We start from the raw sequence: 46,816 nt of genomic DNA on the forward strand, positions 1-46,816 counted from the left end.
CCAATTTGTTTTTTGATACCTGGCGGGGAAGATGTCTGAAATTTTTTACTGAATAATTAAAAGTTACAAATTCGGAATAACCTTGGGTTGTCAATAATTGAAAAGCATTTTCTATTTGATTGCTCTCAACTAAAATGTTTATGTCCCCAATCATCCGTTCACCAACATCTTGATAATAATTACCAACTAATAGCGCGCTACCTTTTAAAAATACATGATTAATTTGATGGGCTTTTAATATGGTCGAAATATCACTTATTTCTTCAAGTAAAGTTATATTCCTGTTTCTGTTTATTGTTGTGAGCTCTTTTAAATAGGTCTGTAAGTCTTCTGGTAATTCATCCAAAAGATTTTTTTGTCTCAATCTGCAATACAATGTTGTTAAAACTAAATGACTACTCGCGATTCTCACAAATGTCTCCCAATCAATTATTGAGGTTTGTAGTTGTAATCTTAAGTCGTCAGCATTGTAATTGAAGCTTAAAATATCAGCAATTAACTGAAAAATAATCTTATATGATTGGGTAGATTTAGACAAAGTTTTAATTTGAGCTAAATTTATATAAACTAAATGGTATTAAAAACCTTAAACCTGAATTAGGTCTAAAACATTTATTCGGTAAAACCATTTTTTATTGAGCCTTGGCCCAAATTATTTTGCCTATTTTCGCAATCAATAAAGTATTGAACACTAATTTACTTCATAGCATGAGTATGAAAAGAATCCTAGTAGTTGTTGGAACCAGACCAAACTATATTAAAATTTCGCAATTTAAAAAAGTCGCCCAAACATTATTTGAAGGTCAATTTGATATTAAAATTGTGCATACAGGTCAACATTTTGATGCCTCCATGGCAGATGTTTTTTTTCAGCAACTTGATATAACTCCAGATTACTTTTTAAATATCTCACAAGCTTCAGCAAATGTTCAGATGGGAGAAATTATGATTCGTCTTGAAAAAGTTATAGATGAGTTTAAGCCTGAAATAGTTTTGGTACCAGGAGACGTGAATTCAACATTGGCGGCAGCTTTAACATCACATAAGTTAGGTGTGACCCTAGGGCATTTAGAAAGCGGACTGCGAAGTTTTGACCGTTCGATGCCCGAAGAAATAAACCGGATTTTGGTTGATGAAATCACTGACCTTTATTTTGTGACCGAACAAAGCGGTATAGACAATCTTGTTAAGGAAGGAAAGCAGAAAGAGCACATTCATTTTGTAGGAAATACCATGATTGACACTTTGGTAGCCTTTAGAGATGACATTACAAAAAGTAGTGTGATGGAAACATACCAATTAAACGAGAATGATTTTATATTAATGACCATCCATAGACCAGCAACGGTAGATAATAAGGAAGGTTTACAAAGTTTAATGAGGTTAATTAAGGAAATGCCAAATTCACAAAAGGTGGTGTTCCCAATGCACCCAAGAACTTTAAATAATTTGGATAGGTTTGGATTAAAGGAAGATTTTTCAGCCTTAAAAAACCTCATTATAACGCAACCCATGGATTATTTTAGTTTTCAAAACTTGATTCTAAATTGTAGTATGGTTTTAACTGACAGTGGCGGCATACAAGAGGAAACAACCTTTATGCAAAAACCATGTTTGACATTAAGGCCCAACACCGAAAGACCAAGTACCATTGACATAGGCTCTAATACATTACTCAATTTTGATGTAGATAAAATTTTAGATGTAATAAATTCTATAATATCCGGCACTTACAAAAAAGGGTATATACCAGATTTATGGGATGGTAGGTCAACAGAACGTATTTTAAAGGTTATTTCTAATTTATAGGCATCGGTTTAGATTCTTAAACGATTCAAGAGCATTCAGTATGAATTTTTTTAAAGGGGACACAAAGAGAATTGTCATTAAAAGAATATTACCTTCTTTCATATATGATGAGTTTAGTAAGAAAGCCAGTATAAAAAGATATTTGAATAGTGGAAAGGGAGAATTCCATACTGCAGATGGTTTTCATTATTATAAATGTATTTTTGTTCATATCCCTAAAGCCGCTGGACTATCAATTTGTCAGTTTATATTTAATAATTATGGTGCTGGACATTATAGCTTGAGTGATTATCAAAATATCTATTCAAAACGTATTTTCAAAGCGTATTTTAAATTTACTATTGTTAGAAATCCCTACAGCAGATTTGAATCGGCATATTACTATCTCAAAAATGGTGGTTTTGATACTAGGGATAGATTATGGGCCGAAGAAAATTTAATGCCTTATTTTGATATAAATGAATTTGTGCAGCTTTGGCTCAATTCCAAAACCATGTATGAAATCGTTCATTTTAAACCACAAACGTATTTTTTAAAGGACCAATCGGGTGAGATTAATTTGGATTTTATAGGGAGACTTGAGAACATTCAGGAAGATTATGATTTTATAAAGAAAAAACTTGGAATAACTTCTGAATTAAAGAAAATCAATACCGCTAAATCTAAAAATGATAAAATTCGATTAGACATCCAAAGTAAGGAAAAAATCTACCAGCTTTATAAGCCCGATTTCGAGCTATTGAATTATGAAAAGTAACTATTGGAGAAAGGGTTAAGATTTAAAATATAACAATAAAAGAGCTCACCCATTTTAAAAAAATAAAAAAACTATCCATAAAATCTAACCTATTTAATTGCTAGCAATGATTTAAAGATTATATATTTGTCAGTGATAAATCATTGACTGCTTTGCTAGAAAAAACAATCGTTTTATTTGCGATAAGCCTTTATGATACAAAAATTTAAAATTCAGCCTATAATTTGAAAATTTTAATAAAAACCATAAAATTTATCTTTTCAATAATTCCTCAAAAAGAACACAAGAAACTGTTTTTTATGGGGTTTCTTCTTATGGTAAATTCGGCTTTGGAATTGTTGGGACTTGGTGCCATTTTTCCAATATTTTCAGTATTGCTTGAGGATGATGTTTTAAGTAAACATGAATGGTTGAACAAAATCTATCAATTTTTTTCGCTTACCAGCGAAAAACAACTGATAATCATTCTTTCAATTGGGATGCTCATCATAGTGGTAGGAAAGAATATTTTGAACATGTGGATTGTTAAAGTAAATGCACAATTCGCTTTAGGTTTATACAAGGACTTCGCAATGAAGTTGCATAAATATTATTACTCCAAGGGGTTGAATTATTTTAAAAACACCAATTCAAATATTATAGTCCGAAATTTAAGGTCGGCCACACGGGAGTTTTCCCAATTACAAGTTTTAGGTTCTTTCAATCTCTTAAATGAACTTATTATCCTTTTGTTCATTATCATATTCATTGTGTTCACTTATCCGCAAATATTGTTTCTTTTATTGCTAACGGTATTACCGCCATTCTATTTCTTTTACAAGTGGGTAAGAAATAAGTCTATTGAAATGGGTATTCAATATCAAAAAATAGTACCCATCGTTGGTAAAAATATGTTTCAAAGTATTTTTGGATATATCGATATTATAGTGATGGGAGCCGAAAAGCAATTTAGAAAAAAAATAAAACGAAATATTGAGGAACTTATTTCCATTAATGTAAAAACGGTTATTTATAATCTTGCCCCAAGTAGGGTTATTGAAAGTTCGCTTATGCTGGCCATTGTTATTATTATTTCTTTTGGAATATATTATATGCCGAGTAAAGTGGAGCTTGTTAAGTTATTAGGTGTTTTCGTTGTCGCAGGATACAAGATTATGCCTTCTATTAACCGTATGATGATAGCTATTAATGGCTTAAATCGATCTATTTGGATTATGGATGCGCTGAAACCTTTGCAGGAATATGATTCCATAGAAAAGAAGTACAAAAAAACGGAAGCCACACCATTGAAATTTGAGAGTCAGCTACAGTTAAAAGATATTAACTTTCGATATTCCAATGATTCGGAATTGATTTTTAAAAACTATAACCTAACCATAAAAAAAGGAGAAGTCATAGGTGTTGTTGGTCCCTCGGGATCTGGTAAAACAACCTTAATGAATATCTTGTTAGGGTTTCTGCAACCAGAGTCAGGAGATTATTTGATTGATAACACAAAGCTTGACGACGAAAACAAAACATCGTTTTATGATAAAGTTGGCTATGTGCAGCAACAAGTATATCTCATAGATGGTAGCGTAGCAGAGAATGTTGCTTTTGGCCATGGGAAGAAAGAAATAAACCATGAAAAACTTGAAAAAGCATTAAAAAGAGCCAACCTTTGGGAAATGGTTGCTAAATTACCCAAAGGTGTTCATGAGCTCATTGGTGAAAATGGCACAAAATTATCAGGGGGTCAAAGACAACGATTAGGAATCGCAAGAGCTTTGTATTCTGAATCTGAAATTTTGTTTTTTGATGAGGCTACATCATCCCTAGATACCGAAACAGAGTTAGAAGTTACCGAAGCCATACATAAATTATCTGATGGGAAATTAACTATTATTATTATTGCCCACAGGTTGAGTACTTTGGATCAATGCGACCGAATCATTAAAATTGATGTTAATGAACAATAACCGGTCCATCAATTTTAATGTTGGACTAAAATCATTTATCAAGTACTCAAATTAATTTTAATAACAAGTGCCCAAAACAAATGCTCAATCTTAAAATAGCTTCACGATTAGGAATAGCAAATAAATATGATAAACAATTAAAATGGTTAACTATTTTAATTAAAAAAGCCAAAATTCGGTTTAGAAATGAACCAAAGGTCTTTGTTATAGGTTTTAATAAAACAGGCACAACAACATTGTTTTATGCTCTTGAAGAATTAGGTTATTTTATGAGCAACCAACATGATTTTGAAAGACTTTATAATCGGTATGCTAAAGGCGAATTGACAGTTGAAGATATATTAAAAAAATGCTCGGAATATGAAGTGTTTCAAGATATTCCGTTTTCCTTACCCGGATTTTATAAGCATGTCGATAAGAAATATCCGAAATGTAAATTTGTACTAACGGTCAGATCAGACAGTAATATTTGGTATAAATCCTTTGAAAATTATTATGGCGGTCAAGAAAAGATTAAGAATGATCCATATTTAGAAAGAGGGTTTTTGTATAATACGTTTAAAACCATGTTTCAATCCGAAGATTTTAATAAAGAGATCTGCATGAATGTGTATAAAAAGCACATTGAAGATGTAAAAAAATATTTTGCCGGTAATAATAAAAGATTGTTGGTTCTTGACGTTTCTGAAAAGGATAGTTATGAGAAATTGTGTTTGTTTCTAGGTAAAATGCCCCAACGGGAAAGTTTTGAATGGAAAAATAAAACCAATGTAAAGATTACTGAATAAAACCTGTTAGAGAGATATTGCCTATCTTGCTTCTTTTTTTTAAACACCTATACAGAATTTTAGAAAGTTAAGTTTAAGCTTTTGGAGAAAAATCAAAATAATATAGCAAGCATTTTACATATAATACCTTATAAAAACTTGTATCCTCCAACAAATGGAGGTCAGTTGAGATGCTTTCACTTAATGAATGAACTTTCCAAGTATTATAAACTGGATGTAATATGTTATCAAGGAGAAGATTCCTTTCCCCAGAGAGGTTACCATAATAAAAATATAACGTTTTATTCCCCGAATTCATTTTTAAAAAAGGAAGGATTACTAAAACAGCTTCCTAATAAGCTTAAGAATGCTATACGATACCGTCTATTAACAAAGACCATATTTCAATCGGCTACTTTGGAGGTTTTGGAGTTTAGTCATATCATTAAAGAATTATCCAGAAGCAACTCGTATGATATGGTTGTTTTTGAGCATCTTTCAGCCATGTCTTTGTTGCCAGTTGTAAAAAAATATTTTAATAAAGCGCGATTGGTATTGGATGCTCATAATGTTGACCACCTGCTTGTTGATCGTAAAAATCAAGCAAACGAAAAAAATTACCATAAAATTAAAGCACAGGAAAGTAACCTACACCGTAAGATTGATGAATTTTGGGCATGTAGTCGTAAAGATGTTGATATTTTACAATCATTAAACCATCAAAAGATTAGTGGTAAAGTGGTTCCTAATGGTGTAGATGTTGAGGATAAGATGTATGTTGAGGATAAAAAAGGTACTTACAATACTATTTTATTTTGTGGGACTTTGGACGCTTACCCTAACAAGGAAGGCATTTTATGGTTTCACAAAAATGTATGGCCAAAAATAGGAAACAATTATCCTGATGTAAAATTACTGGTTGTAGGTAAGGGCAATAGGGCACCTTTTTCAGATTTGGAAGATGATCCAAAAGTTGATTTTGTGGGTGAGGTTGAAGATGTCAATCCTTATTATAAAAAAGCGTTCATTGCTGTTGTACCTTTATTGTCAGGGAGTGGTACAAGACTCAAGATTTTGGAGGCCATGAGTTTAGGTAACCCGGTGGTATCAACATCTAAAGGTATTGAAGGTATAGATTTTGAAGTTGATAATCATGCACTATTAGCAGACAATGCTGATGATTTTTATATGGAGATTTCAAAAATCCTTGATAATCCCCAAAAAGGAGATAATTTAAGGGAGCAAGCTTTAGATTTAGTGAAAACTAAATACGATTGGAAAATAATTGTCAGTAATTTGGTAAATGAATTATCATAGATAAAAATTCAAACTATGGAATCATATAATAAGATATTTTGTATTGGACTGAATAAAACCGGAACATCATCTATTCACAAAGCACTTAAGATTTTGGGCTTTAATAGTGTTCATCATATTGAGTCTGGAGGGAAGAGTATCAAAGATATCATAAAAAACAATTTTGATAATAATAAGGATATCCTAATGGGTATTGAGAATTATCAAGCATTTTCAGATTGGAGCCACCCTTCAACCAATATACTTTTTAAAGAATTTGATAAACAATACCCGAATAGTAAATTTATTTTGAATACAAGGGATGTCGAAGGATGGATTAAAAGCCGGGAAAAGCATTTACAGCGTACGCCAAACTTAAAAAAACTACAAAAACAAAACCCTAATAATAAATGGTTGAAAATGGATAAGGATATTTGGCGTGAAGAATTTCAGGAACACCACAACGGTGTTCGTGAATATTTTGCCCAAAGACCCCAAGATCTTTTAGAGTTTGATGTGACTCAAGGTGATGGATGGGATAAATTATGTCCTTTTTTAGAGAAAGATATTCCGAATGTAGAGTTTCCAACAACCAACCGTGCAGCGGATCAATCCCGTAAAATAAGATATTACGAAAAAGGGAAACGGATTGTAAAGAAACTATTAAATCTATTTTCCTAACTTATTTTATTGCAAACTAAAGTTTAATTTTCACCGAATAGTAACCTAACCTCAAATGAAAAATATTTTAAAGACAATTATATATAAAAGCATATTACTGATCAGTAAAATTTTTGCTGTTTTCCGATCAAAAAACACTAAAAGAGCTCTAATCCTGGCACCATCTTGGGAAGGTAGTATAGGTGATGAAGCAGTAATAGACTCGATTAGCTTTCAACTAGAGAAACAAGGGTTTACCACAACACTCATTCATTTTGGAGAAAAAAAAGAATGGGATTACTTAAAATCCATAGATAACTGGTATAGTATTTCAAAGTATTTTAAAGGTGGAATTTGGTCTGAACATTTGAAATTCATCTCACTTTTTTCTAAATCCTCTCATTTTTACACATTAGGTACTGATATGATGGATGGATGTTATGCGGATTGGTTAACCAATGGAATCATCAAGATTACTGATCATGCCGCTCATGCAGGTCTTAAGACTACAATTGTTGGGTTTAGCATCAATAAATGGCAAAGAGAAGCGGTTATTAAGAATTTAGGAAGCATTCATTCAAAAGTGAGATTTTGCTTGAGGGATGATGTTTCAAGGCGACGATTTAGTGAACTTTTACCGCACAGAACTTCTGAATTAACTGCTGATATGGCCTTTGTACTTGAGCCAACAATAATTGGTGAACAAATTAAAGATGCCAAAGAATGGGTTATAAACAAAAAGGATTCAGCTAAAACAGTTGTTGGTGTTAATATCAATCCACAACTTTTTAATGATGAAGAAAAAACCAATGAGTTTATAGGGGTTTTTACCAATGCGATAAAAGATGTTTACGCAAAATATCCACAATTAGCATTTGTTTTGATTCCTCATGATTTTAGGGAAACCAATAGTGATATTATCTTATTGGAAAAACTAAAAAGTAATATGGATGCTTTTTGCAAAGAGGATGTATTTCTTATATCCAAACAGTTTTTAGCGTCGGATATGAAAGGTCTTGTTTATAATATTGATGTCGTAGTCACTGCCAGAATGCATTTATCAATAGCATGTTTGGGTCAAGGAACACCCATTGGTTGCATCGTTTATCAAGGTAAATTTGAAGGGCTTTTCAATCATTTTGAATTATCTGATACCTATATGATGGAACCAACTAATGCTATGGATTTAAAAACATTGACTACTTTTATAGATATGATTATTTCGGAAAGAGCAACCATTAAAAAGCAAGTTGTTGAGACATTACCTGAAGTCAAACGAAAATCGCTGCTAAACATTTAATTGACGCATGAAAGTAGCTATTATATCTAGGCCTGAAAATAAAAGCCCAAAAGTATTGGCACAATCCTTAAAGCATGCTTTTGAGGAAATTAATGTGGAATGCAAAATATTTTATGGAACTGGTTTTTTACATAGATTAACGCCTCTATTTGAAAAAGGAATACACTATCGTCCAAATTTAAATTTTAAAATAAGGCAACGTTTAAAGTACTTTTTTCATGATAGAAAAATTATCAAGGAATTAAAAAAATATGATGCTGTAATTTTAAGCGAGTGTATTCCCAATGCTTATTGGCACAATTATTATGGTATTCCAAAATTAAAGAAGTTTCTTAATAAGCCACTAGGTCTGTATGAAGTGTTCTTCTTGGATTCATCTCCAAGGTTTTTGAAAGAGGTTTCTTCTGAAAACCCAGATTACAAAACTTTTTTTGATTTCGAATTTGCCATAACAACCACAAGTTATGTAAAAACAACTACCAGTGACACTAAATTTGAGGTTGGTTTAAATTTAAAGTCCAGTGGTATTGAGCCAACCAAAAAGGAGGAACTGATTGCTTTGGTGGATTTTCATTGGGAAGGTTGTGACGAGGAAAGGGAAATTCAAAAGCAGGCACTTAAAGAAGCTGGAATTAAGACTATAGAGCTCCAAGGACGCTATACAGTTGAAGAAATTCGAGACATTTATAAAAAATCCAGTCTGTTGTTTTTACAACATTTTGAATCGTTTGGATTGCCCATTGCAGAATGCCTGGGTTATGGTGCCAAAATTGTAACACCTCATACGGGTTGGCCCATGGCGTTTAGACAAGAAGCGGAACCAGAAGAATATGGAACAGGAGAATTGCCAGAGTGTTTTATTTCCTACAACAATAAAGAAGAACTTATTTCACAATTAAGAGAAATTCAAGCTACTTTTGATAAAGAAGCATCACCAAAAAAATATTTTAATTCATTTATTACATATTATCAACATTATTACGAGGGATCAAAGGATGAACTTATTAGATTTGTAAAAGAATTTGAATGACATCAAATTAATTATGACAGAACAGCCTCTTGTATCGGTTTTAATGCCTTCCTATAATAGTGAAAAGTACATTGGAATTGCTATTCAAAGTGTATTGGATTCTACGTATGATAATTTCGAATTAATTATTACGGATGATAATTCTACCGATGACACCTACAAAATAGCCAAATCATTTCAGGAAAAAGATGCCAGAGTCCATGTTTATCTTAACGATAAAAATTATGGAGACTATCCTAATCGTAACAAGGCAGCATCCTATGCCAGAGGTAAGTACTTAAAGTATGTAGATCATGACGACTATATTTATCCCTATGGTTTGGAACAGTTGGTTTTCTACATGGAACAGTTTCCGGAAGCCGGTTATGGACTTTGTACTGTTCCTCCTTTGAGTAAGTTTCCTTTTCCAACTTTATTGTCTGAAGAGGAAGCATATAAGATGGAGTATTTTAAATCAAAAATTTTTATAAGGGGACCTTTGTCGAGCATAATTAAAAAGGATGCCTTTACCTCAATAGGAGGATTTTCTGGCAAGCCTTTTTTAGGTGATTTTGAGATGTGGCATTTATTATCTCAAAAATTTCCAGTTTTGCTAATGCCCCAAGGAATAATATGGTACAGGGTTCATGAAAATCAAGAAAGTAAAAAAGTTTTTGGTAATCCAATTCGCGAGTTTGAATATTTATTGATCGGAGAGAAAATGATTAAAAGTGATGAATGTCCATTGAATAATTTGGATAAAAAAGATGTTATAAACAGATATAGAAAGAGAAAAGTTCGATATTTTTTTTCAACTATGAAGCATCATTCATTAACTAAGGCATTCGAAATTAAAAAAAGAGGTTCAATAACTTTCGGTGATATATTGTATTTTTTTTTAGGTAGTATTTTTAATTAATTATTTAAGACTTTGACGCTCCCAAGAGTTTCCATTATTATTCCTCTATACAATTCAGTAGCATTTTTAAACGATACACTGGATTCTGTTTTAAAACAAACATATCAAAATATTGAGATTATTATTGTGGATGACCATTCTACCGATGGTTCTTTAGAATTGGCAAAAACATTTGAGTCGGACATTGTAAAAGTTTTTAAGAATACCGGAAAAGGAGCCTGTGCGGCTCGCAATTATGGGTTTAAGATGTCTAATGGTGATTACATCCAATTTTTAGATGCCGATGATTTATTGAGTTCTGATAAAATTGAGAAACAAGTCAAATTACTTGATGAATATGAAGAGGGCTCTATTGCTAGTGGTATTTGGGGTAGATTCCGCAATGACAGAAACGATGTGATATGGAGTAGTCAAAAAGTAAATAAGGATTTTAAACCTGCCCATTTGTGGTTATTGGAATCATGGAAAGGTGGTGGTATGGGGCAAACAGCCATATGGTTGACACCAAGAACGCTAATTGAAAAAGCTGGTGATTGGAATAAGGTATTAAAGATCAATCAGGACGGTGAGTTTTTTTCAAGGGTTTTAATGCATGGAAAACAAGTCATTTGCTGTGAGGAAGCAAAGGTGTATTATCGATCCGGAAACTCAAATAGTGTTTCTCAAAATCAAAAATTTAGTAGAGAGAAAGCTGAATCTCTGTTATTGAGTTATCAATTGTATTTAGAACATGCAAAAGATTTTAATTTTGCTACAGATTTAAAACCTGGGATTGCTCAAAACTTTTTGGAATTCATATATCAGTTTTATGGTGAATTTAGCGATTTGGTTGCAACAGCAGAGGAGGCATTCTACGATTTAGGATATCAAAAAATGTGGCCAGTTGGCGGTCTAAAGTTCAAAAAGTTAGCTTCAATACTTGGCTTTAAGTCAACATTGAAGTTGAGGAAGTTTTTAAGCTAATCAAATGTCAGTAAAGAAAATTAATTTTATATCAAATTTGGATCTTAAGACCACCAGTGGTGGATGGAGTGGAATCAATTGGAATATACATAATCAATTAACTAGAAATCTAGAAATTAATTATGTTGGGCCAATCGATCCATCTGTGAGTTTTATTGATAAATTAATTTCGAAAGCAAAGCGGACTTTAGGTTTTAGATCTCGGTTCTCTTTTTTTTCAGATAACAGACTCAATACCATTAAAGATCAGGTGGAACTTCAAAAAGAAGACAGTGATTATGATTTCTACTTTGGACAAACACCTTGGATAACTTGTGAAAGTAAGGTCCCTTTCGGGGTATACATGGATGCTGATTTTAAGACATACCTGAATATATTTTCAACTCCTGATAAATTCACTCAAAAAGACATTGAACGTATTTCAAAAAAAGAAGAGCAATGGTTGCAAAAAGCCAGACATATTTTTGTGGGGAGTGAATGGGCATGGCAGGAAATGCTAAAATCGTATCATCTTAAAGATGAACAAAAAGTAGTTGTTCATACGGGTGGAAATATAGAATTACCTCAAAAAGACAACTATGACGGTGGCTTAAATTTGGTATTCATAAGTCTCAATTTTGAAAAGAAAGGCGGCTTTATTTGTGTTGATGCTTTTTCTAAAGTAAAAGAAAAGTTCCCTGAAATAACCTTAAGCATCATTGGTGAAAAACCACCGAATCATATTTTAGATATTGAAGGTGTGGTTTATGAAGGGTTTTTAAGAAAAACCAATGAGTCAGAATTGAACAGATTTAAGGATATTTTATCGAAAGCATTTTTGTTGATTCACCCAACTAAAATGGACACCATGGGTGCTGTTTTAATTGAAGCAGGATATTTTGGTTGTCCAAGTATAGCGCCAAAAAGTTTTGGAATTCCAGAATTGGTGTTGGATAATGAGACTGGATATGTTATTGATTTGCCCTTTGACTATAATAGTTTTGCAGAAAAAATGGAATTGTTGATTCAAAATAAAAACATGTATTTAACCATGCGAAAAATGGCATGGAATTATACCAGAACTGAATTGACTTGGGAACGAATTGGAAAGAAAATCTATAATGCAATTACGGAATGAAAATCTTAATTGTTGAGGGAGAGGCATCCAATAAATCAGGAGGTGCGGAATTATCGATGTTTTCATATATCAAGCACCTCAATACTTTAGGTCATGAAGTATTTTTAGTTTATGAAAAGGCAGGTGACTGGTTAAATGACGAAGAAAATCAAAAATTATTTCAGGCCTCGGAAAAAATTCAAATCGACTCATTTACAGCTGTTGGTATAAAGTCTTTTATAAAAAATTTAAAAGCTTATATAAATTTTGCTAAAGCACATAATATAAATTTGATTTTTACGCATACCATTCATGGTTTCTTTTTTTTAAGATTAGCCAATTTGTTTTTAAATCTGAATATGGCGGTTTATTTTAAATGGATATTTACAAAACCAAGCATTGGATTTTTAAACAAATGGGGAATTCGAGGATTTGGAAAAGTGGCATTTTTACCTGCCGTAAAAAATTATTGGCTTAACAATGGAATCAATCCTAAAGCCCATCAAGCAACCTTTAATGATGGATTGAAAATTATTCAGAATCAAACATTTAATGTCAATCCAGTTAATGACATCAAAAACCTGGCTTATTTTGGTCGTATAACCAAAAGTAAAGGTGTTCATTTAATAATTGAAGCATTGGCGAATTTTAAGGATTTGCAACTGGATATTTATGGCAGACTTGATGATGGTAACTATACAAAAGAGTTGGAATCATTGATCATTAAGTTACGCTTAGACAATAGGATTAAGTTACTAGGATTTACTCCTGATCCAACAGGTAAATTGATAAATTATGATTTGGTAGTTGTTCCAAGTATCGGTTATGAGGCACAAGGGCGCGTACTTTTTGAAGCCATGTTTACCAAAACTTTGGTCATCGCCACTGATAATGGTGGCATGCCTGAAATATTGGGCGATTTTAGTGATCAGTTAATTTTTGATGCTAATGCTGTTAGCTTAAGTAATAAGCTGCAAGAAATACAATCTTTAAAACAAGAAGAAATAGTTGAAATAAAGAATTATTTAAACCAACGATTTACTAATTATTATTCTGAAGAAACCACTCATAGAAAATTGGATCAGTTACTGTTTGCTTAACCTTTTCGATTGGTTAGACGTTTGTTAATGAATCATGAATTTATAGAAATAATAAAACATTGAAGCTTTTAATTTTACATTTTAGACCAAAGCATTTGTATCCACCTTTACTGAATATTTTAGATTATTTTCAGGAAAATGATGTGAATTATCTTTTGGTTACTAGCAAGAAGTTACGTAAAACCGATACGAGTCCATTAGGTAAGTTTTTAAGTATTGTTGATTATTTTCTATTTACTATAAAAGCGCTTTATGCACTGTTTTTTAAAGCAGATAAAGTCATGTATTTTGAGTCTATTAGTGTTCTGCCTGTGGTTATCTATAAAAAAATATTCCGATCTTCTAAAAAAATGATGGTGGTACATTACCATGAGTATTTTTCCCAAGAGGACTATCAAAGGCAATCTTTTTTTGAGCGGACTGGAAGAAAATATGAGATTCCCATTTTACAAGAGGCCCAGTGGATTTCCCATACCAATCAAGATCGCTTGGAGTTGTTTAAAAAAGAATTTCCTAATATAGACACTAGTAAATGCCATATTATGCCAAATTATCCATCTAGGAAATGGCAAGTGGCAAGTTCTTTTAGTGATCATGATTATACCGATGCCACCAAACCAATTAGGTTAGTGTACATTGGAGCCTTATCATTCACTGCATTATATTTAGATGAGGTATTCGAGTATTTTGGAGGTGATAAGCGATTTTCATTGGATTTTTACTCGAGATGCGATGATCAAAAAATTATTGATAGGTTTGCTACCTATGACAATTTTAATTTCAAAGGAAGTATCGATTACAATCATATCATTGACTTAAAAGGGAAATACGACGTTGGACTTGTTTTGTATACAGGAAAATCACTCAATTACAAGTTCAATGCGCCCAATAAGATATTTGAATATTTAGCTTTAGATTTGGACGTCTGGTGTTCAGATAAGTTACTGACTGCTCACAATTATGTTATTACCAAAACCTATCCTAAAATGTTACTGGTTGACTATGAAAACTTGGAATCTTTTAATGTTTTAGAAGCTATTTCCCGAAAAGGAAAAAATTATAAAAGCAGTCCGTATATTTGTGAAGAGGTTTATGCTTCACTTTTAAAAAAAATTAATGAGAATACTAATTCCTAATTATAATTTAGAGGATAGTTTTGTTGACAATGTTTCCTACACTTTAAGGGCAATGGGACATGATGTCATTACTATGGGACAAGTTTCTGTGGCCAAATCTTACTCTAAAGTGATTAGAGTACTGGATGAGTTAAAGCAAAAGGCTTTTCCGCAGTTGTCTGACCAAGAAAAATTCATCTTAAATACCATCCAGTCAGCTTCAGTGGATATTTTGTTGTCACTTACGCAATCTCTTGATGAGGAAGTGCTTTATGAGTGTAGAAAAAAAGGAATCATTACCATTTCTTGGTGGGGCGATCCTCCAGCCAACATGAAAAAAAGGGGTTTGTTGTCCGATTTTTGGGATTTTATTTATATCAAGGATGCTTATGCAGCTCGTAAACTAAAGAGTGTTGGTTTGCCAGCAGAAATGTTGGTTGAAGCTATGAATCCAGCTTGGCATAAACCAACACATCAACAAAGTAATAATGATTTGATTATTGCAGGTTCGTTTTATGATTACAGGCAATATATTACCAAAAAGTTATTAGACCACGATGTGCAATTGGGGCTTTATGGTCCACCATTACCACGTTGGGCATATCCTGAAATTAAAAAAGTGCATCGTAATAAATACATTACTAAAGCCGAAAAAGCTGAAGTGTTTGGCAGCGGACTCGGTGTGCTAAACTCAACGGCCATGCATGAGTTTGATTCTGTAAATTGTCGTGCTTTTGAAATAGCTGGTTGTGGCGGATTGCATATATTGGAAAATAGAAAATCTATAGAACCTTACTTTACTCCTGGAAAGGAAGTATTGGTTTACAATGATTTTAATGAATTATTGGAAATTATTGAAAGAGCGAAAAACTACCCTCAAGAAATGAAGGACGTAAGAGAAGCTGCGTGTAAACGAGCTCATGCGGAACATACCTATGAAAATCGATTAACCTACATACTATCAAAACTGTAACTTATGTTTATACCAATATCCCAACCCTCAATTACCCAAAAAGAAATTGATTATGTCAATGATGCTGTAACCTCTACTTGGATATCAAGTTTAGGTAAGTATATTGATCGCTTTGAAGCAGAATTCGCAGATTTTTGCGATACTCGTTATGCCATTTGTGTGAGTAATGGTACTGTTGCCATTCAATTGGCATTAACAGCCAATGGTATTGGTGAAGGCGATGAGGTAATCATGCCTAACTTGTCTTTTATAGCAACAGCCAATGCCGTATTACATTGTGGTGCAACTCCAGTTTTTGCGGATATAGACAGTAGTAACCTTTGTATAGACCCTAAAGGAATTGAAAAATTAATTACTTCCAAAACTAAAGCCATCATGCCAGTACATCTGTATGGACATCCTGCTGAAATGGATGCCATTGTTAAAATAGCAAATAAACATGGGTTATGGGTTATTGAAGATGCTGCAGAAGCACATGGAGCAACAGTCAAAGGTAAAAGAGTGGGTTCATGGGGAAATTGCGCAACATTTAGTTTTTATGGAAATAAAAATCTGACTACTGGAGAAGGAGGTATGATAACCACAGATGATGAGGATTTCTATAATCGTTGCCGTTATTTAAGAGATCATGCCATGAGTAAGGAAAAAAGGTATTGGCATACTGCGCCTGGATTTAATTTTAGAATGACCAATATTCAGGCCGCAATTGGTTGTGCCCAATTGGAACGAATTGAAGCGTTTATGGCAAAAAGACAACGTATTTTTGATTGGTATAGAAAATATTTGGGTGAAATAGATGGTGTTAATCTCAATAACACGAGTGAATGGGCAACAAATGCTTATTGGTTAATATGTCTTGAAAATAAAAAATGGAGTATTGAAGATAGAGATGCATTTATGGTTGAATTAAAGAAGAGAGGAGTGGATTCAAGACCCTTTTTTTATCCTATGTCCCAAATGCCATATATCAATGAAAAAGTCGATACTCCTGTCACGGATAGAATTTATACACAAGGAATTAATCTCCCAACATATTTTGATTTAGAAGAGGATCAGGTGCAATTTATATGTAAAGTTTTAAAACAGTTATTAAATGTTTAGGTTGCTAAAACAGTTATTGGAATCATTTTTACGTAACATTGGCGGCGGATTGGGTAAAAAATTGAGGTATTGGTATTATAAAGCCCAGTTTAAATCATGTGGCAAAAACATCATTATTGAAGAAGGCGTTTTTTTTGAGAATGCTAAGCATATCAGTTTAGGGGACAATGTATGGATTGACAAAAATGTCATTTTAATAGCTGGTGAGTTCAAACCGAATGGAAGAAAGTACCATTGTAAAGGTGATGAGTTGGTTAATCCTGGCGATTTGATTATTTCCAATAATGTCCATGTAGCACCTTTTGTTTTAATTCAAGCACATGGCGGTGTGAAAATAGGTGAAGATGTTACTATTGCATGTGGCTCAAAAATTTATAGCTTGTCTCACCATTACAAAAATCTTAATGATCAAACCGATATAAAGCGTTACGCATTTTCAACTATGGCAAAAAAAGAAGATCAGTTCTTAATTGTTGGAAATGTAATTGTTGGAGATAAAGCAGCTGTAGGTATAAATGCAGTGTTGTTACCAGGATCAAAAATACCTTATGGTACTTGGATAGGTGTTTCAGGTGTAGTCAAGGACAATGAGGTTTTGGAAGAGAATTCAATATTTTTATCAAATAATTAATGGGTAATTTGAAGATATTATACTTAACACCAGGATGCTTTGATAAAGGAGGAATTAGTCGCTATAATCGCTATCAAATTTCCGCTTTAAAAGAAATTATTGGACAAGAAAACATCAAGGCTTTCTCTTTGCTGTCTCCTCAAGAAGGTGATTTTGAAGAAGGGTTTGATATAGCATGGCATGCTTGGGGCAATACCATATCAAGTAAGTTGTTTTTTATTTTCAAAGTTTTGAGAACTGTCAATTTATGGAAGCCGGATGTTATATGGTTGGGACATGTTAATTTAACCGAGATTTTAGTTCGTTTTAATCTTTTTAAAAAAGCCAAGAGTGTTCTAAATGTATATGGATTGGAAGTATGGAGTGGATTGCGACCAAAAGTTGAAATAGGGTTTAAAAAAGTGGATCATGTAATTTCCGATTGCCATTTTACGGCAAAATATATTGAAGAAGTGGGGTTTAGAAAATCGAATTCTACAGAGGTTATTTGGGATTGTGTAGATTTAGATAAGTTTTCGCCAATTTCAGAACATAAACAAGATGATTTTTATAAAAATTACCATTTACCAAACCCTGAAGATAATCCTTGGATTCTTACTCTAGGGCGTTTGTCGTTTACTGCTGCGCATAAAGGATATGAACGCTTAATAGAAGTGTTTTCAAATATTGTCCAAATGGATGATAACTCCGTTTTGGTATTTGCTGGCAAGGGTGATATGGTTGATTATTTAAGAGATTTATCCGAAAAATTCAATGTTTCGCACCGCGTTTTCTTTTCGGGTATGGTTCATGAAAGTGATTTACCAAAGTTTTACAGAGCAGCCAGAGTTTTTTCTTTAGTTTCCGATAGGGGCAAGGGAAGAGGTGAAGGGATTCCGTTGACACCTCTTGAAGCCATGGCCTGTGGTGCTCCAATTATTGTAGGAAACCAAGATGGATCACAGGAAGCTATTGTAGATAGTCAAAATGGTTATTGCATTGACTCATTGGATATAGTAGCACATACAGATGCTATTTTGGAGATTTTGAATTCAAATGAAAAGTATGAAGCTCTATCTCAAAAAGCTATTGAAATAGCCCAAACCTATTTTTCGTATGATGGCTTTAGGGGAAAGCACCAAGCTTTTATAGACACACTTATATAGTTTTATGGTATCAATTGTATTAATAGGTAGTTTTATTTTCCTTTTTTATCAGTTGATATCAAAAATTGGTAAATCTTTTCCGCTGTTTGAGCTAGTAGGAGTTCTTTACCTACTGCAATATGGCATTGCACCCATGATAGAATACCAAATGAATCCTTATAATGTTATGGCCTTGCCAGAAGATAAGTATTTGTGGCTATCAACCATGTCATGTTATGCATTTATTTTAGGATTGCTAACCATAAAAGTAAAATTTGACTTTTCAACTTTTAAGATTTCTCCACTAGAAGCATCGAAATTGGGTCGAGTATTATTGATTATTGGTATTGGTAGTCAATTAGCCATGCTTTTGCTTCCTGCTGGGTTACGGTCAATCATGAATTTTTTCATCTTGTTTAGGGTTATTGGAGTTTATGCTTTGATTTACTCCAATAATAAAACGGATAAATATCTTATTGTCATTATTTACTTTTGGATTGCCCTGAATGCTATTATTGATGCTTTACTTGTTGAGTTTATTGTTTTTAGTGTTTTCTTTTTTATGTTCTATGCACTGAAACATAAAATTTCAAAAAAGGTCAAGTATACTGCTATTATATTGAGTTTTGCTTTTCTAACGGTCTATCAGGGTGTAAAACAAGAATACCGTGAATATGCCTGGGGAACAAGTTTGTCTTCTACAGAGAAGCTTGCTGTGTTAACAAATTTAATTACCATCGAATCGTTTACGGAATTATTTAAGTCAAACCCCAATGAAAATGAGTCTTTAATGGCTACAATTAGTCGATTAAACCAAGGATGGCAAACCAGTATGGTCTATGCTCGTGTACCTAGTAGAGTTGATTTTGAAAAAGGTAACGATTTGGCAAATGATATTTTTTCATCGCTATTGCCTAGGTTTTTATGGCCGCAAAAACGAACAGTAAATGATCCGGAACGGTTTGAGTACTACACAGGCTACAGGCTTAATGGAATCACATCAATGTCAATAGGCGTGTTGGGTGATTATTATGTTAATTTTGGATTTGAAGGTTCTTTGGTCGCATTGTATCTTTTTGGTTTGTTTTTAGGTCTGTTGACACGTTGGTATTATAGAAGATTTTTTTCAAGGAATCCCATTAATCTAATTTGGCTGCCTTTTATTTTCAGTTATTTAATACGTCCTGGAAACGAGTTTTATATGGTTTTCAATCATATCATTAAGGCATTGATAGTTTTTTACTTTATCAGAAAGTTCCTGTATCCATATATTGAAAAGTTATTGTCCAAAGAGTATTCACAAATTGAAGCGTAAAAAAATATTAATAACAATTGATTGGTTTTTGCCAGGTACCTTGTCAGGAGGACCAGTACGCTCCTATGCTAATTTGATTGCTCATCTAAACAAGAATTTTGAATTTTACATTATTACAAGAAATACGGATTATGGATCTGATAAGCCTTATGAGAATGTAGTTGCCAATAATTGGATTCCTTTCAACCATTATACTAAAATATACTATGTTTCAAAAACTAATCTCACTAAAAGCCATCTAAAAAATATTATTGCTCAAATCGATTTTGATATGGTTTATATTAATGGGATATATAGTTGGTATTTTTCAATATTGCCTGTCATCTTATTAAAAAAAACAAAAAAACCCATTATCGTATCCGCAAGAGGGATGCTAAACCCACAAGCCTTTTCAATAAAAGGTCTCAAAAAGAAAGTGTTCTTATATTGTGCAAAAACCTTTGGTCTATATAATCATGTTAATTTTCATGCAACTAATTTAGATGAAGCCAATCACATCAAACGTATTTTAGGGGATCAAATACAGGTGAAAGTTGCACCTAATTTACCTCGAAAAGGTCATTTGGAAAAATTAATTCCAAAGGATAAAAACAAACCCGTTCGTTTTGTAAATGTGGCCAGAATAGCAGTCGAGAAAGGAACGTTAACGATGTTAAAGGCTTTGGGACAAATTAAGGAATCACTGGAGTTAGATTTGTATGGTCCAATTTATGACAAAGACTATTGGAATAAATGCCAAACGATTATTGATCAATTACCGAAGAATATTTCAGTGAATTATCAAGGCATATTAAATAGCGAATCTGTCCCCGAAATAATAAAAGATTATGATTTTTTTGTTTTGCTTTCCGAAGGCGAAAATTTTGGTCATGCCATTTTGGAAGCCTTATCTGTTGGTTTACCTGTTTTAATATCGAATAAAACGCCTTGGCAAGATTTGGAAACCAATCATTTGGGATGGGATGTTAATATCGAAAATCAAGAAGCTATAGTTTTTGCTTTTGAAAAGGCATTACAAATGACTGATGAGGTTTACAGAAGATGGGCAAGAGCAGCTTTTGATTTTGCAAAGAAATTTATTGAAAACCCAGAAGTAATAGAAAAAAATAAAGCCCTATTTTTGGATATTGAAAAACAGTAAACTTTTTTCATTTGAAAACAGATTTATCCCTTTACGATAATAGCTGGTACAAGCCAGGTTCTAAGTTCAAAAGATTGCTATGGTATGCTGTTAGTATGCTGTTTTTTCAAGGATCTTGGTTTGTATGGTCTGGTTTTAAAGTGTTCTTGCTTAAATGCTTTGGTTCAAGGATTGGTCAAGGTGTGGTTATTAAACCTAAAGTAACCATAAAATACCCGTGGAAATTACATGTTGGAAATCAATGTTGGATTGGAGAAGGTGTTTGGATTGATAATTTGGACCAAGTAACCTTGGAGAATCATGTTTGCCTTTCTCAAGGAGCTTTATTGCTGTGTGGAAACCACGATTATAAATCACAAACTTTTGACCTTATTATTAAACCAATTCATATTGAATCTGGAGCTTGGATTGGAGCTAAAAGTGTCGTAGGACCTGGAGTAGCTGTTGGAAATCACGCTGTTTTGGCTTTAGGCTCTATAGCCAGTAATAACCTAGAGCCTTATGGTATATACCGAGGAAATCCCGCTGTTTTCATAAAAAAAAGAACTATCGTTTAATGTCATTAAAAGTTTCCCTCATAACGGCAACCTACAACAGCGCCAGGACTTTAGAGATGTGTATGGATTCAGTTTTGAATCAGAGCTACGAAAACATTGAATATATCGTTGTTGATGGTGTTTCTACGGATGATACAATTGAACTATTGAAACTTAAAGCTGCATCCCATAAAAACATCAGATGGTTTTCAGAAAGTGACAAAGGAATCTATGATGCCTTAAATAAAGGCATTTCAAAAGCAACTGGGGATGTTGTCGGATTTGTGCATTCGGACGATTTTTTAAATGATAAAAATACTATAGATTCAATTGTCGAACGTTTTTTGAATACTGGTGCTGATGGCGTTTATGGTGATTTACATTATGTGTCAAAGGATAATGTTCAGAAAGTAATTAGAAATTGGCAAAGTAGGTCATTCAAGAAGAAGCTTTTAAAGCAAGGCTGGATGCCACCTCATCCAACATTATATCTGAAAAAAGAAATTTATGACACTTATGGCGGTTTCAATTTGAACTTCAAAATAGCTGCTGATTATGATTTTATTCTACGTGTTTTTAAGCAGCCGCAACTTAAATTTTCCTATTTGCCAGAAACCATTGTAAAAATGCGAGTTGGTGGGGCTAGCAATCGAAGTTTGAAAAATATCATGCAAAAAACAAAAGAAGATTATAAAGCTGTAAGAATTAATAAGACTGGAAATTGGACAACAATTATTTTAAAAAATCTCACAAAAGTTAGGCAATTTATTACATAAATCTGATTTGCTATCATTATAATAATGACCTTTAATGTAATAGAGATATCAACTATTTTTCGCATCTTTGAATCCCAATCGCAATTAATCAATAATGGTAAGAGAACTACTTGAAAATTTTAATCCGCAAGATCATGTTGGATGGTTGATTATAATAACTGCTATTATTTCTTTAGTTGTTTCGATTACAAGTTATCCTGCCATTATAAATGTTGCGAAAGCAAAAAATCTCATGGATCATTCAGATGAGAGAAGCAGTCATACTGGAAAAGTACCTAATTTAGGTGGAATAGGTATGTATTTAAGCATTATGATCTCAATAACCTTAACTGGGGCTTTATTAGATACAAAAAGCCTCTTATTGATTTTGGGAAGTATAACCCTCTTGTTTTTTTTAGGTCTAAAGGATGACATACTGATATTATCACCTCGTAAGAAGTTTTTTGGTCAATTTGTTGTAGCACTATTGTTAATAATATTTACAGACTCTAGAATATCTGGTCTTTCTGGTTTTTTTGATGTGACCATTATGCCTTATTGGCTGTCTATTTTATTTACACTTTTTGTCTATATCCTAATTGTCAATGCCTTCAATTTGATTGATGGTGTAGACGGTTTGGCTGGTTCCCTGGCTCTTTTGGCTACTATTTCGTTTGGGATTTTGTTTTACCAATATGACGAAATTAGTATGGTTGTTTTGGCAGCTGCAGTTTGTGGAGCTATAATACCTTTTTTATACCTGAATTTTTCTAAACATAACAAAATGTTTATGGGTGACACGGGTTCCATGATTCTGGGATTTATTATTGCCGTCATGACTGTTCGGTTTATTGATAATTCCGAAGCTTCACCTACAAGCTTATACCGTAATAGTTCGCCTGTTATTGCTTTAGCAATCTTATTTTTTCCATTGCTAGATACTATCCGAATATTTTTTATTCGCTTAATGATTCATAAAAAAAGCCCATTTGAAGCGGATAGAAACCATTTGCATCATAGGTTTTTAAGTAAGGGTTTCTCTCATGTAAAAACAACTGCTTTAATTGTTGCAATAAATGTTATTTTAATAGTGTTTGCATTCTTTTTTAAGCATTGTGATATTCACATTCAATTGATTATTTTATTACTGCTCGGAACCATTTTTTACTCACTGTATTTTATATATGATTGGTTTATGGGTTCAAAGAAGGAAAGACAACAACTTAATTAATTAGCAGTTTTATTTTATTCTTTGCTAATAGTTATAATGCACTTATATTTGTGTAATACCATAAACAACTTATAATGTTAAATAGAATATGTTTTCTGGCAGCTTTTTGTATGATTTTTTCTTGTGCATCAAAAAAGGAGATACTGTACTTACAAGATGTAGATGAAAATGCCAATAAAGACATACTTTACTCTAATGCCAAAATACAGCCAAATGATGTTCTTAGAATTAACATTAGTGCCTTAAATCCAGAATCAGCGATTCCATATAACGTAACACCTCGGAACTCAAATGCAGGGAGTGTTCAGCTTTTACAATTAGATGGTTATTTGGTTTCTGAAGATTTAACTATTAATTTCCCGATATTGGGAGTTTTGTCTGTTGAAAATAAAACAACTCAAGAATTTGCAGCCTATTTAAAGGATTTGTTAGAGAGCAATAATCATCTAAAAAATCCAGCTGTTGATGTGCGTCTGGTAAACGCAAAAGTTACCATTTTGGGTGAAGTAAATTCTCCTGGAACCTATAATTTTACAGAACAAAATATCACATTATTACAGGCTTTAGGTTATGCAGGCGATTTAACAATTAATGGAAAGCGAGAAGATATACTGGTCATGCGAGAAGAAGATGGAGTTCGCCAAATTACACATATTGATTTAACCACTTCAGAGTGGTTAAATGGACCATATAATTTTGTTAAGCCTAATGATGTGATTGTTGTGAATCCAAATAATCCCAAGGTTAAAAGTTCAGGGTTTGTCGGTAATGTCGGAACCTTAATATCTGTTATATCTATTGTGTTTTCCACTATAGTCATAATTACTAACGTAAAATGAGTAATATCAATCAATCTATTAATAAAGGACATAATGATCAGGGAGATTTTATAAAATCTCAAATTTCAAAATATTTAAGATACTGGTATTGGTTTGCGTTAAGTTTAATAATTGCGTTATCTGCTGCTTATTTAAATTTAAGATATACCCCGAAAATATTCTCGACGAGTGCCAAAATTAAAATACTCAATAAAAATAAAGGGTTGGAATTGCCATCTTCAGCATTTGTTTTTAATCGAAACAATATCAATTTGGAGAATGAAATTGAGATCATTAAATCATACAGAATTATTGAAAAGGTTGTTGATACGCTGGATTTAACGATGCGCTATTTTGAAGAGGGGAATGTATTAACGACTGAAGTAAATCAATTACCATTTAATATTCTTAAAACTGTCAGTAATGATAGTATCTATTCAACTAGTTCCTATTGGATTGAGGTTACAGAACAAGGATTTGAAGTGACTTTGCCAAATGCAGAAGTTATAAAATTTCCTGATTTTGATACTACTAAAAAAGCACATAATTTACCTTTTGAATTAAGTTTAGATAATCATTCGAAAGTCGCAGAATTAATCGATAAAATTTATTTAGTAAGATTTTCTCCAATACACTCCGTAACAAAAGGTTTGAAAAACGCTGTTAAGATAAATATGCTGGGTCAAAACAGTGATTTATTACAATTGAGTTTTTCCAGTCAAAGTAGGGCAAGAAATGAACGAATTTTAAATACTTTGATTGAAGTCTTTAATGACGATGGTGTAAATGATAGAAAAGATGTATCAAGACGCACCATTAAATTTATTGATGAACGCTTTGAAATTCTTGCTGAACAATTGGATTCTATTGAAATTGATATTAAAGATTATAAACAGAAGAATGACCTGATAACTTTAGAATCAGACGCGGAGTTGGGAATGACGCAACGTACCTTGTCTGAACAAGAACTATTTGATTTAGAGAATCAAATAATACTATCTGGATTGTTAAAAGAGTCAATGGAAACCTCCAATTCTACTTACGATCTCTTACCAACAAATATTGGCTTAAGTAATAATAGTATAAATGGCTTGGTAGATAATTTTAACACCCTTGTATTTCAGCGAGAGAATTTAATTACCAGTGCAGGAGAAAATAATCCAAGTGTCGTAGCAATAAATGAGAAACTTCAAGATCTTAAATCAAATATTAGTACATCCATTGATTCATATGTGAAGCAATTAGAGGCTACCAAGGCTCAAATGATTCGCAAGAACAAAAAATATACAGCGAAGGTGTATAGTTTACCTGAAAAGGAAAAAAAGATGACTGATATTACGAGACAGAGAGAAATAAAACAAAGCTTATATCTCTTTTTACTTCAAAAAAGAGAAGAAGCAGGTATAAATCTGGCGATAACGGAGCCTTCAATTAAAGTTGTTGAATATGCCATTTCGAATGGTAATCCTATTTCACCAAATTCGCGAAGTACTTATGTAACAGCATTGGTATTAGGTTTGTTAATACCATTTGCTATTATCTATATCTATTTTCTTCTAGATACAAAAATAAAAAGTCGTCAAGACATCATGCACATTAATAATAAAATCCCAATTGTTGGCGAATTGCCAAAAGTTGCTGATGAGCATTTAGTCTTTAACAACCCAGAGGATCGTTCGCCTGGTGCGGAAGCTTTCAGAATTTTAAGCTCTAACGTAAATTATATCTTACCAGTACATGAAGGTGAAACGGGTAAAGTGATTTTTTGTACCTCGTCAATAAAAGGAGAAGGAAAAACTTACACGAGTATAAATTTATCTTTGGCATTATCAAGTATTAACAAAAAGGTGTTGCTAATTGGGGCCGATTTAAGAAATCCGCAAATACATTTTTATATTAATCAGGATAAAGATAAATTAGGTTTATCAAGCTACTTACACGATGATAACTATTCTTGGAAGGATATCATCATCAATGGGTTCCCAAAACATCCAAATCATGATATTATATTATCAGGCAGTATTCCACCGAATCCTGCAAATTTGCTGACTAATGGTCGTTTTAAAAAGCTCATTGAAGAAGCTAAAAAAGAATATGATTACATTATTGCTGATACATCGCCAACAATATTGGTGACAGACACCATGCTTATTTCGCAATTAGCTGATGCTACAATATACCTTGTTAGAGCGAATTTTACTGAAAAAAAGTTGTTGGATTTTTCGAAAGAATTATTGGAATCAGGGAAACTCAAGAATGTCGCCTATGTTCTTAATGGTATTGACATTAAGAAGTCTCATGGATACGGCTATAATTATGGATACGGCTATGGTTACGGTGGATTGAGTTAGTTTTCGTCCTAATTATAATTGAGAATTACATGCTAGGTGTAATGTTCAGGCATCTACTTCGACCAAGTTCAAAACTAATCACGCACTATGAATTCCATTTGGTTTTTTGAAGATGTTAATCTATTTAAGGTGCTTTGTCCTCATAAATTTAAAGCATACAAGAAGAGTCACAGCTTTAATGCCTACAAAAAGAAAGATTATATCTACTTTGAAGAGGATGCCGCCAATAAAATATATCTCATAGAAAAAGGTAAGGTCAAAATAGGCTACTACAGTGAAGATGGCGAGGAGGTGGTTAAAGCTATTTTAACCAAAGGAGAGTTGTTTGGCGAAAAAGCCATTTTAGGTGAATCAAAAAGAGATGAGTTTGCTCAATCTTTAGAAAATATAACTTCCATTTGCCCAATAGGTGTGCAAACCATGCATGATCTAATGCGGGATAATCAAACTTTTAGCTTCAAAATATATAAGTTTATTGGATTGAAGTTTAAAAAACTTGAAAGACGTTTACAATTATTACTTTTTAAGGATACCAAAACCAGACTTATTGAATTTTTGGAAGAATTATGTGAGGATTATGGTTATGACTGTGCCAAAACAGGAGATCATGTCATTAAGCATCCATATACACAAAAGGATATGGCATCACTTATTGGAACATCTAGACCTACCTTAAATATCCTTATGAAGGAATTAAAGGATGAAAACTATCTTGAATTCTCTAGAAAGGAAATTAGAATTTACAAAAAAGCAGTTTAGTGTTAGCTAGCTAACATTTTGAATCATCACTTAAGTATATTTTTGAGTATTAATTTAAAAATATACGCAATGATAAAAAAAGTAATTTTTTCAGTATTAAGCTCTATGATCTTGTTCATGTCATGTAGTAGTGATGATGACAACAACATAGTTTTGCCTACAAATTCAGAACTAACAGTAAACTTAAATGGATTAGAGCCACTCGGGCCAGATTATGTTTATGAAGGCTGGATTATTGTAGAAGGAGAGCCCATTTCAACCGGAATATTCTCAAGTGTCACTTTTCCACAGTCTTTTACTGTTAATAGATCGCAATTAAATAATGCAACGATGTTTGTATTGTCAATTGAACCTGCAATAGATATAGATCCAGCGCCTGCTGCAACTAAAATTTTAGTCGGACCCTTTTCTGGAAGTTCAGCACAAGTTGATAGTAATAGTATCGTTGGAGACTTTAGATCCTCTTCAGGCACTTATATTTTGGCCACTCCTACGGATATGGATGATACCAATGAGGCCAGTGGTGTTTGGTTTTTAGATAACACAAGTGGTAGCCCTATGGTGGGATTGGATTTACCTACGCTGCAAAATGGCTGGAAATATGAAGGATGGGCTGTTATTGATGGTATGCCAGTTAGTACCGGGACGTTTACAGATATTATGGATTTTGATGACAACGCTGCAACGTCTCCATATAAAGGGGATTCGGGCAATGGACCAAGTTTCCCGGGAGAAGATTTTTTACAAAATGCTCCAAATGGTTTAAGCTTTCCAACAGATTTAAGAGGGGCAACAGTCGTCATATCGGTTGAGCCATACCCTGACAATAGCCCTATGCCATTTACTTTAAAGCCTCTAGCTCATGCAGTGCCAAATGATGCTATGGTGCATACTGCTATTAATATGGCAGAAGGCCCAACTGTTTCATTATCGGGAACAGTAACTAGATAATTTATTAATAGCACATATATTTTGTAAGTTTTAAGGTATAGTTTTGTCAAAGAAGCTATACCTTAAGTTGTTCTATGAAGTTTTTAAAAGTTAAATTCAGTAATATTTTATTTTTGGTCGTTATCATTTTATTGATTGTTCCAACTACGCGTAAACCTATTCAAGTATTTATTCATAAAGGTTTAGCTTTGATAAGTCCATCTAGCATTCATGAATCAAATCAAGCAACCTTGTCCAATTACAATTGGAATCTTAGGAGTAGTGATGGAAATATATATAATTTAAATCAAGCGAGAGGTCAGATTGTCTTTATCAATTTCTGGGCTACTTGGTGTCCACCATGTATAGCTGAAATGCAAAGTATTAATGAGCTTTATAAAGATTATAATAACGATGTGGTCTTTCTGCTGGTAACGAGTGAAAATGAAAAAAAAGTCTCAAATTTTATTTTAAAGAATAACTATGATTTCAAGTTCTACATGCCGTTAAGTGAAGAACCTGATTTGCTGAATACAACCAGTATACCTCAAACCTATGTTATTAATAAATTGGGCAATATTGTTATTGAAAAAAATGGTGCTGCCAATTGGAATAGCGAGTCAGTAAGATCCTTGTTAGATGACCTCTTAAAAAAGGAATAGCTTAAAAGTGCGCACGAGAAGACTCGAACTTCCACGACCTAAACGGTCACTGGCCCCTCAAGCCAGCGCGTCTACCAATTCCGCCACGTGCGCATTAATTTTGGTAAAAATAAAAAAAGTTAAGCATTTGCTTAACTTTTTGTGACCGGGCTGGGGCTCGAACCCAGGACCCTCTCCTTAAAAGGGAGATGCTCTACCAACTGAGCTACCCGGTCATTTGTTCTCTCTAATGAGGGTGCAAATATAAAATGTTTAATTAATAAAACAATACTTTTTTCAGATTAATTTTTGTTTTTTTGTTGAACAATTTGATAGTAAATTAATTATCAATTTCAATCTAGAATATGAATGTCATTTTAATAGGATATATGGGGTCGGGTAAGTCCGTTATTGGTCAAGAATTAAGCAAAACTTTACAGATGTCATTTGTCGATTTTGATAGTTTTATTGAAGAAAATGAAGGTTCCACAATTAATGAAATATTTGATAGTAGAGGTGAAATTTATTTTAGAAAAGTTGAACACCGGTATTTGAAGGAATTATTGAATAAAAGTTCTGATTCAATAATATCACTTGGTGGAGGAACACCTTGTTATTATAATAATATGCAAATTATCAAGGGTCTTGATGATACCGTAACTATATATCTTCGTGTTAGTGTTTCAGAATTGTCTAAAAGGCTTCTGAAAGAAAAGGACGTAAGACCATTGTTAAAGTATGTGAGTTCTATTAATGATATGGAGGAATTTGTTGGAAAACATTTATTTGAAAGAATCAATTTCTACAATCAAGCAGATATAGTCATAAATGGAAACAAAAGTCCGAAACAAATAGTTGAGGAGATTGTTCTGCAGTTATTCTAAAAAGGCCTCATAAGGCTTTGAGTCTAAAACCACATCTATATGTTCATGAAGCGAAGTCGACAACGAAATTCCCTTGAAATCGGCTTTTACGGGATACTTTTTATGGTTTCTATTCACTAGAACGGCCGTTTTAAATCGTTTTAAGGGGACTTCTAAAAAGTGCTTTACACCATAAATCAAGGTAGTCCCTGAATTAAGGACATCATCAATCAGTACCACAGATTTGTTGGTGTAATCTTCTGTCTTTAATGAGGTTTTAATTGGGTTTCGAGGATTTTTTTTGTCAATCACAACACGACATAAAATAGGAGAAATAGGAGAGATTTTAGATAAAATAGCTTTTAGTTTCTTAGCCAAGATATAGCCATTGGAATCTATTCCAGCCAATATAACTTCACTTTCGTTAACATTACTCTCATAAATTTGATAGGCAATTCGCCTTATCTTATGCGTAATTTCATCGTGATTGAGAATAATGTTTTTTTCAACTGTCTCCATATAGATTTGTTTTTTCAAAGATAAAAGAGAATTTATTAGCAGCCGTATTTTTAGCCATCAAATTCATCAGTATAATCTTCAATATCTCGCCTGTCTTTTTTTGTGGGCCTTCCAGCACCTTTTTTTCTGTAGTAGTCCTTCGAAAACTGGATGAGTTCTTGAGCTTCAAAGGCTTCTTTCGGTGTGGTGTCCGTTCGGTAGATATCAACTAGTTTTGCTCCAACTCTGTTAGGTGGAATATCGTTGACAGTTAGAGTATAGTTGATTTGATTTTTACGTAATTGAATTTTATCCGTAGCATAAACCTCTCGACTAGGTTTAGCAATTTCACCGTTTACCCTAACATGTCCTTTTTTGCAAGCAGTCGTTGCCAAAGACCTGGTCTTAAAATACCTAACACACCATAAATACTTATCTATTCGCATACAATTGCTCTAAAAACAACGTTAATGTTGTTGTACAAAATTATTTAAATATTGTATCTTGCTACGCAAAAATAAGCAATTATGAAAATTAGAAAATTTAAATTACTAGTATTAGTTTTTTTAGTGGTTTTTGGAGCTTGTAAAAATGATGATGATGACTTTCAAGCTGTACCTGATAGACCAAGGGACGAAGTATATGAAGAGGATATAGCTGAAATCGAGGAGTTTTTAAGAACCCATTTTTACAACTACGAAGATTTTGATTTTACGGATCCTTACAGCCCAGCAAACGATTCTTTTACGGTAGTTTTTGATACCATTGCAGGTGATAACAGTGATAAAATACCATTGATGGATATGGTGGATTATAAAATCGTCACAGATAGTGATATTGATTACAAATTATATTTTTTAAGAGTAAGAGAAGGTTTGGGTGATGAAATACATTTCACCGATCAAGCTTCATTAATTTATGAAGGGAGTACGACAACTGGTTTTGTATTTGATAGTACTGTAAATCCTATTCAATTAAATCTGATAACGGTTGGCTCGCAGTTAGGAGTTGTGCCTGGGTTTCAGCAAGGTGTGATTGAGTTCAAAACAAGTACGGGATATACTAGTAATGGCGATGGTACTGATACGTATCATAATCATGGGATAGGTGCTATTTTTGTACCATCCGGACTTGGATATTTTTCATTACCAATAGTTGGTGTAGATAGTTATACGCCGTTGATCTTTAAAATTAGTTTACTGGATAGAACCTTAGTCGATCATGATTTTGATAAAATCATGTCTTACTTGGAAGATTTGGATGGTGATGGTGAAGTTTATGATGATGACACCGATGGCGACCTATTACCTAATTTTATAGATAATGATGATGATAACGATGGCTACCTGTCTAGAGATGAATTTGACTATAATGAATATGTAGTTGACACCAATATGGGAGAAACAGAGCCTACTTTAGCTGAAAATGAATTTGAATATGACAGAAATGAATCAGGTGGTATAATTACCATAAATACGTTTGTAATTACTGATTCGGATGGAGATGGTACTCCTGATTATTTGGACAGGAACACAATACCTGAATAGAGAAAGTATAATAATTAAAGCCGCTGCATTTTGAGAACCTCAATGACAGCGGCTTTTTTTTGTTTGTTACAAAATGAGAGATAAACTCAATATTAACTGGTCGGGTCTTGTATCAATCCTACTAACTCCCAGTCCATTGTTATTAAGGAATGTAGCTTCATTGTCCGAGAAACCACGTTCGTAACGTAAATCTATACCTAACTTTTTTAAGCTGAACCCAATACCAAAGTTTAGACCTACAGTGAAGTCGTTTTCAACTTCACTAATCGATATACCATCAAATTCCGTATCAAGAATATACTGAAGCGAGGGACCTGCGAATACGTTTAAATGTTTGAAAAATGTTATTCCGGCCAAAAGAGGAGCATCAAGTTTTTGCATCTTGAAACTATCATTGTCATAATCGCTTTTGGTGTGCGTATAAACCAATTCAGGTTTAAAGTAGACTTGTTTGCCTACCTTGCCAAAAACTCCAAAATGAAAACCTACATTTCTATCGGGGTTTTTGGCATTGGCATTAATGGATTCAAAATAATCCCCGTTAGAGTTATAATTGATACCGCCTTTAAATCCAAAACCATTGGCAGTTTGAGCGCATAGTTGGTTAGAAAATAATAGAACAAGTCAGTAGACTTAATACTAAATATCTCATAATTGTTGTTGTTTTTTGATTACAACCCTTAAACGAGATTCTTGGCCTTTTATTTTCTTTCAATTGCTCTTTCAGCAGCTTTTACTATAGCAGCAGCATTCAAACCGTATTTTTTCATAAGCTGTGCAGGAGTTCCTGATTCGCCAAACGTATCATTGGTTGCTACAAATTCTTGTGGTGTCGGTTTGTTGGTTGACAATACTCTGGCTACACTTTCTCCCAAACCACCGAGATAATTATGTTCTTCAGCAGTGACAATACATCCCGTTTTGTTTACTGAATCTAAAATGGCTTTTTCATCTAAAGGCTTAATGGTGTGAATATTAATAACTTCAGCCGAAATACCTTTTTCATTCAATTCTTTCGCTGCTTCTAAAGCTTCCCAAACTAAATGGCCAGTAGCTACTATGGTTACGTCATGACCGTCGGTTAGGTGCAGAGCTTTTCCAATTTCAAAAGTTTGATTTTCAGGCGTAAAATTGGCAACTTTTGGTCGTCCAAAACGTAAATAAACTGGGCCATCATGATCAGCAATAGCTATTGTTGCAGCTTTTGTTTGATTATAATCACAAGGATTAATAACTACCATACCAGGCAGCATTTTCATTAATCCAATGTCTTCAAGAATTTGGTGAGTGGCACCATCTTCACCAAGCGTTAATCCCGCATGAGAGGCACATATTTTTACATTCTTACCAGAATAAGCAACACTTTGACGTATTTGATCATACACTCGGCCGGTTGAGAAATTAGCAAAAGTTCCCGTAAATGGAATTTTGCCTCCTATGGTCATTCCTGCAGCAAGGCCAATCATATTAGCTTCGGCAATACCTACCTGAAAAAAGCGTTCTGGATGATTGGCTTTAAAATCATCCATTTTGAGAGAACCAATTAAATCGGCACAAAGTGCTACAACATTATCATTGGTTTTTCCTAATTCAGTCAATCCTGCTCCAAATCCTGATCGTGTATCTTTACTTCCTGTGTTTGTATATGTTTTCATAATTGCTTTTTGATTGATATTAATAGTCACCTAAAGTTTCTGCATTTTGGGCTAATCCAATGGCTAATTGTTCGTCATTTGGAGCCTTACCATGCCAAGCATGCGTATGCATCATAAAATCAACACCATTACCCATTACGGTTTTAAGTAACACACAAACTGGTTTTCCTTGTCCAGTTTTTGTTTTAGCATCAGCCATACCCTTCAAAATGGCCTCAATATTGTTACCATCATTTATTTCAATAACGGTCCATCCAAAAGCTTCAAACTTGGCTCTTACATTTCCCATTGGTAATACATCATCTGTTGAGCCATCAATTTGTTGACCATTTAAATCGACAGTTGCAATAATATTGTCTACATTGTTTCCAGCGGCATACATAATGGCTTCCCAGTTTTGACCTTCCTGAAGTTCACCATCACCATGAAGACTGTATACTAAATGTGAGTCATTATTGAGTTTTTTAGCTTGTGCTGCACCTAATGCCACAGACATACCTTGTCCTAGAGAACCAGATGCAATACGTACGCCTGGCAGACCTTCGTGAGTTGTAGGATGTCCCTGTAATCGAGAATTGATTAATCTAAAGGTGTTTAATTCATCTATTGGGAAATATCCTGATCGTGCCAAAACGCTGTAATAAACAGGAGAAATATGGCCATTTGATAGGAAGAAAATATCTTCACCTATGCCGTCCATATCAAAATCATCATGGCGTTCCATAATCTCATTGTAAAGAGCCACAAAAAATTCAGCACACCCTAATGAGCCTCCTGGGTGGCCAGAATTAACTTTGTGTACCATACGTAAAATGTCCCTGCGGACTTGGGTTGTTAAATCTTCTAATTGTTGGATATTTGCCATGATAAAGAATTGATTTTTATGGGCACAAAAATATGCTTTTATCATAGCTTATAAAAGAAAATAAATTGTATTGTTAAAAAGGTTTGGCTATTGTTGATAAGTTAATTTAATTACAATTGTAATGCATAAAATATTCAGTTAATTATCTTTGTCGCCTGATGATTATAGCATATGATATTTGATTTAAAAACAAAGGATTTACAGTCAAAAGCACGGGCTGGTTTGATTACTACAGACCATGGTAAAATTGAAACACCCATTTTTATGCCTGTTGGGACTGTGGCATCAGTTAAAGGGGTTCATCAACGTGAATTAAAGAACGACATCAATCCGGATATTATTTTAGGTAACACTTATCATTTATATTTAAGACCGCAGACCAATATTTTAGAACAGGCAGGTGGCTTACATAAATTCATGAATTGGGATCGGAATATCTTGACCGATTCTGGAGGTTATCAGGTGTATTCTTTGTCCGCTAATAGAAAAATTAAAGAAGAAGGGGTTAAGTTTAAATCGCATATAGATGGTAGTTATCATGTGTTCACTCCAGAAAATGTGATGAAAATTCAGCGCTCTATAGGTGCTGATATTATTATGGCTTTTGATGAATGTACGCCTTATCCTTGTGATTATAATTATGCCAAACGTTCTATGCATATGACGCATAGATGGCTGGATAGATGTATCAATCATTTGGAGAAAACACCTTTAAAATATGATTATACTCAAGCTTTTTTTCCAATAGTTCAAGGAAGTACCTACAAGGATTTAAGGGAGCAGTCAGCAGAATATATTGCTAATGCTGGAGCAGTTGGAAATGCCATAGGAGGTTTATCTGTAGGAGAGCCAGCAGAAGAAATGTATGCTATGACTGAAGTTGTTACAAACATTCTTCCAGAAGATAAACCGCGTTATTTAATGGGTGTTGGTACACCAATTAATATTTTGGAGAATATAGCTTTGGGAATCGATATGTTTGATTGTGTGATGCCTACAAGAAATGCTAGAAATGGTATGTTGTTTACGGCCCATGGTACTATTAATATTAAGAATAAGAAATGGGAAGCTGATTTTTCACCTGTTGATGATATGGGAATCACATTTGTGGATACAGATTATTCAAAAGCTTATTTAAGGCACCTGTTTAGCGTGAACGAAAGATTGGGAGCTCAAATTGCAACCATTCATAATTTGGGATTCTATCTATGGTTGGTTCGAGAAGCTAGAAAGCATATATTAGCCGGAGATTTTACAGATTGGAAGAACAAAATGGTTAAGCAAATGGATAAGCGTTTATAATAGTATGAAGATATTAGATTGGTACATATTAAAGCGTTATTTGTTTACATTTTTTGTAATGCTATTGCTTTTTATACCAATTGGTATAACGGTCCATTTGGCTGAAAAAATTGGTAAAATTCTTGAGAATGAAGTGCCTTTCGGAGAGGTCATGCTTTATTTTTATGATTTTACTATCTATTTTGCTCATCTGTTATTCCCCTTATTTTTATTTCTTTCAGTTATTTGGTTCACATCAAAGTTGGCCAATAACACCGAAGTCATAGCTTTTTTAAGTTCAGGAGTATCATTTTCTAGGTTTTTAAGACCCTATATGTTTGGGGCATTTATTGTTGCTATTTTGTCTATTGCTTTGGGCCTGTATATGGCTCCATTATCTAGTAAAGGTTTTAATGACTTTAATTATAAATATTTGAGTAAAAAGAGCGCGGTGGATAATCTAAATGTTTACAGACAAATCAATGATAACGATTACATTTATGTAAGTAGTTTTGATGCTGCTCAAAGTTTGGGGCAAAATTTTACGTTGGAACATTTTGAGGATGATAAATTAATTTATAAGATTAGTGCATCGTCAATTAGATATCGTGAGAAGGATACCAGTTATCGTTTGATTAATTATGTAAAAAGAACCATAGCTGACGATAATGACATTATTGAAAATGCCAGAAGAAAGGACACATTGTTTTCTTTTGATCTTGAAGACTTAACACCTGTAGAGTATATTGCGGAAACCTTGCCTTATGGCGAACTCAACAGATTTATAGAAAAGGAAGAAAAAAGAGGGTCTTCTTATATCAGTCGTTATAAATTGGTACAATATCGAAAATGGAGTTTGCCCGTTTCAGTATTTATTTTAACCATCATTGCAGTGGCTGTATCCTCGATTAAACGTCGTGGAGGTATGGGTGTAAACTTGGCGTTTGGAATCTGTATTGCGATGGTGTTTGTATTCTTCGATAAGATTTTTGGTGTTTTAGCTTCACAATCTGATTTCCCACCGTTAGTGGCCGTGTGGTTTCCAAATGTTTTATTTGGTATTTTAGCTATTTACTTGCTATACAATGCCAAGCGCTAAACTTAAAAACTATCTCCATTTACATGTTCTGGTCTTTATTGCTGGTTTTACGGCTATTTTAGGCGAACTCATTTCGGTAGAAGCCATTCCATTGGTATGGTATCGTATGGTATTTGCCTTGGTGTTGATTGCTGTTTTCGCAATAATATCAAAAGCCAAAGTAAAGATTCCGTTGAAATCCATTTTAAAATTAAGTTTTGCTGGGGTTATTATAGCGTTACATTGGATTACGTTTTTTGGTTCCATCAAGGCATCAAATATTTCAATTGCATTAGTTATGTTTTCAACAGGTGCTTTTTTTGCGTCTTTAATTGAACCGATCATTTACAAGAGAAAAATAATTTGGTATGAGTTAATTTTTGGAGTGTTAGTCATTGTCGGTGTGCTTATAATTACTCAAAGTGAACTTCGTTATTTGACAGGGATTGTTTTAGGGATAGTTTCAGCCTTTTTAGCTTCATTATTTGCTGTACTGAACGGAAAATTTTTGGAAAAGTATACAGCCACTGTTATTACGTTTTATGAGTTTATAAGTGGTGTCATATTTATCAGTCTGTATTTGCTTTTTGCAAAATCAGGCTTTTCAACAGGGTTCTTTAAGTTAAGCACTTCTGATGTTTTTTACCTATTCATACTGGCATCAGTTTGTACGGCTTATGCTTTTATTGCATCTGTTTATGTAATGCGCTATGTGAGTCCCTATACAGTGGTTTTGACCTACAATTTAGAACCTGTTTATGGAATCATTCTTGCTATTTTATTATTTCCTGAAAAGGAAAAAATGAGCCCTAATTTTTATCTAGGAGCTTTTCTAATTATCGGAATAGTTTTATTTAACGGAATTCTTAAAAACTCAAAAAAACTAAAAAGGAAACAGTCATAACATTTTAACCGTTTAAAGTTTTTATATTTGTACACTAACTAAATTTAATAACAAATTTCTATGGAATATTTAGAATTTGAACTACCCATTAAAGAACTGGAAGAGCAGCTTGAAAAGTGTCAGATTATAGGTGAGGAGAGCGATGTTGATGTGACTGAAACCTGCAAGCAGATTGAGAAAAAATTAATTGCAACCAAAAAAGAAATTTATAAAAACTTGACACCCTGGCAGCGCGTTCAAATGTCAAGACATCCCAACAGACCATATACCTTAGATTATATAAAAGCTTTATTTGGTGATTCTTTTTTAGAGTTACATGGTGACAGAAATGTGAAAGACGATAAGGCTATGATTGGTGGATTGGGTAAGATTGGAGATCAAAGCTTTATGATCGTAGGTCAGCAAAAAGGCTACAATACCAAAACAAGACAATATCGAAATTTTGGTATGGCTAATCCGGAAGGTTACCGAAAGGCCTTAAGATTAATGAAATCGGCCGAAAAGTTTGGAATTCCTGTCATTACCTTAATTGATACACCTGGAGCATATCCAGGTCTTGAAGCCGAAGAGCGTGGTCAAGGGGAAGCTATTGCACGAAACATATTGGAAATGACACGACTGCAAGTTCCCATAATCACAATAATTATAGGTGAGGGTGCTTCAGGTGGCGCACTGGGAATTGGCGTTGGAGACAAAGTTTTAATGTTAGAAAATACATGGTATTCAGTTATTTCTCCGGAATCCTGTTCATCTATTCTTTGGAGAAGTTGGGAGTATAAAGAGCAAGCAGCTGATGCACTTAAACTAACAGCAACCGACATGAAGAAACTCAAGCTAGTTGATGAGATCATCAAAGAACCACTTGGTGGTGCTCACAGTGATCGTGAAAAGACATTTTTGGCAGTTAGAGACGCGATTTTAAAAACCCATGAGGAGTTAAAAAACTTATCACCAAAAGATTTAGTGTCCAGCAGAATGGAAAAATATTTGGAAATGGGTGTCTTTAAAGGATAACTTCCCTATAATCAATGTACATTAAAATCTGGAATAGTTTATTTCAGATTTTTTTATGCTTATCAACAATAAAATTAACTTATTAACAGTTAGATTGTTAACTTACAGTTGACAACCCAACTTCTTTAGCGCTTTATTTATAGCGTTGTTTTAATTACTTTCGCTTACATGAAACAACCAAACCAAATAAAAGGATATCAGGTGGACAAGAGCACCTTAATTAATCTTGAAAAAGGCAAAATACCCCCGCAAGCACTTGATTTAGAGGAAGTTGTACTTGGAGCGATGATGATTGATAAAAAGGGTGTTGATGAGGTTATTGATATTTTAAGTCCCGAAGCATTCTACAAGGAAGCACATCAATATATTTTTGAAGCTATTTTTCAGCTCTTTGAAAATAGTGAACCTATTGACTTATTAACCGTTTCTAGTCAACTTAAGAAAAATCAAAAGTTGGATTTGGTTGGTGGTGATTTTTACCTCATTTCTTTAACGCAAAAAGTGTCTTCTTCTGCTCATATTGAGTTCCATGCCAGAATTATTTTGCAGAAATTCATTCAACGAAGCCTCATCAAAATTTCGTCTGAAATTATTGAAGATTCTTACGATGAAACCCAGGATGTTTTTGATTTATTGGACAAGGCTGAAGCTAAACTTTATGAGGTTACCCAAGGTAATATCAAAAAATCTAGTGAAACAGCTCAAAGTTTAGTTATACAAGCTAAAAAGAAAATTGAAGAAATCTCCAATAAAGAAGGTTTAAGTGGTATTCCTACAGGCTTTTCAAAACTCGACAAATTAACATCTGGTTGGCAGGATAGTGATTTAATAATCGTTGCAGCTCGTCCTGGTATGGGTAAAACGGCTTTAACACTGTCAATGGCTAGAAACATTGCAGTAGATCAAAATATTCCTGTGGCGTTTTTCTCTTTGGAAATGGCATCAGTTCAATTAATCACACGTTTGATTTCCAGTGAGACTGGCCTATCTTCTGAAAAATTACGTACAGGTAAATTGGAAAAGCACGAATGGGAGCAGTTAAATGTGAAAGTAAAAGGATTGGAAAAAGCACCGCTTTATATTGATGATACACCATCACTGTCCATTTTTGATTCTCAGGGCCAAAGCCAGACGATTGGCATCGCAACATGGTATCCGATTGATAGTTATTGATTATTTGCAATTAATGACTGCTGGAGGAAGCCAAAAAGGAGGGAACCGGGAGCAGGAAATTTCTACAATTTCTAGAAACTTGAAAGCCTTGGCTAAAGAATTAAGTGTTCCTGTAATTGCGCTTTCACAATTGTCCCGTGCTGTTGAAACACGTGGAGGCAGCAAACGACCATTGTTATCGGATTTACGTGAATCAGGAGCTATTGAGCAGGATGCCGATATTGTAAGTTTTATTTACAGACCTGAATATTATAAAATTGATGAGTGGGATGATGAAGAGCGTTCTCCTACTGAAGGTCAGGCAGAATTCATTGTTGCCAAGCACAGAAATGGTGGTTTGGACAACATCCGATTAAAGTTCATTGGTCATTTAGGGAAATTTGATAATCTGGATGATTTCGATTCGCCTTTTGGTCATGAGTTTCATTCTAAAATGAACGCTGCTGCAAATGATGATACCTTTAAACCAGATAACTTCCCTTCAGCAAATGAGGCTTTTGGCTCACCTGATGATGAAGACAGCGACGTACCTTTTTAATAATTCCAGAAGCTAGTTATAAAATTAATCATGGATCAAAGACGAACCACGAATATTCTTTTATTGGTAATAGTAATTCCTTTAGTATTCTATTTACTGAAAATACTGTCGTTTATTTTTATTCCTCTGATATTTTCAATGTTTATTGCACTGTTGTTTCTACCCTTAATGCGCTGGTTAGGGAAAAAGCGCGTGCCAAAGCCTTTGAGTATCATTATCGTGGTTTTGCTGATTATTGGCGGATTAAAAATTGGAGCTGAATTGATTCAGATTTCAAGTCGGGAAATCCTAAATTCTGAAACGGATTTTTTTGTAAAAGCAGAAGAAAAATTTGATAATTTACTGGCAACGGCTCAAGAAACGTTTGGTTTTCAAATAGAGAACAAGCGAGAATTTATGAAAGAATTCATTCATAAAGAAGATATTTCAGTCACGATTGAATTTGTGAGGAAGTTTGTAACCATGATACTGATGACTGCTTTTTTTGTTGTACTATGGTTGGCAGAATCCATCAATATCCAAAAAGTTATTAATAGCACAATTTTAAAACAAAAGCATACCTCGGTAAAGGCTTTTATTAAAATTGAAAAGGATTTGATTACCTTCATTAAAGTGAAGTTTTTGGTGAGTTTGGCTACTGGTATTGGAACCGGATTGGCTTGTTTGTTCTTTGATGTCAGCTTTCCAATATTTTGGGGTCTGTTTGCATTTATTATAAATTTCGTTCAAATGGTGGGATCCATCATAACAGTTGTTTTATTATCAGCTTTTGCATTCATTGAACTGGACCCAACAAGTACGCTATTCTTTTTTATTCTTGCCATAACAGGTGTTCAGGTATTGTTTGGTTCAATACTTGAACCGATTTTCATGGGCAAATCATTTTCATTAAATGTGATTACGGTATTGGTAATGCTTATGTTGTGGGGTTATATTTGGGGTGTTCCAGGCTTGATAATGTCTATTCCAATTACCGTGTTCCTAAAAATTATGTTGGAGCAATTTCCCAATACAAAAGTTGTAGCAAACTTGCTATCGGGTAAGCACTAAAGTTTTATTCAGGTTAAATTTATTTTAAAACCTCTTTAAAGGTATATTTTTTGAGTATATTTCAAATATGAAAAAGATTTTACTGACACTTTTTATATTAATTTCTGTTAACTCATTTGCATCTTATATATTAATTCCAATGGATGCCGAAAGTCAAAAGAATCATTTAAAGGCTTATGGTATTACGTATTGGACATTGGAGCAGCAGTTAAAAGTTAAATGGCTTTTGAATTATCGGGGCGGATCTTTTTTGTTGCCAGATTCAGAACGCATTCAACGTGAATGCCAAATTCGAGGAGTTTCTTATGAGGTACTTTCAAATGCTAAAGCAGAATCTATTTTGGAAGAAATTTCTAGTCCCAGTAAAAATATGGAAGCTGTGGTATTGGAAAAAGCACCTAAAATTGCGGTTTATACACCCAAAGGGAAGTTGCCGTGGGATGATGCGGTAACTATGGTTTTAACCTATGCCGAAATTCCCTATGAAACCGTTTATGATGAAGAGGTTCTCAATGACGGTTTGTTACTATTTGATTGGCTACATTTACATCATGAAGATTTTACAGGGCAGTATGGAAAGTTTTATGGTAACTATCGAACGGCTGCCTGGTATATTGAGGAAAAAAAGGAGGCTGAAGCATTAGCAACCAAATTGGGATACAATAAGGTTTCAGAGGAAAAACTAGCAGTTTCCAAAAAGATACGAGACTATGTTATTGGAGGAGGTTTTATGTTTGCCATGTGCAGTGCTACGGATAGCTTTGATATAGCATTATCTGCAGAAGGTGTTGATATTTGTGAACCTATGTTTGATGGAGATGGAAGCGATCCTAATTATCAGTCTAAAGTAGATTATAACAAAACATTTGCCTTCAAGGATTTTACTTTAGAAAGAAATCCTTTGGTATATGAATTTTCTTCAATCGACATGACTCAAAAACGAAGAATTCCAAAAATGACAGATTATTTTTCATTAATGGACTTTTCAGCCAAATGGGATCCAATACCAACAATGCTCTGTCAAAATCACACGGCTTTGGTTAAGGGTTTTATGGGGCAGACAACAGCGTTTACCAGAGATGAGATTAAATCGAATGTATTGGTGATGGGAGAAAATAAGACTAATGGCGAGGCCAAATACATTCATGGTATTAAAGGAAAAGGGTTTTTCACCTTTTATGGAGGACATGACCCAGAGGATTATACACACAGAGTAGGTGATCCTAAAACTGAGTTGGACTTATATCCAACATCACCAGGTTATAGATTGATATTAAATAATGTGTTGTTTCCTGCAGCCAAAAAGAAAAAGCAAAAAACCTAAAGTAATCCGGCCCCAAGAGCTATAGAAATACTAATCAGTAATATAGCAACCAGTTTCTGAATAAATTCTAAGGTAATCTTTTTTAATAATTTATTACCAAAGTAGGCACCAATAATAGCGGATATTGTTGCACAAAGGATAAGCGGAATATTATCTTTTAGACCAGATTTTAAAAATCTGGTTGAGTAAATGGATATTCTTGTGAAATCTACAAAGGCTGAGATAACTACTGCAGACCCGATGAAGACTTCTTTTGTCAATCCAGCATTAATTAAAAAAGCACTTCTCAAGGCACCTTGATGACCAAAAAGCCCACCAAAAAAACCACTTAATAAACCACCAATAGGTAAGTGTTTTTTCTTAAAGTGGAGTTTTTTGAAGAAAGGGAGTAACTCTAAAATGGCAAATACAATTAAAAGAATGGCAATTATGAGTTTTACTGGAGTAATAGTAAATACTTTGGTGCTTATCTGATACTGATATAGCGGTTTTAAATCAGTAATATTTAATAATAAATAGGCACCAATAAATGATGCAATAACAGCTGGAAGCCCAAAATAAAGAAGTACATTTTTATTGGCATTTTTTCCAACCAACACGAGCTTGTATATATTATTAAAAAAATGGACAACACCTGTTAGAGCTATGGCTATTTCAACTGGAAAAAACAATGAAAAGACCGGAAGTAGAATAGTTCCTAAACCAAAGCCAGAAAAAAATGTTAAGATTGATGCTGCAAAGGCAACCAAGCAAATTATTATATATTCCATATAGTAAAATTATATTTTTTCTGAATATGCTTGCTCTTTCACTGGATTAAAATAATATAAAACAGTTCAAAAAAAAGACCGACTCAAGTGAGTCGGTCTTTTTATAAGCGAAATATGTTTTACAATAGGCGAAACGCCTTATTTTACTTTATTTACAATAGCCGCAAATGCTTCTGGGTTGTTCATGGCTAAATCGGCTAAAACCTTACGGTTTAATTCAATATTATTAGCTTTTAACTTGCCCATAAATTGCGAATAAGACATACCATGTAGTCTGGCACCTGCATTAATACGGGTAATCCATAAAGCACGGAATGTTCTCTTTTTATTTCTACGGTCTCTGTACGAGTATTGCATCGCTTTATCAACCGCATTTTTTGCTACTGTCCAAACGTTTTTACGACGTCCGAAGTAACCTTTTGCTTGTTTAAGAACCTTTTTTCTTCGGGCTCTTTTTGCTACAGAATTTACTGATCTTGGCATAATTTTAATTGTTTTTTGTAGTAGGCGATTGTTTCCAATACTTTAAATGAGCCTAACTCCAGGGTTTATAAATAATTTAACCGAACAATATTACTTTAAACGTAATTGTTCCTTAATGCTGTCAACATCATTCTCATGTACCAAAGTACTATGAGTTAATGCTAACTTACGCTTTTTAGACTTCTTTGTTAAGATGTGACTTTTAAAAGCGTGCTTTCTTTTGATTTTACCAGTACCAGTGATTTTAAATCGCTTTTTGGCACTAGATTTGGTTTTCATTTTAGGCATCTTTCTTCCTAGTTTTATTACTTCGCTTATTATCTTAAACCCGAATTAATCGGGTATTTATTTTGTTTTTTTAGGTGCAATGAACATGGTCATACGCTTTCCCTCTAATTTTGGCATTTGTTCAACTTTACCAAATTCCTCTAAATCTTGAGCAAGTCTTAATAATAATATTTGACCTTGCTCTTTAAAAACAATAGATCGTCCTTTAAAAAACACGAAGGCTTTTAATTTGGCACCTTCTTTCAAGAACTTTTCAGCATGCTTCTTTTTAAATTCGTAATCATGATCATCGGTTTGGGGACCAAAACGAATCTCTTTTATAACAACTTTAGAAGCTTTAGCCTTTAGAGCTTTTTCACGTTTCTTTTGCTCGTAAAGAAATTTCTTATAATCCATTACTTTACATACAGGCGGATCGGCTTTTGGTGAAATTTCTACAAGATCTAAACCTTGTTCATCAGCCATGGCTAATGCTTGTTTGGTTGAGTAGATACCTACTTCAACATTGTCACCTACTACACGCACTTTTTCGGCTCTGATTTTAGAGTTTATTCTGTGCTGATCTTCTTGATTTACTCGCCTGGGAGCTTGTTTTTTTCTACGTATTGCTATGGCTATTAAATTTTAGTTTAACTTATTTTAAAATTGCTTTAATGATTTATTTATGTCATTTTTTATTATTTGTGAAAAATCTTCTACACGTATCATGCCAAGATCTTCACCTCCATGCTGACGAACAGATATCATATTTTCCTGCTCTTCATTCTCACCAACAATAATCATATATGGGATTTTTTTCATTTCGGCTTCCCGAATTTTTTTACCCATAGTCTCGTTCCTATTGTCAATTAGGGCGCGAATTTCGTGATTTTCTAACAAATTTAAAACTTTTTTGGCGTATTTTTCGTATTTCTCGCTTATCGATAAGACGATAACTTGTTCAGGAACTAACCATAAAGGAAAGTTTCCAGCAGTATGTTCTAGCAAAATGGCCACAAAACGTTCCATACTTCCAAATGGCGCTCGGTGTATCATGACTGGTCTATGAATTTGGTTGTCACTTCCAACATAAGTTAAATCAAAACGTTCAGGGAGGTTGTAATCAACTTGTATGGTACCTAATTGCCATTGTCTTCCTAAAGCATCTTTAACCATAAAATCTAATTTTGGTCCATAAAATGCTGCTTCACCAGTTTCAACAACGTAATTTAGACCTTTGTCTTTAGCAGCATTTAATATGGCGGCTTCAGCTTTTTCCCAATTTTCATCACTACCAATATATTTGTCTGGATTTTCAGGATCTCTTAAAGACACTTGAGCTGTAAAGTTTTCAAAACCTAATGATCCAAATACATATAGAACTAAATCAATGACATTTTTGAATTCTTCATCTAATTGATCTGGCGTACAAAATAAGTGAGCATCATCTTGTGTAAAGCCACGTACTCGCGTTAAACCATGAAGCTCACCACTTTGTTCGTATCTGTAAACGGTTCCAAATTCAGCAAAGCGTTTAGGTAGATCTCTGTAAGACCATTGGCTACTTTTGTAAATTTCACAATGGTGCGGACAGTTCATGGGTTTTAATAAAAATTCTTCATCCTCTTTAGGAGTATGAATAGGTTGAAAACTATCCTCTCCATATTTGGCATAATGCCCAGAAGTTACGTACAATTCTTTTTGACCTATATGCGGTGTTACTACCATTTCATAACCTGCTTTCTTTTGAGCTTGCTTAAGGAAGTTTTCAAGGCGTTCTCTCAATGCAGCTCCTTTAGGTAGCCATAGCGGTAATCCTTGTCCTACTTTTTGTGAAAAGGTAAACAGCTCCAGTTCTTTGCCTAACTTTCTATGGTCTCTCTTTTTTGCTTCTTCAAGTAATTCCAGATATTCATTAAGTTCTTTTTGTTTAGGAAACGAAATACCATAAACTCGAGTGAGTTGTTTGTTGTTTTCATCTCCTTTCCAGTAAGCGCCTGCTACACTCAATATTTTAACTGCCTTTACTATGCCTGTATTTGGGATGTGCCCGCCACGACATAAATCGGTAAAAGTAGAATGGTCACAAAATGTTATCGTACCATCTTCAAGGTTGTCTACTAAATCAACTTTGTACTCGTTTTTACCTTTATAATATGACAGCGCTTCTTCTTTTGATGCGGCACGCATGTTAAACTCGTGTTTGCCTCTGGCTATCTCTAACATTTTATCTTCAATACGTTTGAAATCCTTATCAGAGATTGTTGCATCACTTAAATCAATATCATAATAAAAACCATTTTCAATGGCAGGACCTACCCACAATTTAGCAGAAGGATACAAATCCTCAATGGCTTGTGCTAAAATATGTGCTGAAGAATGCCAAAAGGCTTTTTTACCTTCATCATCATTCCACGTATATAATATAAGACTTCCGTTTTCGGTTAATGG

General features: G+C 33.7%; 45 protein-coding genes, 2 tRNA genes and 2 pseudogenes (2 of these 49 only partly in view). 36 read left to right on the top strand and 13 right to left on the bottom strand.

Translation table 11 applies throughout. The features are described 5' to 3' along the window. A protein-coding gene (locus tag ACKXGU_RS13000; protein WP_463465711.1) for a nucleotidyltransferase family protein crosses the window boundary here: on the bottom strand, positions 1–538 show its 5' portion. Its footprint begins 506 nt before the window's first position; only the first 538 of its 1,044 coding nucleotides appear in the window; it begins with the start codon at positions 536–538; its stop codon lies beyond the left edge, outside the window. A gap of 176 nt (positions 539–714) precedes the next feature. Between ACKXGU_RS13000 and wecB the strand changes: the two genes are divergently transcribed. The 27 genes from wecB to ACKXGU_RS13135 all read left to right on the top strand — a co-directional run bounded on the left by wecB (position 715) and on the right by ACKXGU_RS13135 (position 29,076). Further along, on the top strand, positions 715–1,809 hold the full coding sequence (wecB, locus tag ACKXGU_RS13005; protein WP_463465712.1) for a non-hydrolyzing UDP-N-acetylglucosamine 2-epimerase: 1,095 nt from the start codon (positions 715–717) through the stop codon (positions 1,807–1,809). Positions 1,810–1,849: 40 nt separating this feature from the next. Continuing rightward, entirely contained in the window at positions 1,850–2,566 is a 717-nt protein-coding gene (locus ACKXGU_RS13010; RefSeq protein ID WP_463465713.1) for a sulfotransferase family 2 domain-containing protein, read from the top strand. A gap of 299 nt (positions 2,567–2,865) precedes the next feature. Then, positions 2,866–4,524, top strand: coding sequence for an ATP-binding cassette domain-containing protein (locus tag ACKXGU_RS13015; protein WP_463465714.1), 1,659 nt, complete (start codon positions 2,866–2,868; stop codon positions 4,522–4,524). An 80-nt stretch (positions 4,525–4,604) separates the two neighbouring features. After that, positions 4,605–5,312 carry a sulfotransferase gene (locus ACKXGU_RS13020; protein ID WP_463465715.1) on the top strand — a complete coding sequence of 236 codons (708 nt, stop codon included), beginning with the start codon at positions 4,605–4,607 and terminating at the stop codon, positions 5,310–5,312. 183 nt (positions 5,313–5,495) lie between these two features. After that, on the top strand, positions 5,496–6,608 hold the full coding sequence (locus tag ACKXGU_RS13025) for a glycosyltransferase family 4 protein (RefSeq protein WP_463465716.1): 1,113 nt from the start codon (positions 5,496–5,498) through the stop codon (positions 6,606–6,608). 15 nt (positions 6,609–6,623) lie between these two features. Further along, positions 6,624–7,268 (top strand): sulfotransferase family protein, encoded by a 645-nt coding sequence (locus tag ACKXGU_RS13030; RefSeq protein ID WP_463465717.1) that lies wholly within the window; start codon positions 6,624–6,626, stop codon positions 7,266–7,268. Positions 7,269–7,323: 55 nt separating this feature from the next. Beyond that, positions 7,324–8,547 carry a polysaccharide pyruvyl transferase family protein gene (locus ACKXGU_RS13035; protein ID WP_463465718.1) on the top strand — a complete coding sequence of 408 codons (1,224 nt, stop codon included), beginning with the start codon at positions 7,324–7,326 and terminating at the stop codon, positions 8,545–8,547. Between the two features lie 7 nt (positions 8,548–8,554). Next, the gene (locus tag ACKXGU_RS13040; protein WP_463465719.1) at positions 8,555–9,577 is read left to right on the top strand and encodes a hypothetical protein; all 1,023 of its coding nucleotides are present in this window, start codon (positions 8,555–8,557) and stop codon (positions 9,575–9,577) included. A gap of 13 nt (positions 9,578–9,590) precedes the next feature. Continuing rightward, entirely contained in the window at positions 9,591–10,475 is an 885-nt protein-coding gene (locus tag ACKXGU_RS13045; RefSeq protein ID WP_463465720.1) for a glycosyltransferase family 2 protein, read from the top strand. Positions 10,476–10,487: 12 nt separating this feature from the next. Further along, positions 10,488–11,438: a glycosyltransferase family 2 protein gene (locus ACKXGU_RS13050; RefSeq protein ID WP_463465721.1), complete on the top strand. Its 951-nt coding sequence runs from the start codon at positions 10,488–10,490 to the stop codon at positions 11,436–11,438. 4 nt (positions 11,439–11,442) lie between these two features. Further along, on the top strand, positions 11,443–12,555 hold the full coding sequence (locus tag ACKXGU_RS13055; protein WP_463465722.1) for a glycosyltransferase family 4 protein: 1,113 nt from the start codon (positions 11,443–11,445) through the stop codon (positions 12,553–12,555). Then, entirely contained in the window at positions 12,552–13,634 is a 1,083-nt protein-coding gene (locus ACKXGU_RS13060; RefSeq protein ID WP_463465723.1) for a glycosyltransferase, read from the top strand. Before ACKXGU_RS13055 ends, ACKXGU_RS13060 begins: the two co-directional genes overlap by 4 nt. A gap of 59 nt (positions 13,635–13,693) precedes the next feature. Beyond that, positions 13,694–14,770, top strand: a complete 1,077-nt coding sequence (locus ACKXGU_RS13065) for a glycosyltransferase family protein (protein ID WP_463465724.1) — start codon at positions 13,694–13,696, stop codon at positions 14,768–14,770. Further along, positions 14,751–15,722: a CgeB family protein gene (locus ACKXGU_RS13070; RefSeq protein ID WP_463465725.1), complete on the top strand. Its 972-nt coding sequence runs from the start codon at positions 14,751–14,753 to the stop codon at positions 15,720–15,722. The genes ACKXGU_RS13065 and ACKXGU_RS13070 overlap by 20 nt, the downstream gene beginning before the upstream one ends. A gap of 3 nt (positions 15,723–15,725) precedes the next feature. Continuing rightward, positions 15,726–16,823, top strand: coding sequence for a DegT/DnrJ/EryC1/StrS family aminotransferase (locus ACKXGU_RS13075; protein ID WP_463465726.1), 1,098 nt, complete (start codon positions 15,726–15,728; stop codon positions 16,821–16,823). After that, on the top strand, positions 16,816–17,454 hold the full coding sequence (locus tag ACKXGU_RS13080; RefSeq protein ID WP_463465727.1) for an acyltransferase: 639 nt from the start codon (positions 16,816–16,818) through the stop codon (positions 17,452–17,454). The genes ACKXGU_RS13075 and ACKXGU_RS13080 overlap by 8 nt, the downstream gene beginning before the upstream one ends. Next, a complete protein-coding gene (locus tag ACKXGU_RS13085) occupies positions 17,454–18,599 on the top strand; it encodes a glycosyltransferase family 4 protein (protein ID WP_463465728.1) in 1,146 nt (381 codons plus the stop codon). The genes ACKXGU_RS13080 and ACKXGU_RS13085 overlap by 1 nt, the downstream gene beginning before the upstream one ends. Positions 18,600–18,603: 4 nt before the next feature. Beyond that, the gene (locus ACKXGU_RS13090; RefSeq protein WP_463465729.1) at positions 18,604–19,893 is read left to right on the top strand and encodes a hypothetical protein; all 1,290 of its coding nucleotides are present in this window, start codon (positions 18,604–18,606) and stop codon (positions 19,891–19,893) included. Then, positions 19,883–21,034, top strand: a complete 1,152-nt coding sequence (locus ACKXGU_RS13095) for a glycosyltransferase (protein ID WP_463465730.1) — start codon at positions 19,883–19,885, stop codon at positions 21,032–21,034. The genes ACKXGU_RS13090 and ACKXGU_RS13095 overlap by 11 nt, the downstream gene beginning before the upstream one ends. An 11-nt stretch (positions 21,035–21,045) precedes the next feature. Next, positions 21,046–21,591 (top strand): WcaF family extracellular polysaccharide biosynthesis acetyltransferase, encoded by a 546-nt coding sequence (locus ACKXGU_RS13100; RefSeq protein ID WP_463465731.1) that lies wholly within the window; start codon positions 21,046–21,048, stop codon positions 21,589–21,591. Then, positions 21,591–22,346, top strand: a complete 756-nt coding sequence (locus ACKXGU_RS13105; protein ID WP_463465732.1) for a glycosyltransferase family 2 protein — start codon at positions 21,591–21,593, stop codon at positions 22,344–22,346. The genes ACKXGU_RS13100 and ACKXGU_RS13105 overlap by 1 nt, the downstream gene beginning before the upstream one ends. Before the next feature lie 94 nt (positions 22,347–22,440). Next, complete coding sequence (locus tag ACKXGU_RS13110; RefSeq protein WP_463465733.1) at positions 22,441–23,556, top strand: glycosyltransferase family 4 protein; 1,116 nt, start codon at positions 22,441–22,443, stop codon at positions 23,554–23,556. A 74-nt stretch (positions 23,557–23,630) separates the two neighbouring features. Next, complete coding sequence (locus ACKXGU_RS13115; RefSeq protein ID WP_463465734.1) at positions 23,631–24,395, top strand: polysaccharide biosynthesis/export family protein; 765 nt, start codon at positions 23,631–23,633, stop codon at positions 24,393–24,395. Continuing rightward, positions 24,392–26,725: a GumC family protein gene (locus ACKXGU_RS13120; RefSeq protein WP_463465735.1), complete on the top strand. Its 2,334-nt coding sequence runs from the start codon at positions 24,392–24,394 to the stop codon at positions 26,723–26,725. Before ACKXGU_RS13115 ends, ACKXGU_RS13120 begins: the two co-directional genes overlap by 4 nt. Before the next feature lie 87 nt (positions 26,726–26,812). Further along, entirely contained in the window at positions 26,813–27,484 is a 672-nt protein-coding gene (locus ACKXGU_RS13125) for a Crp/Fnr family transcriptional regulator (RefSeq protein ID WP_463465736.1), read from the top strand. Positions 27,485–27,553: 69 nt separating this feature from the next. Further along, positions 27,554–28,435, top strand: a complete 882-nt coding sequence (locus tag ACKXGU_RS13130; protein WP_463465737.1) for an anti-sigma factor — start codon at positions 27,554–27,556, stop codon at positions 28,433–28,435. Positions 28,436–28,509: 74 nt separating this feature from the next. Next, positions 28,510–29,076, top strand: coding sequence for a TlpA family protein disulfide reductase (locus ACKXGU_RS13135; RefSeq protein ID WP_463465738.1), 567 nt, complete (start codon positions 28,510–28,512; stop codon positions 29,074–29,076). Between the two features lie 8 nt (positions 29,077–29,084). On the opposite strand, the gene ACKXGU_RS13140 is transcribed toward ACKXGU_RS13135, so the two are convergent. Both ACKXGU_RS13140 and ACKXGU_RS13145 read right to left on the bottom strand, forming a co-directional pair. Next, a tRNA-Leu gene (locus tag ACKXGU_RS13140) sits at positions 29,085–29,169 on the bottom strand. Between the two features lie 49 nt (positions 29,170–29,218). Continuing rightward, positions 29,219–29,291 (bottom strand) — tRNA-Lys (locus ACKXGU_RS13145). A 129-nt stretch (positions 29,292–29,420) separates the two neighbouring features. Here ACKXGU_RS13145 and ACKXGU_RS13150 point away from each other — a divergent pair. Continuing rightward, entirely contained in the window at positions 29,421–29,939 is a 519-nt protein-coding gene (locus ACKXGU_RS13150; protein WP_463465739.1) for a shikimate kinase, read from the top strand. Here the strand turns inward: ACKXGU_RS13150 and ACKXGU_RS13155 are convergent. Both ACKXGU_RS13155 and ACKXGU_RS13160 read right to left on the bottom strand, forming a co-directional pair. Continuing rightward, positions 29,931–30,437: a phosphoribosyltransferase family protein gene (locus ACKXGU_RS13155; RefSeq protein WP_463465740.1), complete on the bottom strand. Its 507-nt coding sequence runs from the start codon at positions 30,435–30,437 to the stop codon at positions 29,931–29,933. The two genes, ACKXGU_RS13150 and ACKXGU_RS13155, sit on opposite strands and share 9 nt — an antisense overlap. Before the next feature lie 50 nt (positions 30,438–30,487). Beyond that, positions 30,488–30,862, bottom strand: coding sequence for an RNA-binding S4 domain-containing protein (locus tag ACKXGU_RS13160; protein WP_463465741.1), 375 nt, complete (start codon positions 30,860–30,862; stop codon positions 30,488–30,490). Positions 30,863–30,943: 81 nt separating this feature from the next. On the opposite strand from ACKXGU_RS13160, the gene ACKXGU_RS13165 reads away from it, so the two are divergent. Then, entirely contained in the window at positions 30,944–31,963 is a 1,020-nt protein-coding gene (locus ACKXGU_RS13165; protein ID WP_463465742.1) for an FKBP-type peptidyl-prolyl cis-trans isomerase, read from the top strand. Between the two features lie 66 nt (positions 31,964–32,029). On the opposite strand, the pseudogene ACKXGU_RS13170 reads toward ACKXGU_RS13165, so the two are convergent. From ACKXGU_RS13170 to ACKXGU_RS13180, 3 genes and pseudogenes are all read right to left on the bottom strand, one after another. Beyond that, a pseudogene (locus ACKXGU_RS13170) lies at positions 32,030–32,557 on the bottom strand (outer membrane beta-barrel protein); the annotation flags it as partial. A 107-nt stretch (positions 32,558–32,664) separates the two neighbouring features. After that, positions 32,665–33,618, bottom strand: a complete 954-nt coding sequence (locus tag ACKXGU_RS13175) for a transketolase family protein (RefSeq protein ID WP_463465743.1) — start codon at positions 33,616–33,618, stop codon at positions 32,665–32,667. A gap of 19 nt (positions 33,619–33,637) precedes the next feature. Further along, positions 33,638–34,483, bottom strand: coding sequence for a transketolase (locus ACKXGU_RS13180; RefSeq protein ID WP_463465744.1), 846 nt, complete (start codon positions 34,481–34,483; stop codon positions 33,638–33,640). Between the two features lie 171 nt (positions 34,484–34,654). Between ACKXGU_RS13180 and tgt the strand changes: the two genes are divergently transcribed. From tgt to ACKXGU_RS13215, 7 genes and pseudogenes are all read left to right on the top strand, one after another. Then, a complete protein-coding gene (gene tgt / locus ACKXGU_RS13185; protein WP_463465745.1) occupies positions 34,655–35,785 on the top strand; it encodes a tRNA guanosine(34) transglycosylase Tgt in 1,131 nt (376 codons plus the stop codon). A gap of 4 nt (positions 35,786–35,789) precedes the next feature. After that, positions 35,790–36,863 (top strand): LptF/LptG family permease, encoded by a 1,074-nt coding sequence (locus ACKXGU_RS13190; protein WP_463465746.1) that lies wholly within the window; start codon positions 35,790–35,792, stop codon positions 36,861–36,863. After that, positions 36,850–37,746 carry a DMT family transporter gene (locus tag ACKXGU_RS13195; RefSeq protein WP_463465747.1) on the top strand — a complete coding sequence of 299 codons (897 nt, stop codon included), beginning with the start codon at positions 36,850–36,852 and terminating at the stop codon, positions 37,744–37,746. Before ACKXGU_RS13190 ends, ACKXGU_RS13195 begins: the two co-directional genes overlap by 14 nt. A gap of 60 nt (positions 37,747–37,806) precedes the next feature. Continuing rightward, positions 37,807–38,760 carry an acetyl-CoA carboxylase carboxyltransferase subunit alpha gene (locus tag ACKXGU_RS13200; protein ID WP_463465748.1) on the top strand — a complete coding sequence of 318 codons (954 nt, stop codon included), beginning with the start codon at positions 37,807–37,809 and terminating at the stop codon, positions 38,758–38,760. A gap of 168 nt (positions 38,761–38,928) precedes the next feature. Next, positions 38,929–40,471 (top strand): annotated as a pseudogene (gene dnaB, locus ACKXGU_RS13205) (replicative DNA helicase). A 30-nt stretch (positions 40,472–40,501) separates the two neighbouring features. After that, positions 40,502–41,521, top strand: a complete 1,020-nt coding sequence (locus tag ACKXGU_RS13210) for an AI-2E family transporter (RefSeq protein ID WP_463465749.1) — start codon at positions 40,502–40,504, stop codon at positions 41,519–41,521. 67 nt (positions 41,522–41,588) lie between these two features. Further along, complete coding sequence (locus tag ACKXGU_RS13215) at positions 41,589–42,845, top strand: asparagine synthetase B (protein WP_463465750.1); 1,257 nt, start codon at positions 41,589–41,591, stop codon at positions 42,843–42,845. Here the strand turns inward: ACKXGU_RS13215 and ACKXGU_RS13220 are convergent. From ACKXGU_RS13220 to thrS, 5 genes are all read right to left on the bottom strand, one after another. After that, the gene (locus ACKXGU_RS13220) at positions 42,842–43,615 is read right to left on the bottom strand and encodes a TSUP family transporter (protein ID WP_463465751.1); all 774 of its coding nucleotides are present in this window, start codon (positions 43,613–43,615) and stop codon (positions 42,842–42,844) included. The two genes, ACKXGU_RS13215 and ACKXGU_RS13220, sit on opposite strands and share 4 nt — an antisense overlap. A 138-nt stretch (positions 43,616–43,753) precedes the next feature. Further along, a complete protein-coding gene (rplT, locus tag ACKXGU_RS13225; RefSeq protein WP_103051780.1) occupies positions 43,754–44,098 on the bottom strand; it encodes a 50S ribosomal protein L20 in 345 nt (114 codons plus the stop codon). 90 nt (positions 44,099–44,188) lie between these two features. After that, positions 44,189–44,386 (bottom strand): 50S ribosomal protein L35, encoded by a 198-nt coding sequence (gene rpmI, locus ACKXGU_RS13230; RefSeq protein ID WP_103051779.1) that lies wholly within the window; start codon positions 44,384–44,386, stop codon positions 44,189–44,191. A 57-nt stretch (positions 44,387–44,443) separates the two neighbouring features. Next, a complete protein-coding gene (gene infC, locus ACKXGU_RS13235; protein WP_463467436.1) occupies positions 44,444–44,998 on the bottom strand; it encodes a translation initiation factor IF-3 in 555 nt (184 codons plus the stop codon). Positions 44,999–45,025: 27 nt separating this feature from the next. Further along, positions 45,026–46,816, bottom strand: partial view of a threonine--tRNA ligase gene (gene thrS / locus ACKXGU_RS13240; protein ID WP_463465752.1) — the 3' portion only. Its footprint extends 147 nt past the window's final position; 1,791 of the gene's 1,938 nt are visible here — the last part of the coding sequence; its start codon lies beyond the right edge, outside the window; the stop codon is at positions 45,026–45,028.

Source organism: Hanstruepera sp. CR43, assembly GCF_055227665.1.

Coding starts and splice junctions, on each gene's coding strand:
- wecB (WP_463465712.1), top strand. CDS start 715: ATGAAAAGAATCCTAGTAGTTGTTGGAACCAGACCAAACTATATTAAA.
- ACKXGU_RS13010 (WP_463465713.1), top strand. CDS start 1,850: ATGAATTTTTTTAAAGGGGACACAAAGAGAATTGTCATTAAAAGAATA.
- ACKXGU_RS13015 (WP_463465714.1), top strand. CDS start 2,866: ATGGGGTTTCTTCTTATGGTAAATTCGGCTTTGGAATTGTTGGGACTT.
- ACKXGU_RS13020 (WP_463465715.1), top strand. CDS start 4,605: ATGCTCAATCTTAAAATAGCTTCACGATTAGGAATAGCAAATAAATAT.
- ACKXGU_RS13025 (WP_463465716.1), top strand. CDS start 5,496: ATGAATGAACTTTCCAAGTATTATAAACTGGATGTAATATGTTATCAA.
- ACKXGU_RS13030 (WP_463465717.1), top strand. CDS start 6,624: ATGGAATCATATAATAAGATATTTTGTATTGGACTGAATAAAACCGGA.
- ACKXGU_RS13035 (WP_463465718.1), top strand. CDS start 7,324: ATGAAAAATATTTTAAAGACAATTATATATAAAAGCATATTACTGATC.
- ACKXGU_RS13040 (WP_463465719.1), top strand. CDS start 8,555: ATGAAAGTAGCTATTATATCTAGGCCTGAAAATAAAAGCCCAAAAGTA.
- ACKXGU_RS13045 (WP_463465720.1), top strand. CDS start 9,591: ATGACAGAACAGCCTCTTGTATCGGTTTTAATGCCTTCCTATAATAGT.
- ACKXGU_RS13055 (WP_463465722.1), top strand. CDS start 11,443: ATGTCAGTAAAGAAAATTAATTTTATATCAAATTTGGATCTTAAGACC.
- ACKXGU_RS13060 (WP_463465723.1), top strand. CDS start 12,552: ATGAAAATCTTAATTGTTGAGGGAGAGGCATCCAATAAATCAGGAGGT.
- ACKXGU_RS13070 (WP_463465725.1), top strand. CDS start 14,751: ATGAGAATACTAATTCCTAATTATAATTTAGAGGATAGTTTTGTTGAC.
- ACKXGU_RS13075 (WP_463465726.1), top strand. CDS start 15,726: ATGTTTATACCAATATCCCAACCCTCAATTACCCAAAAAGAAATTGAT.
- ACKXGU_RS13080 (WP_463465727.1), top strand. CDS start 16,816: ATGTTTAGGTTGCTAAAACAGTTATTGGAATCATTTTTACGTAACATT.
- ACKXGU_RS13085 (WP_463465728.1), top strand. CDS start 17,454: ATGGGTAATTTGAAGATATTATACTTAACACCAGGATGCTTTGATAAA.
- ACKXGU_RS13090 (WP_463465729.1), top strand. CDS start 18,604: ATGGTATCAATTGTATTAATAGGTAGTTTTATTTTCCTTTTTTATCAG.
- ACKXGU_RS13105 (WP_463465732.1), top strand. CDS start 21,591: ATGTCATTAAAAGTTTCCCTCATAACGGCAACCTACAACAGCGCCAGG.
- ACKXGU_RS13110 (WP_463465733.1), top strand. CDS start 22,441: ATGGTAAGAGAACTACTTGAAAATTTTAATCCGCAAGATCATGTTGGA.
- ACKXGU_RS13115 (WP_463465734.1), top strand. CDS start 23,631: ATGTTAAATAGAATATGTTTTCTGGCAGCTTTTTGTATGATTTTTTCT.
- ACKXGU_RS13120 (WP_463465735.1), top strand. CDS start 24,392: ATGAGTAATATCAATCAATCTATTAATAAAGGACATAATGATCAGGGA.
- ACKXGU_RS13125 (WP_463465736.1), top strand. CDS start 26,813: ATGAATTCCATTTGGTTTTTTGAAGATGTTAATCTATTTAAGGTGCTT.
- ACKXGU_RS13130 (WP_463465737.1), top strand. CDS start 27,554: ATGATAAAAAAAGTAATTTTTTCAGTATTAAGCTCTATGATCTTGTTC.
- ACKXGU_RS13135 (WP_463465738.1), top strand. CDS start 28,510: ATGAAGTTTTTAAAAGTTAAATTCAGTAATATTTTATTTTTGGTCGTT.
- ACKXGU_RS13150 (WP_463465739.1), top strand. CDS start 29,421: ATGAATGTCATTTTAATAGGATATATGGGGTCGGGTAAGTCCGTTATT.
- ACKXGU_RS13155 (WP_463465740.1), bottom strand. CDS start 30,437: ATGGAGACAGTTGAAAAAAACATTATTCTCAATCACGATGAAATTACG.
- ACKXGU_RS13160 (WP_463465741.1), bottom strand. CDS start 30,862: ATGCGAATAGATAAGTATTTATGGTGTGTTAGGTATTTTAAGACCAGG.
- ACKXGU_RS13165 (WP_463465742.1), top strand. CDS start 30,944: ATGAAAATTAGAAAATTTAAATTACTAGTATTAGTTTTTTTAGTGGTT.
- ACKXGU_RS13175 (WP_463465743.1), bottom strand. CDS start 33,618: ATGAAAACATATACAAACACAGGAAGTAAAGATACACGATCAGGATTT.
- ACKXGU_RS13180 (WP_463465744.1), bottom strand. CDS start 34,483: ATGGCAAATATCCAACAATTAGAAGATTTAACAACCCAAGTCCGCAGG.
- tgt (WP_463465745.1), top strand. CDS start 34,655: ATGATATTTGATTTAAAAACAAAGGATTTACAGTCAAAAGCACGGGCT.
- ACKXGU_RS13190 (WP_463465746.1), top strand. CDS start 35,790: ATGAAGATATTAGATTGGTACATATTAAAGCGTTATTTGTTTACATTT.
- ACKXGU_RS13195 (WP_463465747.1), top strand. CDS start 36,850: ATGCCAAGCGCTAAACTTAAAAACTATCTCCATTTACATGTTCTGGTC.
- ACKXGU_RS13200 (WP_463465748.1), top strand. CDS start 37,807: ATGGAATATTTAGAATTTGAACTACCCATTAAAGAACTGGAAGAGCAG.
- ACKXGU_RS13210 (WP_463465749.1), top strand. CDS start 40,502: ATGGATCAAAGACGAACCACGAATATTCTTTTATTGGTAATAGTAATT.
- ACKXGU_RS13215 (WP_463465750.1), top strand. CDS start 41,589: ATGAAAAAGATTTTACTGACACTTTTTATATTAATTTCTGTTAACTCA.
- ACKXGU_RS13220 (WP_463465751.1), bottom strand. CDS start 43,615: ATGGAATATATAATAATTTGCTTGGTTGCCTTTGCAGCATCAATCTTA.
- rplT (WP_103051780.1), bottom strand. CDS start 44,098: ATGCCAAGATCAGTAAATTCTGTAGCAAAAAGAGCCCGAAGAAAAAAG.
- rpmI (WP_103051779.1), bottom strand. CDS start 44,386: ATGCCTAAAATGAAAACCAAATCTAGTGCCAAAAAGCGATTTAAAATC.